The following is a 53026-nucleotide window of genomic DNA, read 5'->3' on the forward strand; positions in this document are numbered from 1 at the left end:
GGCGTTTTTACACGACCAAGATCCACAGCGAACATTCGGGCCGTACGAGCTCTTTCACCATTCCTTGAACGTCGGCTCGACGCACCCGCCGCACACCCAGGGAAATGTCCAGTCGGCGGTAAGTTTTGCGCTCTCGGGAATGTATCTGCTCCAGACCGAAGCCTTGATCGGGTTGATCGAACGCCAAACCACGTCGAATCTGCCATCCGGATTGAGCTTGCCGATCATCGCCGGCTTGGAAAGATGATGATTGGTATTCATCACCACCTCAAAACCGCTCGGCGCCTTGATCCTCTGTCCATACATGGCCTGACGGACCGCATTCGCGTCTGGTGTACCGGCCTGGGTGACAGCCTGCGCCCACATCCGGAAGCCGATGAAGGTCGCCTCCATCGGGTCGTTGGTGATGGTGTCGCGCTGTTCGGTAAAGTCGCCCCACATCTTGACGAACGCATCGTTCTCCGGCGTCGCGACCGACTGGAAGTAACTCCGCGCCGCCATGTGCCCGACAAGCCGGCTAACTTCCACGCCTCGCAACTCGCGCGCGCTGACGGAGAGTCCCATGACAGGAATGTTGCGGGCCTCGACCTGCTGGGTCGCCAATTCGCTGTACAGATGGCCGTTGGCATCTCCGCTGATCGTCGAAATCACGGCGGTCTTCTTTTCCTGGGAGCCGAAGACCTTGATCCTCTCGACGGTCTCGCGCCAGTCGGAATGGCCGAGCGGCGCATAGATCGTGATGATGTCCTCGGCATTCACGCCTGCGGCGGCGAGGTATGCGCCGAGGATCTGGTTGGTTATGCGCGGATAGACGTTCTCGGTTCCGAGCAGGACCCAGCGGCGAATATCGCCTCCCTCCTTGCTCATCAAATAGCGAACAGCCGGAATTGCCTGCTGGCTCGGCGTCGCGCCGGTGTAGAAGACATTGCGCGAGCTTTCCTCGCCTTCGTGCTGAACCGGATAGAAAAGCAGGCCGTTCAATCGCTCGAACACCGGAATGACGGCTTTTCGGGAAGCTGAGGTCCAGCAGCCAAAGACGACCGCGACCTTCTCGTTCGCGAGCAACTCGCGGGCCTTGTCAGTGAATGCGTCCCAGTCTGAAGCAGGGTCGGCGACGACCGGTTCCAGCTTCCTGCCGAGCAAGCCGCCCTTCTTGTTCTGGTCCGCGATCATCATCAGAACCGTGTCCTTCAGCACGGATTCGCTGACGGCCATGGTGCCGGACAGGGAGTGCAGAATGCCGACCTTGATGGTGTCGTCGGCGGCATGAGCGATCGAGGAAAGAAGAATGAGCGGTACGACGAAGAACCCACGCAAGGACCCAGCCCACTTCATGTCGATGCTCCGACGAGTTCGAAAATGCGGGTTTCCTTTGTCATTCCTTTGGCAACGACCGCATCGAAAGCCCTGAACTCGAATTGATCGTGAACGCGCAAGTAGACGTCCTCGCTTGCGAGGACGGACGTTCCGACCTGCTTGTTCAGGCCTTCCAGGCGCGCGGCAAGATTGACCGTGTTCCCGAGAGCGGTGTAGTTCATGCGCTCGGTCGATCCTACATTGCCGACCACGGCTTCCCCGACATGGATGCCGAACCGTGTGATGAAGGGCGTCAGACCTTCGGCCTCGAATTCGACGTTTAGCCGCTCGCCCGCCGCCTTGGCCGCAAGCGCCGCCCGGCACGCACGCGCGACATGGTCGGGTTGTCGATGGGGGGCGTTCCAGAACACCATGACAGCGTCGCCGATGAACTTGTCGACCGTGCCGCCCTCGGCGAGAAACGCCTCCGTCATCACGGAGAAATACCGCGACGTCTGCCGCATCAACATATCCGGATCGGCTGCCTCTGCGATCGTCGTAAAGCCCTGGACGTCGGTGAAGATCAGCGTGATCTCCTGTTTGATGCTACCGAGCGTGGTGGAGATGGAATTGTCGATGAGCCCGCGGACAATCTCCCTGGGAACGAAATGCGCGAACGACCATATCGCTCGCTGCGCCAGATTGACGGTGCTGCCCAGTTCGTGAATCTCGCGAATATACGATGTGACAGGCGCCAGGCTGGGTTCGGCCAGCGTCTGAAGCTGGTGCGCCTGCGCCGTGATGCGTTTCAGCGTGTGAGACATCGTGCTGCCGAACATCCAGACCAGCGGCACGAAGCCCGCACCGACGACGATCGCGAGGATCAACCCGGTGAACTGGAGTCGCCGGACATTCTGGACGAAGTCATCCTCGGCAGCCAGCAGCAGGATGCTGCCGCTGTATCTTTCGCCGAGGGTGAATTTCGTCAACCTGAACAGATAGCCTTGTCCGTTCTCATCGCGAACGAGGCCCTCATTGTGGTCGAGGTTATGCGACCGTCGAACAACAGAGGCCACCATTCCGGAATTGATCTCGTCGATGCTCGGCAATTGCGATTGCGACGGATGCGTCATCGCGCTTTCGACCAGCCCCGCAAACTCGGGATGCGCGATCAGCGAGCCCGCCTGGTCGAAGATCATAACCGTGCCATGCTGGCCCGGCCGTTGCGCCTGCACGAACGTGCTGAAGGTGTCGAGCTTGAGATCGGCGGCGATCACGCCCGGCACCTTGCCTCGCAACGGCGCGCTGACGGTGATCACCGGCGCGTCGATGCTGAACGACAGATAGGGCGCCGAAACATATGGCCGGTCCGACCGCAGCGTCTGCCAGTACCAGGAGCGTTTGCGGGCGTCATATCCGTACTTCCACAGGTCGATCTCGCCGACGTCGTTGCCCTGTCGGTCCTGAAAGATACGGCGCATCGGCAGATCGCCGCCCGGCCTCGGGCGGATCAGGCTGATCGCAACGTCGGCGCTCGCCGGCGCCCGCAGCCTGTCGCGCTGGTCTTCGCTGAGATCGCCGGTCCGCCTCACTTGCAGCCATGCACCGTTGTCGAAGGCGGCATAGATGCTGTCCATCTGCGGCATTTCCAGCAAGGCCGCCTTGAACAATGGGATGGCCGGGCCCGTCTCTGACCTTTCGTTGGAATCGGCCACGCTCGAACTGGTCGCCAACACATTGACCAGCGACGCGATGGCGTTCAGTTCGCCCTGCAGACGACCCAACGACTTGGTGCTGGCGGAGTCCATAAATGCCGACGCGGCCTCATGCGTCGCCGCGCGCAGCGAGCGGGCTTGTATCGCAATCAGCAGCGCTGCGAGTGCGACGACGAACGTCATCACCGCCAGCGTGATCGAGGTTCGGAATGTGAACATGCCAAGCCTCCCTGCCGTTTCGCTCGGGCTATAGTCTTTCCAGGCCGGCGGTTCCCTTTCCAAAACATCTGGATTGCGGGTCTCTATTGATTTGGATCAAGGGTGCCCTTTAGCTCACTCTCTCCGTCAAGCCATGGAATCCCCCAACGAGAAGCCGAGCTCAGATGAAGACGCCATGATCTGCAAAATGCGCAGTCGATTCCGTTGATGGCCGTGAGCCGATGCTGCAGGGCGAGCCGACACATCTGGATAGCTCGTGGAAATTGAAACTGTTAGATGACACCACCGAAAGGATCGACCGGCTCATGATCCGGCCCCGCCGGATCATGCCGTGTTCGCCGATCTCGAGCTCTTCAAGGCGACATCTGCGGCGCATCGCGATATTCTGGGCGAGAGAAAAACAAGGGGAGGTCGGACCCATGCAGTTTGCAAAGCCCTTGCTCGTCGCGTTCGCCCTGGTCGGCCTGCTCGCGCCACCGGCGCGGGCCGAGCTCGACGTTGCAGGCCTGAAGCAATTGATCGAGGCGTCCTTCGAGCGCGACTATCCAAAGCTCGATGCGCTCTACAAGGACATTCACGCTCATCCCGAGCTCGCCTTCCAGGAGGAGAAGACCGCCGCAAAACTCGCCGCCGAGATGCGCGCGGCCGGCTTCGAGGTGACGGAGAAGGTCGGCAGGACCGGGCTGGTTGCGCTCTACAGGAATGGCGACGGTCCGACCATCATGGTCCGCACCGAGCTTGACGCGCTGCCGATGGAGGAGAAGACCGGCCTTCCCTATGCAAGTCACGACAAGACCAATTGGCAGGGACGCGAAACCTTTGTCGCCCACAGCTGCGGCCACGACATCCACATGGCGAGCTGGATCGGGACGGCGAAGACGCTGGTCGAGATGAAGGACCGGTGGAAGGGCACGCTGATGTTCATTGCCCAGCCCGCCGAGGAAGTCGGCGCCGGTGCGATAGCCATGCTGAGCGACGGCCTGTTCATCCGCTTTCCCAAGCCGGATGCCGGCTTCGCCCTGCATGACGGGCCCTTTCCCTACGGCTATGTCAGGTACCGGGTCGGGGCCGGCTCTTCCAGTGCCGATGACCTCTTCATCAGGTTCAAGGGGCGCGGCGGCCATGGCGCGGTGCCACAGGTGACCATCGATCCCGTGATGATGGCGTCGCGTTTTGTGGTCGACGTGCAGAGCGTCATCAGCCGTGAAAAGGATCCGACTGAGGTCGGCATCATCTCCATCGGCTCGTTCCATGCCGGCACCGCCGGCAACATCATTCCCGACGAGGCGGTGTTGCGCGGCACGATCAGAACCTTCAAGCCGGAGGTGCGCGCCAAAATGTTCGATGGGATCGAACGGACCGCTAAGGCTGTCGCCGCCATGGCGAACGCACCGGCACCGGAAATCATCATCACCGAAGGCATCAAGGCGGTCGTCAACGATCCCGCTTTGGTCGCGACCGCCGAGAAGGCGCTGAAGCCGGCGTTTGGCGAGAAGGCGAGCCTGTCGCCGGCGAACACCACGAGCGAGGATTTCTCCGAATTCGGCGGGTCCGGCGTGCCGTTGATGATGTTCAATATCGGCGTGTATGACCGGGATGCGTGGGCGGCAGCCAACAAGAGCGGAACGCCGCTTCCCGGCAACCATTCCCCGCTGTTCGCCCCGGTGCCGAAGCCGACCATCCAGACCGGCGTTACCGCGATGACGCTCGCCGTGCTCAGCGCGTTCGACCAGAGGGCCAAGGGGCCGTAACGACACACCAACGCCTTTCAAGGCCGCTGCTATACCGCCTCAATAACAGATAGAATATCCGCGCCAACAGGACTGGATGATGCTTTCACGGATTGCACTGCTCGGATGTGCTCTGGCTGCGTTGTCGGTCGCTTCAGCTCAGGCACAAGATCGGGACTATGCCAGAACGATCGGCCCCGCCGACGGCATCTTCTGCAACTACGACTTTTCGCTCTCCGCGCAGCCAGGCGCCGCAACCGAACCCGACAAATGGTGGAAAACGCCTCATACGATGCGCGTAAAAAAAGATCGAGTGTAATGGACTCGATCTGGGCGCCGCGGACGAAGACGTCGACGTCAAATACCGGAAGGCCACGGTCAAGACCAATCTGCTCGGGGAATTGACGCTGATCGTTTCCGGAGGCGAACACTCACCCAAGCTCGATACCGGCCTGACGCGAAGCCAGATTCAGAGGATCAAGCGTCTGTCGTGGTTGAAAGTCCTGGTCGCGCGGGCTGCTTCCTGACCTGATATTACCTGTGAGATAGTCTGTCGCTGCGGCGAGAGCGCATCGTCTGACTGGATTGAAGGTGAGTGCAGAGCATTTGGAGCGCGCATTCATAAACCGTCGCCGATGTCCGGTTCGTCCCGATACCGACCGCCTTTGTGCAATCGCCGCAAATGTCGCGATGGGCCAGAACCAGACATCTATCGCAAGCGTGTTGCATCACGGCCTGCCAAGGGTGGTGAGCGCAAGGCCACGGGATCCGGTGCGATCGGCGGTGGGTCAATCCGTACCGATCAGGCTTGCAAGTTTGTTGATTTCGTCTTGGGTGAGCAGCGCTGTCATTTGCAATCTCGCAATTTATTGCGTGCAGTTATTGTATTTACAGATCGTCGCTTTGATCACTGAAAGAACCCGCTCCGCGTAAGGAAGGCCACCCCTCGCGCGGTAATCCGAAAACCATGCGCGGATATATATCTTTGGCGTCAGTCGAGCACGGTAGCCGCAGAACTGTACCGGGTTGGGCTTCCACTCTTTCTCGCACGTGGATATGCTGTACAGGCCATTTGGCGAATCCACCCGCACATATCCATCATCGTCAACGGGTGTGCCCGGCGTCCATGCTCCAGATCGCGGAGGCGGCCTGTCAAATCTGTTCAGCTCTCGATTTGTCGGGCTGACGTTGACGTTGAAGTATGTGTATAACCTTCTATCAATCTTATACACCACATTGCTCGAGTCATGACCTTTGGTTGCCCATACCGGCAAGGCCTCGCCGGTATCGTGAGCTAGGAACAGGACAAGTGTTGTCACGTGCCGCACCTCGTCAGGTACAATCCGCGGCGTCGGCCACTCATTCGGCAAGGCAAGCTGGATATACGCGCGCGGGATCACGAAGTCGGGCGGACGATCGGCGCTGTTCGCGGGATCGGCACGCTCGTACCAGACCTTCACCAGAGACATGTCCGTGCTCCAGTAGCTTCCCTTTCCTTGGTCAAACGGCGCTGGAGGGGTTTCACCACAGGACACGAGCAGTAGTCCCGCCACACCGCACAGACCTGATCTCGCGATCTGCCATGATCGGGGGGCAGCCACCAACAGAGTTGACCGTTTCTTCATTAGAAGAATTCCCATGACCGTGCATCATCAGTCCCGGCACTCGCGGCGGTCATGCGATGACGCAACCGCGTCATGACAAAAAGCCTTGTAACCTCCGGTTGAAACCACATTGCATCTTTAGCCGTTAACGAAGGCTATCGATCTTCGACCATGTGAATAGAGGCGCCGGAACCAGTGGCCGCTTTGGGTCAAAATGCGAAGAATTCAACCTGAGCAAATCTTGTCCGCCATGCCTCAATAAGCGGACCTCGTGGAGCGACGCCGCCACTTCGCCGAAGGGCCAAAACCGGAAGTGACCATTGCGGCGAAGTGAGCGTGGGGCTAGTTTTACACCTCAGGTTCTGAGCCAGGTCCGAGCTCTTCACTCCGACTATTCTGGTTTAGGATCGTCTGAAGGGTACCCCAGTGAAAATCGTCTGGTCATCATGCATAGCGGCGGACGGTGTGTCTGGCGGGTGTGGCGCTTGCCGACGGTTTGCAGACCGTCGGCAATTCGAACAGTCTCGGCTTTTCGGCGCGGCGGTCGGAACACATTACCTCTTGGTTTGAGGCGCAGCACCTCCAGTTCGTCGCCGCTTCGAAATCATCCGCCGAGTCGCATCGGCTACGTCAAGGGCGTCTGAGCGAACCTACGCGGCTTGGCGTCAACAATGGCATTCGGAGTATTTCCGGTCGTGGACACCGCCGGTTTGATGTCGATCGATCTGGGGTTACGGGGCGCCGTCGTCGCATTGTGCCTGCTGATCGCAGCCCTGGCGCTGCGCGATCGCCGTGACAGCACTGCCGCGTTGCTGGGAGCCGCGCTCGCGATCGGCGCCGCGGCTTCGATGATCTGCTCGACGCCGACATTCCCGCGGCCGTTTGCGTGGTGGGGCCTGTTGCTGTTGGCATTGTCCAGCGCGAACTGTGTCGTGTTCTGGCTATGGGCGCGTGCCGCCTTCGATGACGATTTCGTGCCGCGGCCCTGGCATGGCGTCTTGTGGGCGGCCGTCGCCGTCGCGCAATGGCTGGACGCCAGCGGCGTCACACGATCGGCCGCGCTCGAGCTTGCGATCGAACGCACGCTGTCGTTCACCTCTCTCGGCCTAACGTTGTTGGCGGTAGCGCAGGCGCTTGTCACCTGGCCGGCGGACCTGATGCAGGGCCGGCGTGGGCTCCGGCTGGTCGTATTGATAGGGGCGTCGGCCCAAATCGTTCTCAACTCTTACTTGAGCTTCTTGCAGCAGCCCTCGACTCCCACTTTTTCCTTGGCTAGCGTCGCCAACGCCTTCGCTCTGTTCGTGTTGGTCGGCTTGAGCGCATGGAATCTGCTAGAAGCGGGGACGCGAGGAGGTTCAATCCTGCTGCCCGCGACAAATGTCCGCTTCGGCGCGCCAGCCAAGGCGTCTGACGATCAGAGCAAGCCTGCCACGATTGAACCGGCTCTCTTGCGCCGGTTGGAACAGCTGATGACCGTCGAGCGTATCTACCGGCGTGAGCGATTGACGATTGGATTGCTATCAGCCGAGTTGGGCGTGCCGGACTACCGGTTGCGGCAGCTCATCAATGAGGGCCTCGGCTACCGCAATTTCAATGCGTTTCTCAATCATTACCGGATCGGGGAAGCTAAGGCGGCGCTGGTCGACCCCGAACAAGTAGAAGTCCCGGTGCTGACAATTGCCATGGACACAGGTTTCCAGTCGATCGGGCCGTTCAACCGCGCCTTCAAGGCCGCGACAAATTTAACCCCAACTGAATTTCGCCGCCTCGCCATGGCGGGAAATGCGGCCCCGGTAAAGCGATCGATTGAAGATCGGCCAGTCGAGTTGAGGAATCGGCCAGCCGGTTTGCAGGAATCGGCGAGAAGCAATCGAAAACATTCGACAGACTGATGGCGATCCTTCCTCGCAGTAGCTGCGCCAACGGGGTTCCCCATGCGAAATCAGCGGTTTGTCGTTCTATTGGCCGCGCTGGCGGCGCTTACACTCTGTCCGGCAGGGGCGGCGCTTGCCGACGATTTGCAGACCGTCGGTGACCCGGACAGTCTCGGTTTTTCGGCGCGGCGGCTGGCGCGCATGACCTCCTGGTTCGAAGCGCAGAGCGAAAAAGGCGATCCTTCCGGTTTTGTCGTGGGGATCGCTCGGGGCGGCAAGCTCGCCTATTTGCAAGCCACCGGCTTCGAGGACCACGACAAGAAAATGCCGATGCGGCCGGATTCGATCTTTCGCATCGGATCGATGTCCAAGCAAATCACCAGCGTCGCCACCATGATACTGGTCGATGAAGGCAAGCTCGACCTTGATGCTCCCGTGGCCCAGTATCTGCCGGAGCTCAGGGATATGCAGGTCGTCAAAAAGGATCCGGTCACCGGGGATCCGATCCTCTCGGATGTTGCGCGGAATATTTTTGAACCGGCGAAGCGTGCGATGACGATCCGGGACCTGCTGCGCAATACGTCCGGCCTCGTTTATGCTTCGCCGGACTACGCCGATCCCGGATTTGAGAATGCCGCGATTCACGTACTGTACGGCGCCAGGGCGCCGTTCCGGCGCGACAAGCCTATCGCGGACTTCGTCGCGAGCCTCGGCGCCCTGCCGCTTCTGCACCAGCCGGGCGAAGTCTGGGAATATGCCATCGGCTACGACGTGCTCGGCCGCGTCATTGAAGTCGTGTCGGGACAGCCCTTCGATCAGTTTCTGCAAAGCCGCCTCTTCGCGCCGCTGCATATGGTCGATAGCGGCTTCTCGGTACCGCAGGACAAGCTTGCCCGTCTCGTCGCCGTGCCGGGGCCGCAGCCCCAACCCCCTTTCGCGAATAGCGACGTCAGCAAGCCGCAGACGTTCTTCTCGGGCGGCGGAGGCATCGTCTCCACGGTTCCTGATTTTCTGCGCTTCTGCCAGATGCTGCTCAACGGCGGCGAGCTTGACGGCGTGCGTATCTTGAAGCCCGAAACGGTCAGGCTGATGACGACGAATTCGCTGCCACCCAAAATGTACATTGCGGGGCATGAAGTCGGTCCGGCCTTCGGTACGGGCTGGGGGCTCGGTTTCGCAGTCCGCACCAGCCCCGATTTCAGCTACATTCCGGGCGCAGTCGGAAGCTTCAACTGGCAGGGAAGCTGGGGCACGTTCTTCTCGATCGATCCGGCACAGAAGCTGGTCCTGATCATGATGATGCAGCGGAGCGAGCACAGTGAGAACGGCTTCTATTTCGACGCCATCCGTCGCCTACCCTATGCGGCGCTGAATGTGCCTGAAGCGCCGGCGCCGGTTGCCTCCGGGCAAGGAAATGCCGGCGCGCTCGCCGAATATGTCGGACGCTACGTTTTCGGCGGGTCTGCAAGTTCGCTGGACAGGCAGACCTCGGTCGCCGACGGCAATGGTTGGACCGGTCTTGAGTCCGTTATCGCGGGCACCGATGGCCTCAGGGTGATCAAATTGGCCGAGACCGGCCCTGCCGCGAAAGCAGGCGTCATGGCGGGAGATCTCATCACAGCGATCAACGACAAGTCGATCAAGGGCCTGACCTTGGAGGCGGCCTTTCGTCGGATTTCAGGTCCGGTCAACGCCACCATCAAGCTCAAGATCATCCGCGAGCGGCAGAACGATCCGATCGTGATAGCCTTTGCCCGGGAGGCGGTCCCCTCGCACAGTGTCGCGCTTCAAGTCCGTGTCACGGACGGCAAGCTTGTCGTTGAAGCCACGGGCGGCTGGTCGATCCTCGATTTCGACAAGGGTGAGCCGATGCCCGTGGCGTTCCTTTCGAAGGATGAATTCCATGTCGAGAGCGGCGATCATACGCGGATCACCTTCATTCGCGACGCCGCCGGCAAGGTCAACGGCGCGGTTCTCAATCCGGGACCATGGGAGCAACGCGGCGCGCTCGCCCAATAGGACACACTGACAGCTGATGAATTGGAGGAAGCTTGCGCGGCCCAAACATTAAGGTGTCCGACGATCGCCCAATGTGGGGCGGTGCGCCGCACTAGATGACGCCTTCGCGGTTTACCTGGGAATTGCTCAAGACCGTGAGGCCACAAAACATTGGTGTCTTCGTTACCTCTGCCGGTGGCAGCCTGACATTGACCACGCTGCTGCGGGCCAAAATGGAAAACGTGCCGTCAGCGCCGAACCCGGGCCGAGCCAGGAGCGTTGCGGCTGGCCCGGCTCCCGTGAATCGAACTGCTAAATTGAGGGAGCGCGCGCTCACGTCTCCCATGAGCACGCGCCCCAGCTCGGTCTCGTTCAATAGCCGTCAATAGTCCCAGAACACCGGCACCCAGCGGAAGGCATCGCCGGCGACCGCGACATGGCCGACGGACGGGAACGGCATATGCGTGGCCACCAACAGCTCGCCGGTCTTCGCAAGCTCGCGCAACAGACGGATACGAACGCGCGCCGCCTCTTCGGGATCATGCTCGAAGCCGTTGTGCCACTCGGGCTGTTCAAACCCGACCGCAAACACGGCGTCTCCAGCGAATGTCAGCGCATCGCCGCCGGACGCCACGCGAACCACGCTGTGTCCGGGGGTGTGACCGCCGGTGCGACGGACGATGACACCAGGCGCAACCTCGTGCTCGTCGTCGAACGGCCGGATCTGACTACTGTACTCCTTCGCGAACCGCTTGGCGGCGGCGCGAAGCGCATCCGGGAATCCCTGCGGCATGTTGGTGTGGGTGAAATCGGGCGCCTCCCAGAACTTGAGCTCGGCAGCCGCCACGTGGATGCGCAGGTCCTTGCGCAGCCTCTCCTTCACGCCGTCGACGAGCAGCCCGCCGACGTGGTCCATGTGCATGTGGGTCAGCACCAAATCGGTCACGGACGCAAGATCGATCCCGGCGGCCTCCAGTCGCTTGATCAACTGCCCGGCCCGCGGCAAGTGCAATTCCGGGTCGGACCCCAGTCCGGCGTCGATGAGGATGGTCTTGTCGCCGCTTCGCACCACCACCGCATTCAGCGCCCAGTCGAACGCGTCCGGCGGCAGGAACATGTTGTTCAGCCAGGCTGCCCGATCGGCCGGGGCGGCGTTGTGCGCCAGCATGGTGGTCGGGAGCGGCAGCACGCCGTCGCTGACCACCAGCACGTCAATCTCGCCGATACGCACCGCGTAGCGCGACGGGACAAGCTCTTCGGGTTTCGATGTCATGGAAGCGCTTTGCAAGTTCATGTTGGTCTCCTGTTGAAGGTCGCGGGTGGTAAGGTGCTTAGAGAGCAGTGACGCGTTCGGGATCGGCCGAGGCGAGGGCTGCCGCGCGCTCGGCTTTGGGCGGATAGATCCAGACCGTGTTGATTTCCTGCTTGGTCTTCTTGGCGACGTCGCCGACCATCTCGACCGTGCGCTCCCAGCCGCGGGTGAACACCGCGCCGGCTTCGCCGAGGTCGAGGCAGGTGACGTAGGCCTTCTGGTGATAAGGCCTGGTCGAAACGCCCAGCAGCTCGGCGGCGGCATTATTGCCGGCGAAGGCGCCCATCCGCGTCGCATGCTGACACGACATCAGTGCGTAGTTGCCGTTGTCGTCACACGCGGCCCGTGCCGCATCGCCGGTGGCGAAGACGCCATCGACCTTCGGCACGCGAAGATCTCGGTCGACCAGCAGCCGGCCGAATTGGTCGCGCTCGGCGGGGATCTGCGCTGTCAGCGGAGCAGCGCGGATGCCGGCGGCCCAGATCACGGTTTCGCATGCGATATGCTCGCCGCTGGAGAGCGTGACGCCGGACTTGTCGAGCGAGGCGACGCCGACACCGAGCCTGGTCTCGACGCCGAGCTTGCGCAGCGCCTCCTGGATAATGGGGCGGGGGCCTGCGCCCATGTCGGGGGCGATCGCCTCGTTGCGGTCGACAATGATCACGCGCAAGGGGGCGTCTTTGCCGAGAATCGCGCGCAGGCGCGATGGCACCTCGGTTGCGGCCTCGATCCCGGTGAATCCGCCGCCTGCGACGACGACGGTATTGCGGGCCTTCGAGGCCGGGCGGCCCGAGAGTTGGTGCAGGTGGCGATCGAGCGCGATGGCGTCATCGAGCTGGTCGACGCTAAAGCCGTGCTCGGCAAGGCCCGGAACGTTCAGGCGAAACAAGCGGCTGCCAGTGGCGACGACCAGCCGGTCATAGGACAGCTTCTTCCTGGTGCCTTGGGTAGCAGCGATCTCGACGACTTTCGACTTGGCATCGATCGCCTCGGCGCTGCCCTGGACATAATCAACGTCGATCGCTTTCAGCACGTGTTGTAACGGTGCCGTCAGGGTTTCGGGCTTCGGTTCGTAGAGCCGCGGGCGAACCACCAGCGTCGGCTCGGGCGCAACGAGCGCGATCTCGAGCTTTTCGGGCGAGACACCCTGGATGTCGCGCAGGCGGGCCGCGGACAGGGCGGCATACATGCCGGCGAAGCCGGCGCCAATGATGACGATACGCATGTCGATTGTTCCTTGGTTGAACTGATTGCGATGAAAGTGCGGGTTAAGCCGTCACGAACTTGAGCAGGTCGGCGTTGACGATGTCGGGATGGGTCGTGCAGACGCCGTGCGGCAGCAGGTCGTAGATCTTCAGGGTGCCGTGCTTCAGAAGGCGGGCCGACAGCGGTGCCGAGTCGGTAACGGGGACGATCTGGTCGTCGCTGCCGTGCAGGACCAGCGTCGGCACGGTGACGGCTTTCAGATCTTCGGTGAAGTCGGTCTCGGAGAAGGCCTTGATGCCGTCGTAATGGGCCTTGCTGCTGCCCATCATGCCTTGACGCCACCAGTTCCAGATCGCGGCCTGCGACGGCTCGGCGCCCGGACGATTGTAGCCATAGAAAGGTCCGCTCGCGAATTCGAGATAGAACTGCGACCTGTTGGCGGCGAGCTGCCGGCGCAAGCCATCGAAGACTTCAAGCGGCAATCCGCCGGGATTGGACTCGGTCTTCAGCATCAAAGGCGGCACGGCGCCGATCAGCACCAGCTTGGCCACGCGATCCCGGCCGTGACGCGCGACGTAGCGCGTTGCCTCGCCGCCGCCTGTGGAGTGGCCGACGTGAATGGCGTTGCGAAGATCGAGATGCTCGGCGAGGGCTGCGACGTCGGCCGCATAATGATCCATGTCATGCCCGTCGCTGACCTGGCTCGAGCGGCCATGGCCGCGGCGATCATGCGCGATCACGCGAAAGCCCTTGCCGAGGAAGAAGAGCATCTGGGCATCCCAGTCGTCGGCGCTGAGCGGCCAGCCGTGATGGAAGACGATGGGTTGTGCGGACTTCGGCCCCCAGTCCTTGTAGAAGATATTCACGCCGTCGCTGGTGGTGACGGAGGTCGTAACCTCATTCTTCCCGGTCGAGAGAGCCGCGATCTTGATGTCGCCGCCTGCTGCCGAGGTGGAGCGGACAGTCACCGAAGCCGCGTACATGAGCGTTGTTGCGAGAATTTTTCGCCGCGAGGTGGTCGCGAGCCGGCTGACAGAATTGATCAAGGGCATTTGTCGTTTCCGTTTCAGTGGTTGGGGCACCATGATTCCTAGCGAACGGCATGTGCCGATGCCCCAGCGCGATTGACGCGATTGCAGCGCGATTGCTGCTAACGCGCGCGCCGCCGCCAATCGCTCGGCGATTCCCCGGTCAACTTTCGAAACGCGGCGGCAAAGGCGGTCTGCGAGGAGTAGCCGAGCGTGGCCGCGACCGAGACGACGGACGCGTCGGTATCGCGCAGCATGTTCATGGCCTGCTCGAGCCGGTGCTGGCGCAGCCAGGCATGAGGGGAAAGCCCCGTGCTGTCCTTGAATGCGCGGCAGAAGTGAAAGCGCGACAGGCCGGCCTCGGCAGCAAGAGCCGCGAGCGAGACGTCGTCATCGCTGTCCGAACGCAGGCGTTCGATCGCGCGAAGCAGCGTCTTCGGCGCCAAGCCACCCCTGGCCGGCGCGACCATGTTCGACGAGCCGCTGTGCGCGGCGAGAAGGCGCGTCGCCAGCAAATCCATGAGTTGCTGCCTGAACAGCGTGTCCAGCGCCTCGTTGCCTTCCAGGACATCCGCCGCACTCAGAAGCAGGCGGGACGTCACGGGATCTGGATGCGCGGTTCGCTCCAGAAGATCGGCCAGCGATCCGGCTTCGGCCTCGTCCGCAACACGCTTCAGCGTTGTCTGTGGAAGATAGAGCTGAACGACGTCGACGGGTCTTGGAATGTCCCACCGCGAGCTCGATCCTTCCGGAATGATGATCACGACGCCGGGACGAAACGTCCCGATCGCGACAGATCGTCCGGACCGCCGCTCCATGCGCTGGACCGAGCCGTTGTAAGCCATGACGACGTGGTGGCTCATCGGCTCGATGACGTCGTGCAGCGGATCGTGCTTCCAGTGCGCGATCCCGGCGCCGGACGCGTCCAACGCCATGCGAAACGGTACCGTCCCGAGCACGCGGGCCATCTCGACATCGGCAGCGGGCCGGTCGCCGGCCGGCGCGGCGTCGCGCCGCGCCTGAGACACGGCGGGGGTTTCACTCGAAGACTCGCGCAAGCTGGCCTTGCTCATGGACTTTCACTCGTGTGGGGGCGCGTCGCTGGATGCGCGACGTCGTGATCATGGTGTCGGCCGCCGCATTGCGGGGCCGAACGGTATGTCTGGTGATCCTTGATCAACGGATGGACCGGGGGTCGAAGGCGATGCGTCGCGAGCTCCGGCACCGTTGATTTCTCGGGTTCTAGGCGGCGCGAAACTCCGCGTCTTTCCTGATGCTGCCCTGCGTTGCCTGATCCTGCTCCGCGGACGCCTCAGGCGCGCGGCTTGCGTGCGTTTGTGAAAAGTCGTGATCTCCGCGGTTCCGTCGACGACACCCTCAAGGCGGCCGGGCACGAACCGGATCGTCCTGAAATGATTGGCAAATTTTGATGTCGGTCGCGCTTGTGCGAGCGGGCAGGGCGTGTCGGGGTGCGACGTCGTCGGTCGTGGACAGCAATGGGGGGATAGCCGATATAGCGTGCTGGAGATGGCAGGGCGCTGTGGCCTGCGCGCGAACCTTCACAGAAGAGACATCCGATGACCACGACAGGCGCTTACGGCGAACGGTTCGGAGAATTCCTCCGCCTGGAGGGGGCGCCGCCCACGTTGATGACCCGCTCGCTGCGCAGTACCGAGATCGCGGTCACCGAAACACGCAACGACAATCCTGTGCCGGGTCTTTCCGGATCGTTCGCTGCGGAAGATGCCTATCTCGTCAGCCTGAAGCTGCGCGACTATCCGGACTGCGAGCTCTGGGAGCAGGGCCGCCACATCAAGAAGGCGGATGTTCACGCCGGTACGACTTACATCTACGATCTCAAGGCCGACCCGCGCTATGTGATCGACAAGCCGCTTCACTCTCTGCATTTCTACGTGCCGCGTTCGGCCCTCGACGGTCTCGCCGATCAATCGGGGGCGCGACGCATCGATGCGCTGGATTGCGGGCTTGTCGGGCACGATGATGCCATCGTCCGCCATATCGGCGCCTCCTTGCGCGAGGGGCTGCGTCGGCCGGCCGAGGCCAACCAGCTCTTCATCGATCACATGATGCTGGGGCTCACCGCCCACGTCGCGCAGGCCTATGGAGGCTTCCGGCACAAGGCCGAGATCAGCCGCGGTGCGCTTGCGCCATGGCAGCTGGCGCGCGCCCGCGACAAGCTCGAGTCGGACCTCGGCGGCAAGCTGCCATTACAGGCCATCGCGGCCGAACTCGGCCTGTCGGTCAGCCATTTCTCGCGCGCGTTTCGCGCTTCGACCGGCCTGCCGCCCTATCGCTGGCTTCTGCATCATCGCGTGAGAACCGCCAAGCGCTTGATGAGTGCGCGGGGCCTGTCGCTGTCCGAGGTTGCGATTTCGTCCGGCTTTGCCAACCAGAGCCACTTCACGCGGGTCTTCTCCGAGCTCGCCGGCATCAGCCCAGGTGCATGGCGACGCGATGCGCTGGGAACAGCAGGCCGCCAGCGGTGAGATTCGACCTAGTCGATGATGTTGTTGCCACCTTCCGCCTTCAGGCGAGCAATATTGTCCTTCATCTGCTGTAACTGTTCGGACGCGTGGCCTTGCCACTGTGTCACCTCAGCAATCACGCGCAGCGGATCGCGGGAGCGATAGGACAGCGTCGGATTGCCGGGAAACTTCTTATCCGTCACGTTCGGATCGTCCATGATCGGCCCGGTCGGCTCCACGACGTAAATGCGCCCTGGCGCGGTGCCTGCGGCGAGCTCCGCGCCCCAGATCGCCGCATCCAGCGTGGCCGCGAAATAGACCCAGGACAGCGGCTTGACGTCGGTGAAGTTGGATTGGTAGCCGACGACAATCAGATCGCCGGGTTTCAGATCGGCACGCGTGCCGTGGAAGAACGATTGCGCGAACATGGTTGCAGCAGATGACATCAGACGATCCTGCGAATGCGGAGGCAGCCCCTCACCCCAACCCTCTCCCCGTAAGAACGGGGCGAGGGAGCGCACCGGGCGCGTAGCTTGAGCGAAGATCTAGAACTGATACCTTCGCAACCCGCCATCCACCGGGATCACCGTGCCCGTGATGTAGCGCGCCACCGGTGAGGCCAGAAACACCGCGAGCGCTGCGAGGTCTTCCGGCTCACCCCAATAGCCGACCGGAATTTCTTCCTCGGCAAAACGCTCGCGATAATCCGGCGGATAGTTGCGGCGGATCTGTTCGCTCATGATTCGGCCGGGCGGGATGCAGTTGATGGTGATGCCGTGCTCGCCGATCTCGCGTGACAGGCCCTTGGCCCAGGCGTGCACGGCGGCCTTTGCCGCGAAGGCGGCGTTGAGGCCTTCCGGCTCGGACTTGCCGGTGATGTTGACGATGCGACCCCATTTGCGCTCGATCATCTGCGGCAGCAGCGCATGCGCGATGCGGCGATAGCTGGTGAAATTCAGCGCGATCGCTTCATCCCATTTGCTGTCGGGCGCATCGACGGGGAGGGGACGGCTGCCGCCGGCATTGTTGATGAGGATGTCGACATGGCCGAGCTCGTTCAGCGCAAACGCCGCGATCTTCTCGGCTGCGTCCCTGGCCATCACGTCCTGTTCGAATGGCGTGACCAGCCCGCCGCCGACCTCCTTCACAAGTTCTGCAAGCAGGTCGGTGCGCCGTGCTACGCCGACGACGCGCACGCCTTCGGCCGCAAGGCCCTTGGCGATGGCGCGGCCGATGCCGATGCTTGCTCCGGTGACGACAGCGGTTTTCGATTTCAGCCCGAGGTCCATGGTCACACGCTCTCTTGATTGTTTCTTTGGTTTTTCGTGTTCGTTTCCTGCCTGTCCCGGGTGCGGCGATTTGCCCGACGGGGACGAGCAGTGGTAACCAAGGGCGACCGCGAAGGAAATACGAAAAAGAAAAGGCTTCAACGATGGTATGGGATCCGCAGCAATATCTGAAATTCTCCGGCCACCGGCTCCGGCCCGCGGTGGACCTGTTGATGCGGATTCCCGATATCGGCCCGCGCACGGTCGCGGACCTTGGCGCCGGCGCCGGCAATGTCACGAAGCTGATCAAGGAACGCTGGCCGTCTGCTGCGGTGACCGGCGTCGAGGGCTCGGCCGAGATGGTTGCCGCCGGGCGCAAAGCCGCGCCTGACGTGGAATGGTCACATGAAGACCTCGGCCATTGGCGTCCGGCCAAGCAATATGACGTGGTCTATTCCAATGCCGCACTGCACTGGCTGCCCAATCATGCGGCACTCTTCCCCTCGGTGATGGAGAAGGTCGCGCCCGGCGGCATGCTCGCGGTACAGATGCCGCGCAACTTTCTGGCGCCGTCGCACGTGCTGATCGGCGAGACCGCGCTGAACGGGCCCTGGCGGTCCAAGGTCGAGCATCTCGTGACGCCGCCGCCGGTCGAGGGTCCGGCCTTCTATCACGACGTGCTCGCGCCGCTGTCGCAAAACATCGACATCTGGGAGACCGAATATCTCCAGGTGCTCGAAGGCGACAATCCCGTGAAGGAATGGACCAAGGGCACCTGGCTGACGCGCTATCTCGACGTGCTCGAGGGCGACGAGAAGGCCGCGTTTGAGGAGGCCTATGGGATGCGGGTCGCGAAGGCCTATCCGAAGAACGCCGCGGGGCAGACGCTGTTTCCGTTCCGGCGGCTGTTCATGGTCGCCCAGCGCAAGGGTTAATGCTCCTTCGGCGATGCGACATAAGCGCTCGCTCCCCAGGGTGGGCGCGGGCGCCGGGTTGCGCATGCGACCGCCATCAAGATAGCTTGCCTCAAGGTAACTTCCCTGCGGCATAGCTTCGCTGCGGCAAATTGGGCTTAGGTCTAGTTGTTCGGGGTACGGATTGCTGCCACTACTGAGACCGTAAAACAAAAAAGCACCCGGTTTCCGAGGTTGTTGGGGAGGTTCTTCATGCGCAAACTGCTCTTTGCGGTCGCTGCAGCCGCGTTCGCTTTGGCCCCTGCGGTTGCCCAAGCCCAGAGCCCGATCGTCATCAAGTTCAGCCACGTCGTCGCCAACGACACGCCGAAGGGCAAGGGCGCGCTGAAGTTCAAGGAGCTTGCCGAGAAGTACACCGACGGCAAGGTCAAGATCGAAGTCTATCCGAACTCCTCGCTCTACAAGGACAAGGAGGAGATCGAGGCGCTGCAACTCGGCTCGGTGCAGATGCTCGCGCCTTCGACCGCGAAATTCGCGCCGCTCGGCATCAAGGAATTCGAGGCGCTCGACCTGCCCTGGCTGTTCAAGGACGACGCGACCTATTCCAGCGCGATGAAGGGCACGGTCGGCAAATGGCTGTTCCAGAAGCTGGAAGCCAAGGGCATCAGCGGTCTCGCCTATTGGGACAACGGCTTCCACATGGTGTCGTCGAGCCGTCCGCTGACGAAGCCGGAGGATTTCAAGGGCCTGAAATTCCGCATCTCCGGATCGAAGATCGCCGACCAGTATTTCCGCATCCTCGGCGCGATCCCGCAAATCATGGCGTTCTCGGAAGTCTATCAGGCGCTGCAGACCGGCGTCGTCGACGGCTGCGAGAACACGGCATCCAACTATCTGACGCAGAAGTTCTACGAGGTGCAGAAGGACATCACCGTGTCCTATCACGCGCATCTGCAATACGCCGTCATCGTGAATTCAAAGTTCTGGTCCGGCCTGCCGCCTGATATCCGCACCCAGCTCGAGAAGGCGATGGCGGACGCGACCGAATACACCAACCAGATCGCGCACCAGGAAAACGAGGACGCGCTGGCCGAGATCAAGAAGGCGGGCAAGACCCAGCTGCATTATCTGACTGACGCCGATCGCAAGGCATGGCAGGAAGCGATGCGGCCGACTTATGCGTGGGCCAAGGGCCGGGTCGGGCAGGAAGTGCTCGATCTCGTCGCCAAGGAACTCGACGTCAAGATGAACTGACGCGGTTTCCGGGAGAATAATACCAACGGTCGGGAGTGTGCGCACTCCCGACCGTTTCGTATCGACAGGGGGGCTTTGATTTGCTTCGCGTGCTGAACCAGGGGCTCAACCATCTTGAAGAATGGTTGATCGCGACGCTCATTGCGGCTGCAACCGGGCTGATCTTCATCGCCGTCGTGCACCGTTACGGCGCGGGCGAATCGATCGTGTTCTCGCGATGGGCCGCCGCGCACGGCATGACCTGGCTGGCGTCGCTATCGATGTCGGTGTTCACCTTCCTGTCCGAGCTGGATCTGTCCTGGGCGCAGGAACTCTGCATCTACATGTTCATCTGGATGGCGAAGTTCGGCGCGGCCTACGGCGTGCGCACCGGCATCCATGTCGGCGTCGATCTGCTGGTCAATCGCCTGCCCGAACATTCGCGCAAGCATGTCATCCTGTTCTCGCTGCTCTGCGGCGCGTTGTTCACGGGCATGATCGCCGCCTTCGGCGCCTCCTTTGTTTCGGAGATGTTCAAGACCGGCCAGCAGTCCAACGATCTCGAAGCGCCGATGTGGTTCATCTACCTGGCGATCCCGCTCGGCTCGGGCCTGATGTGCTTCCGCTTCCTCCAGGTCTGCTGGTCCTACTACTGGACCGGCGATCTGCCGCATCATGACGAGACCCACGTCGAGGGCGTCGAGGCCGACGTCTCGCCGGCTCTGCACCCGCAGCCCGCCGGCGCGGCAACCAAGGCTGCGTCGCGAAAAGTGTCGCCGCTCGGCGTGATCCTGATCATGGCGCCGATCCTGATCTTCGCGATGTGTCTCGCCGAGAAGTTTGGCGTGATCGTGCTGCCACATTGGCTGCGCGCCTTCACCGTGTTCGCGCTGCTGATCGCGCTGATGCTGACCGGCATCCCGGTTTCGATCGCGCTCGGCCTCACCGTGATGACGTTCCTGTTTACGCTGACCACGGTGCCGATCGAAGCCGTCTCGATGAAGCTCTTCACGGGCATCGAGGGTTTTGAGATCATGGCGATCCCGTTCTTCATCCTCGCCGGCAATTTCCTCACCCATGGTGGCGTGGCGCGGCGCATGATCAATTTCGCGACCTCGCTGATCGGGCACTGGCACGGCGGCCTTGGTCTTGCCGGCATCGTCGCCTGCGCGATGTTCGCGCTGGTCTGCGGCTCCAGCGTGGCGACGGTGGCCGCGATCGGCGCCATCGTGCTGCCCGAGATGGTCCGTCACGGCTATCCCATGCGCTTCGGCGCCGGCATCATTACGGTTGCGGGCTCGCTCGGCATCCTGATGCTGCCGTCGATCCCGAAGATCGTCTATGCGGTCTCCACCAATACCTCGATCGGCGCGCTGTTCGTCGCAGGCCTGCTACCCGGCATGCTGCTGACCACCATGCTCTGCATCGTCACCTGGTGGCTCGCCCGCAAACGCGACTATCCGCGAATGGCGAAGGCGAGCTGGGGCGAGACCCTCCACGCCTTCCGCGAGAGCATCTGGGGCCTGATGCTGGTCGTCATCATCATCGGCGGCATCTATAGCGGCCTGTTCACCGCCACCGAAGCCGCCGCGATGGCCGCGGTCTATTCCTTCATCATTGCGGTGTTCGTCTACAAGGCGATCGGCCTGAAGGACGTGCCGCGCGTGCTGCTGCGCGCCGCCAACACCAGCGCGATGCTGCTCTACATCGTCACCAACGCAGTGCTGTTCTCCTTCGTGCTCGCCAACGAGAACCTGCCGACGGTCCTTGCGGACTGGATCGCGGCGCAGAATCTCGGCTGGGTCGGCTTCCTGCTGGTCGTCAACGTGCTGCTGCTGCTCGCCGGCAACTTCATGGAGCCGAACTCGATCATCCTGATCATGGCGCCAATCCTGGCGCCGGCCGCGAAGAAGCTCGGCATCGACCTCGTCCATTTCGGCATCGTCATGGACGTCAACATGGAGGTCGGCCTCTGCCATCCGCCTGTCGGCTTGAACCTCTACGTCGCATCGATGATAGCGCGAATGCGCATCACGGATCTCGCGGGCGCGGTGATGCCGTGGCTCCTCACCATGCTCGGCTTCCTCGTCATCGTGACCTACTGGCCCGACCTGACGCTGTGGCTGCCGCGGGTGCTGGGGATGCATTGAGAGGCACATCGTAGCCCCGGATGAAGCGAAGCGAAGTCCGGGCTACGCGTGGCTCCCGCACCAGCGATGGCAATCGACCGCGAGATGCGGTTAGATGCCGCGCATCAGGCCGGGAGGATACAAGATGACCGAACTCAGCAACGAGCCGAAGGACGCAACGCCGTCCGTCATTGCGCAGCAAACGGCGATGCTGAATGCGCTGCCGTTTTCCGACACGCGGGATTTCGACGACGCTGCGCGCGGCTTCCTCGGCACCATCGAGCACGCGAAGATTACGAATCCGCAGGGTCGGACGGTCTGGAGCCTCGAGCCTTATGGCTTCCTGTCCGACGAGAAGGCGCCACCGACTGTCAATCCGAGCCTGTGGCGGCAGTCGCGGCTCAACATGCAGCACGGCCTGTTCGAGGCCGTTCCTGGCGTCTACCAGGTGCGCGGGCTCGATATCGCCAACATGACGCTGATCGAGGGTGACAGCGGCGTCATCGTGGTCGATACCCTGACGTCGATCGAAGGTGCGCGCGCCGCGCTTGATCTCTACTTCAGGCACCGCGGCCAAAAGCCGGTCGCGGCCGTGATCTTTACCCACACGCATACCGATCACTGGGGTGGCGCGCGCGGCGTGCTGGAGGAGGATGCGCTCGCGACCGGCCGGGTACCGATCATCGCGCCAAATCTGTTCATGGAGCACGCCGTCTCCGAGAACATCATCGCGGGACCGGCGATGCTGCGGCGGGCGCAATACCAGTTCGGGCCATTCCTCGCCAAGGGCGTGCGCGGCCAGGTCGATTGCGGCCTCGGCAAGACCATGGCGGCGGGCGCGGTGGCGCTATTGCGTCCGACCGACCTGATCATGGCAACCGGCGACAGGCGCGTCATCGACGGCGTCGAGTTCGAATTCCAGATGGCGCCGAACAGCGAAGCGCCGGCAGAGATGCACTTCTTCCTGCCGCGCTACAAGCTTTTGAACCTCGCCGAGAACTGCACGCATAATTTCCACAATCTGCTGCCGTTCCGCGGCTCCGACGTGCGCGACGCGCTGGCGTGGTCGAAATATCTCAACGAGGCGCTGCATCTGTGGGGCGGCAAGGCCGAGGCGATGTGCGGCCAGCATCACTGGCCGGTGTGGGGTCGCGAGCGCATCGACACCATGATCCGCGAGCAGCGCGACCTCTACAAGTTCGCGCACGACCAGACCATCCGCCTGATGAACCACGGGCTGAACGCGGCCGAGATCGCCGAGGCGATCCAGCTGCCGAAGAGCCTGGAGGGCGCCTGGCACGGCCGCGGTTACTACGGCCATATCCGCCACAACGTGAAGGCGATCTACCAAAAATATCTCGGCTGGTACGACGCCAATCCGGTCAATCTCGATCCGCTGCCGCCGGTCGAGTCAGGGAAGAAGTACGTCGACTACATGGGCGGCGCCGACGCGATCCTGACGCGGGCGCGCGCGGACTTTGACAAGGGCGAATTCCGCTTCGTGGCGCAGGCGCTCGGCCATCTCGTCTTCGCCGAGCCGGACAATGCGGCCGCGCGTGCGCTGTTGGCGGATACGCTGGAGCAGCTCGGCTATGCCGCCGAGAGCTCGACCTGGCGCAACGCCTATCTGTTCGGCGCGCAGGAATTGCGCCAGGGCATGCCGAAGACGCCGCCGCGCCCGCCGATGCCGCGCGAGACGCTGGCAGCGTTGCGCACCTCACAGCTCTGGGACGTGCTCGGCATCCGCCTCAACGGCCCGAAGGCGGAGGGCAAGCACATCGTGCTGAACTGGAATTTTTCGGATACCGGCGAGACCTTTGTGCTCAATCTCGAAAATTGCGCGCTGACCTACGCGGAAGGCGTGCAGGCCGATAATGCCGATGCCAGCTTCACGTTGGCGCGCGCGACGCTGGATGAGGTGATTGCGAAACTGACAAGCTTTCCGGAAGCGGTCGCTGCGGGGAAGGTCAAGCTGTCTGGCAACCCGATGCGGCTCGCCGAGCTGATGGGCCTGATGGACGAATTCCCGCGGATGTTCGAGATCGTGGAGCCGAAGCGGGCGGCGGTGAAGTAGGGGCTCGCTCTCTCCGTCATTGCGAGCGTAGCGAAGCAATCCAGAACCCCGCCGCGGAAAGACTCTGGATTGCTTCGCTACGCTCGCAATGACGTGTTGAGAGAGCCGGGCGCCAAATGACCCAACTGTCGTCCCGACGCAGGCCGGGACGACAGCCGAGATTGCATCCGCTACTCCGCGCTGCTCACCAGCTTGATCCGCGGCGCCTGCGCTTCCGTTAGGCTGCGATACGCCGCGAGATAGTCCAGCGCCATTCGCCGCGCCGTAAAGCGCTTCTCGAACTGCTTGCGGATGGCGGTGCGGTCGAGCTGCGCGAGGCGGTTGACGACGCCGGCGGCGCTGAGGATGTCCTCGACGACGAAGCCGGTGAGGCCCTCGTCGATGATCTCCGGCACCGAGCCGCGGTTGAAGGCAACGACCGGCGTGCCGCAGGCCATGGCTTCGATCATGACGAGGCCGAACGGTTCCGGCCAGTCGATCGGCAACAGCAGGCCGAGCGCGCCGCTGAGGAAATCGGACTTCTCGTGATCGCCGATCTCGCCGATGAAATCCACCAACGGGTTGTTCACGATCATCGGCTTGATCAGCTCGTCGTAATAATCCTGGTCGGCACGGTCGACCTTGGCCGCGATCTTCAGCGGGATGCCGCAATGCATCGCGATCTTGATGGCGCGATCGACACCTTTCTCGGGCGCGATGCGGCCGAGCACGGCGAGATACTCCTGCTTCGCCGGCTTCGGCGTCAGCAGGTTCTCCGGCAGGCCATGGTGGATCGTCGTCACCCAGTTCGCCTGCGGCACCGGCCGCCGTTGTGCGTTCGAGATCGAGATGACCGGCATCTTGGAGAAGGTGTTGAAGACCGGCTGATGCTCCGGCAGATCGAGCCGGCCATGCAGCGTGGTGAGGAACGGCGTCGGCTGCCGGTGGAACAGCGACCACGGATAATAGTCGAGATGGAAATGGAGGAAGTCGAACTCCTCGTCGTCACATTTTTGCCGCACGCGCTCCAGGAGCACCATGTGCAGCGCGTTGGGATCGCGCACGGAACCGTCGAGGCGAAGCGCCCGCGGCCATAATGCGTCCAGCTTCGCTGACGTCTGCGAGTCGCCGCTGGCGAATAGCGTCACGTCGTGACCAAGGGCAACCAACTCTTCCGTCAACCAGTGCACCACCCGCTCGGTGCCGCCATACAGCTTGGGTGGAACAGCCTCCGTCAACGGAGCTACCTGCGCGATGCGCATCTCACCTTCTCCTCTGAGTGATCATTGCAATGAAAGCCCCTACCGAGTTCGGCACCGGCACGCCGCGGAGGGAACGTTCTCGCATTTGCGAAGTTCCTTCCCCGAACGTTACTTCTTCGACACACAGCACGCGTGGCCGCGATGATGCCATCACCTCATCTCACATCGTCCGTATCCGCATGTCGTGATGGCTTTGCCCGGGAACCGAGGCGAAGCGGTCGATGTTCAATCGACCAGTAACAAAATTCGAAATAATAACGGGGTCGTAGCGAATGGATCATCTTTCTGGATATGCGCGCAGGCCATTTGCCTTTGTCTTGCGCTATCTGCGGCATCGTTTGGCGTCCCATCTGGTGATCCTGGGCGCTGTGGTTGCAGCGGTTGCCTGCTCGGTAGGCACACAGTACGGCGTTAAATCGCTTGTCGACGCCTTGTCCGCGGGAACCTCTCATGGCGGCAGCGTATGGCTGGCATTCATTCTGCTCATGTCGCTGATTGCCGCCGACAACTTTTTGTGGCGGATCGCGAGCTGGACCGCGAGCTTCACCTTCGTTCGTGTCACTGGCGACTTACGCCGTGACATATTTCGTCATCTGACCGGACATGCGCCGAGTTATTTCTCGGACCGGATGCCGGGCATGCTGACCAGTCGCATTACGGCCACATCCAATGCGGTGTTCACCGTCGAGAACATGTTCGTCTGGAATGTGTTGCCGCCGTGCATCGCCACAATTGCGGCGATCGCGCTGATTGGAACCGTGAGCCCCTATATGGCGCTCGGCCTGACCGTGATCGCGGGGGGTATGGTGGCCGCAATGTTCCGTCTCGCCGCGGCCGGCAAACCGCTGCATGACGACTTTGCCGACAAGGCCGCCGCCGTCGACGGCGAGATGATCGACGTCATCAGCAACATGCCGCTGGTCCGCGCCTTCTGCGGCATCGGCCATGAGCATGAGCGGTTCGATGCCACGGTGAACCGGGAAGTCAGTGCGCGCGGGCGCAGCCTGCGCTATCTGGAGAAGCTCCGGCTGTTGCATGCCGCCGTGACCGTGATTTTGACCGTCGCGCTGATGGCGTGGGCGGTCACACTCTGGCAACAGGGCGAGGCGACCACCGGCGACGTCGTGCTGGTCTGTACCCTCGGCATCTCCATCCTGAGCGCGACCCGCGACCTTGCGGTGGCGCTTGTCGACGTCACCCAGCATGTCGCGCGCCTGACCGAGGCGATCGCCACGCTGCTGGTGCCGCATGAATTGCGCGATCACCCCGAGGCCGAGCCACTGGTCAAGAGCGGTGCCGCGATCGCATACAACAACGTCACCTTCGGCTATCCGGGCGGTGAGAAGATCTTTGAGCGCTTCAGCCTGCGGCTGCAGCCCGGCCAGCGCGTTGGCCTGGTCGGCCAGTCCGGCGGCGGCAAATCGACCCTGTTCACGCTGCTGCAACGCTTCTACGATGTCGACGAGGGCAGTGTGACCGTCGATGGGCAGGATATTGCCATGGTGACGCAGCAGAGCCTGCGCGAGGCGATCTCGGTGGTGCCGCAGGACATCTCCCTGTTCCATCGCTCGATCCGCGAGAACATCCGCTACGGCCGGCCGAACGCGACCGACGACGAGGTGCTGCGCGCGGCGATTGCGGCGCGCTGCGATTTCATCGACAGCCTGCCGGACGGTCTCGACACCATGGTCGGCGACCGCGGCGTGAAAATGTCCGGGGGCCAGCGCCAGCGCATCGCGATCGCGCGCGCCTTCGTCAAGGACGCGCCGATCCTGCTGCTGGACGAGGCGACCGCGGCGCTCGACAGCGAGTCCGAGGAAGCGATCCGCGAGGCGCTGGCGCGGTTGATGCGCGGCCGCACCGTGATCGCGATCGCGCATCGTCTCGCGACGCTGCGCAATTTCGACCGCGTGATCGTGCTCAAGCATGGCAAGATCATCGAGGATGGCGCACCCGATCGCCTGATGCAGGGCCACGGTCCATACCGTGAGCTGGTGACGCAGGAAATGAGCCGGCTCGCGAAGTTCGCCGCGTAAAACCCAACAGTTGCGTTGCGTTGGCCGCGTTCGAAAAACAAGCCGCAGGGGAGCAGCTCATGGCAGCCGAAGCCGCAACCAAGATCATCCCGGCATCGCAGGCGATAGAGACCGTCGCGGAGCAGGCGTTCTACATTCCGATGACGGGGCCTGCCGCGAGGCCCCGTCGCTCGCTCAAGCACGACGACACTTTCATCGTGCTGGACAGTCATGGCGACATCGGCGCGTCGGCCGGCGGGCCGGATGGCCTGTTCAACCATGACACGCGCTATCTGGCGCGGCTGGAGCTTGTGCTCGACGATCTCCAGCCGTTGCTGCTCGGCTCGAACCTGCGCGACGACAATTCGGGACTGACGGTCGACCTGACCAATCCCGACATCTATCGCCAGGGCCGCATTGTCCTGCAAAAGGACCTGCTGCACATCGTGCGCACGATCTTCCTGTGGCGCGGTACGGCGTATCAGCGCATCGGGCTGCAGAACCACGGCGAGCAATGCGCCAGTTTCGAGCTGACGCTGCTGTTCGATAACGATTTTGCCGATCTATTCGAAGTGCGCGGCGAGCGGCGTCCGCGCCGCGGCACCGGCACCAGCAGGCTGCTCGGGCCGAGCGACGTCCTGTTCGAGTATCGTGGCCTCGACGATGCCGAGCGGACCACCGGATTGCATTTCGATCCGCGTCCGACGCGGCTCTCGGTCAATGCCGCGACCTGGCAGCTCGAACTGGACCCGCACGAGGCCAAATCGCTGTTCGTGGCCGTGTCCTGCAACCGGCCGATCGCGGAGAAGCCGGCGCGCTTCTTCAGGGGCCTGCTCGCCCACCGCCGCGAGATGCGGCAGTCGACGAACGGCGCGGCCAGCATCGAGACCTCCAACAACATTTTCAACGAGGTGCTGTGCCAGGCCATGGCCGACCTCAACATGCTGATGACGGAGACGCCGCAGGGGCGCTATCCCTATGCCGGCATTCCCTGGTACTCGACGACGTTCGGCCGCGACGGCCTGATCACGGCGCTGCAGATGCTGTGGGTCGATCCGCGGGTCGCCAAAGGCGTGCTGCGTCGGCTTGCGCATTTCCAGGCCAAAGCGGTCGATCCGCTCGCCGATGCTGCGCCGGGAAAGATCCTGCACGAGATGCGCGGTGGCGAGATGGCGGCGCTGCGCGAGGTGCCGTTCTCGCAATATTACGGCAGCGTGGATTCCACCGCCTTGTTCGTCCTGCTCGCCGGCCGTTATGTCGAGCGCACCGGCGACGAGAAGACCCTGGTCGAGCTGTGGCCGGCGATCGAGGCCGGGCTCGCCTGGATCGACGGTCCCGGCGACCCCGATCAGGACGGCTTTGTCGAATACCAGCGCGCCACCGAAAAGGGGCTCGCCAACCAGGGCTGGAAGGACTCTTTCGACGCGATCTTCCATGCCGACGGCAAGCTCGCGGAGGGCAACATCGCACTCGCCGAGGTCCAGGGCTATGTCTACGCAGCAAAACAGCTCGCCGCGCGATGCGCGCTGCGGCTCGGCAAGCCCGACGTCGCCAAGAGGCTCGAGGCGGAGGCCAAGACGCTCGCCGAGCGTTTTGAGGAGGCATTCTGGTGCGAGGAGCTCGGCACCTATGCGCTCGCGCTCGACGGCAAGAAGCGGCGATGTGAGGTGCGGACCTCGAATGCCGGGCAGGTTCTGTTCAGTGGCATGATCCGGGAGGACCGCGCCCGTCTCGTCGCGGCCGATCTGATGCGGCCGCATTTCTTCTCGGGCTGGGGCATCCGCACCGTCGCGCGCGGCGAGGTGCGCTACAATCCGATGTCGTATCACGACGGCTCGATCTGGCCGCACGACAACGCGCTGATCGCGCTTGGTCTGGCGCATTACGGGCTCAAGCATTCGGTCGCGCATGTATTCAAGGGTCTGTTCGATGCCGCGACCTATATGGACCTGCGCCGGCTGCCGGAATTGTTTTGCGGCTTCCGGCGTGAGCAACGGCGCGGTCCGACGCTCTATCCCGTTGCCTGCGCACCGCAGGCCTGGGCCAGCGCGACGCCGTTCACGCTGCTGGAAGCTGCGCTCGGCATCGAGTTCGACGTCGCGCGCTGCGAGATCCGCCTGCGCAATCCGCAACTTCCGACGTTTTTGAACGAGGTTATCCTGCGCGATCTGCGGCTGGGCGAGTCCAGCGTCGATTTGCGCGTCAGCCGCCACGGCCACGACGTGGCGCTGGAGGTGCTGCGCACGCGCGGGCAAATTCAGGTATCGATCGTGCTGGCGCGCTAGGGAGCTGCGGCAAGGAGGGTTCATGCGTAGCGCCGGATGGTTGGTCCTGAGCGTGGCGATCGTCGCGGGATTGACGGTTGCCGTATCGCGTGCTGCGGAAGAGCAGCCCGCGGCCGCCACGGAAGCGAACGCACCGCCGACGGTGCAGCCGCCGGCCTCTGTGGTGCCTGTCACGCCGAAGGATGCCGCGCCGCCGCCGTCGGTGACCATCATCGGCGCCAGCGACGCCCATGGCGTGCTCGGCCGTGACGTGCGCAGCGCGGCGGACGAGGACATGGGCCATATCGTCGACGTCATCGTAGATCTCACCGGTCGCGTGCGCGCCGCCGTGATCGATTTCGGCGGCTTCCTCGGCGTCGGCAGCCGCAGGATCGTGGTGGATTGGAACGCGCTTCGTTTCGGCAAGATCACCAACAAGAAGGACAGCATCACGCTGGAATTGACCAAGGCGCAGGTCGCGGCCGCGCCGGAATACAAGGAAGACACGCCGATGGTCGTGCTTGGCGCGTCCGGCAGTCTTCAACCGCTGCAAGCTATTCAATGAGGAGGGGGGAGGGCTGACTGCCTGTGCTGTTGTCGAGGAAGCCGAAGCTTGCAGATCGCGAGGGACGCGTTGAACACGACAACGTCGCCGCACCTCCGCCTGCGGGCATTCCGGCGCCGTCGCGCCGGAGCCTGCGCGGCCTCGACTGGTTCATCTTCTTCCTTGCTGACGTGCAGACCGGTTTTGGTCCCTTCATCGCGGTTTACCTCACGACGCAGAAATGGACCCAAGTCGAGATCGGCCTCGTGCTGTCGATCGGCGGCATCGTCGCGCTGATCGGCCAGATGCCGGGCGGCGCCATCATCGATGCCGCGAAATCCGAGCGGCTGGTCGCAGCGCTTGCGATCGTGACCATCGGCTGCTGCGCGCTCGCCTATGCGGCGATGCCGATCTTCCCGGTGGTGGTCATGGCTGCCACGCTGCACGCGGCGGCGAGCTGCGTGCTGGGTCCGGCGATCGCGGCGATCAGCCTTGGCCTGGTCGGACCGTTTAAGATCGGCGAGCGGCTCGGCCGTAACGCCCGCTTTGCCTCGCTCGGCAACGGTGTTGCCGCGGCGGTGATGGGGACCGCCGGATATCTGCTCTCCAGCCGCTCGGTATTCCTGGTGACCTTCCTGCTCGCGATCCCGACCCTGATCGCGCTGTCGCGGATCCGCGAAGAGGAGGTCGATATCGCGCGCTGCCACGGCGAGATGCCGCGTGAGGCGGAGGATCGGGGCGACTCCAATATCTGGCATCTGATCCGGCAGAAACCGCTGATCGTCTTTGCGCTGAGCGTGCTGCTGTTGCAGCTCGCGAACGCCGCGATGATGCCGCTGATGGCAAGCGCCGTGACGGCGCGGTCGAGCCAATGGGCTACGGTGCTCGTTGCCTTCTGCATTGTCGTGCCGCAGGCGATTGTGGCGGTGCTGTCGCCGACGGTCGGACGCAAGGCGCAGCTTTGGGGCCGGCGGCCATTGCTGCTGGTCGGTTTCGGCGCGCTGATGATCCGCGGCCTGCTGTTCGCGACCGTGCGCGATCCCTATCTGCTGGTGCTGGTGCAGGTGTTCGACGGCTTTACGGCGGCGGTGTTCGCGGTGATGATCCCGCTGATCGTGGCCGACGTCGCCTTCGGCAGCGGGCATTTCAACCTGGCGCAGGGCATTGTCGGCACCGCGAGCGGCATCGGTGCGTCCCTCAGCACCGCGCTCGGCGGCTATGTCAGCGACAAGTTCGGCAATGCCACCGCGTTCTTCGGGCTGGCGAGCATTGCAGCGATAGGACTGTTGCTGATCCTGGTCGTGATGCCGGAGACCCGGCGCACGGGCATCGCGGCAAAAGAAATGGCCGGCTGAACGAGATCAGCCGGCCATAAATGGGGGAATAACGATCAGGCGTCGAGATTGTTCAGGCGCGCGCGGTTGCGCAGCACGATCTGGCGGGCGCCGGAAAATCCCAAAATGCCCTGGGCGTGAAGCTGCGACAGCGCGCGCGACACGGTCTCGAGCGTCAGGCCGAGATAGTCACCGATGTCACGGCGGCACATCGGCAGCGCCATCATGCCGGCTACCGCAAGGCGGCGATCCATTTCGAGCAGGAAGGCCGCAACGCGCTCCATCGCGGTCTTGCGGCCGAGCAGCAGCATATGGTCTTCGGCGTGGCGCAACTCGCCGGCGGTCATGGCCCAGAGCTTGCGGGCGACGTGGACGTCGGTGCCGGCGGCCTTCTCGAGGCTCGCCCGCTTCACCAGGCGCACATTGGTGTCGATGATGGCTTCGGCGGCGAGACGGTGGGTGGGGCCGGATTCGAGGCCGAACACGTCGCCGGCAAGGTGGAAGGAGCCGATCTGCCGGCGGCCGTCGGAGAGCAGCTTGTAGCTGCGGACTGCGCCGGTAACGACCTGGTAAACGTATTCCGCCGGCTCGTCCTCGCCGTAGATCTCTTCTTCCTTGCGATAAGAGAATTCAGTGGCGACCAGGCCGACATGACCGGTGACCGCGCCGAACTGGTCGGAGACGGGATGGGGCGGGGCAAACTTGCCACGAACCTGCGTATCGATCGCCTGGGTGTTGAGCGTCTGGGTCAGCATCTGCGCCATCTCCGTTGTCATGGCGCTTTGGTACGCGATATCGGGTGCTTCGGAAATTTCGCGAGATATCTTAAGGGGGATCCCTTACGTAGAATCCCGTAGGTCAATTGCCGCGGCGGGCCTGGATGGCGTGGCGGATGCGCTTGACCAGGTTTTCGTCCAGAAGCGGCTTCAAAATCACGTCTTTCACGCCTGCCGCCGTCGCGCGGGCCGAAATATTGCCGTCGGGATAGCCGGTGATCAGGATCACCGGGGTGTCGCCGTCGGACTGGCGCAAGCGGCCGGCGAGCTCGATGCCGTTGATGTCGGGCATCTTGTAGTCGATCACGTAGCAGTCCGCGCCGGGCGGGCGCATCGCGTTGAGCAGCGCGGTGGCGTTCCGGAAGGTCCGCACGGTAAAGCCGTCGGTTTCCAGCAGGAAGCGCAGCGATCCCAGCACGGCGTCATCGTCGTCGACGACGTAGACGACGGGCTGTGCGGGTGACGCCATTGGCAGCCGCTGATGTTGAGAGACGATCTCGATCATTCTGGTCGCGTAGCACAGGCGGAAGCGAAGGTTTTGACTTGCCTCAAGTGTGCTTGCCTCAATCCTTCAGCATGCCGGCGCGCATCGCCAGCCGCACCAGTTCCGACAGGCTGCCAGCCTGCATCTTGGTCATGACATTGGCCCGGTAGACCTCGATGGTGCGCGGGCTGATGTCGTAGTCGCGGGCGATCAGCTTGTTGGAGAGACCTGCGACCAGTCCTTCCATGACTTGCCGCTCCCTCGGGCTCAAGGAAGCGACGCGGGCGGCGATGTCGTGGGCGATGGCTTCGCTCTTGGCCGCCGGCTCGGCCTGACGGATCGCGGTCTCGATCATGGCGGTGAGGCGGTCGTCCTCGAACGGCTTTTCCAGGAAGTCGACGGCGCCGAGCTTCATCGCCTCCACCGCGAGCGGCACGTCGCCGTGGCCGGTCATGATCAGGATCGGAAACGGCGAGTGCTGTGCCTTCATGACCTTCAACAGCTCGATCCCATCGAGGCCCGGCATCCTGATGTCGGAGACGACACAGCCGAAGGCGAGGCCGGACAGGGCGTCGAGAAAGCCTTGCGCGTTGTCGAACAGCGTGACGCCGAAGCCCGCGGCATCCAGCAGGAAGTTGAGCGAGTCCCGCATCGCTTCGTCGTCGTCGATGACGTAGACATGTCCCTTGGTCGTCATTGATCAGGTCTCATCGGCTGCGGGCAGGGTGAAGCGGAATGTCGCGCCGCTGGATGCGTTGTTCTCGGCGACCATGCGGCCGCCGTGAGCCTCGATGATCGAGCGGCTGATCGACAGTCCCACGCCCATGCCGGTCTCTTTGGTGGTGTAGAAGGTCTGGAACAGGTTTGGAATGACGTCGTCCTGGAAGCCGGAGCCGGTGTCACACACGTCCACCTCGATCATGTCGTCCGTGACGCGCCTGTTGGTGACGATGAGCTCGCGCCGCGGCGACTGCGCCATCGCTTCCAGCGCATTGCGGAACAGATTGACCAGAACCTGCTGGATCTGCACGCGGTCGGCGAGCACGAGGTCGGCGCCGGGATCGAGATTGAAGCGGAGCTGCACCTTCTGCTCGCGCGCGCCGGCAAGGCCGAGCGCGCCGGCTTCCTCGATCAGCTTCGACAGGCTCTCGATCCGCTTCTCGGATTCGCCGCGGGAGACGAAGTCGCGCAGGCGCCGGATGATCTGGCCTGCGCGCACCGCCTGTTCCGACGCACGATCCAGCGCGCTTTCGATCTTCGCAATGTTGGGGTCGGTGCTGCCGGCGAGCAGCCGCCGCGATCCCTTCATGTAGTTGCTGATCGCCGCCAGCGGCTGGTTGATCTCGTGGGCGAGCGCGGAGGCCATCTCGCCCATCGCGGTCAGCCGCGAGACGTGGACCAGCTCGGACTGCAATTCCTGAAGCCTCGCCTGCGTCTTCTGATGCTCGGTGAGGTCGCGGACGAAGCCGGTGAAATAGGGCTCGCCGCCGGATTGCATCTCGCCGATCGACAGATGCATCGGGAACGTCGTGCCGTCGCGGCGCTTGCCGGTCACGATGCGGCCGATGCCGATGATGTGCGGATCGTCGGTCGAGCGATAGCGCGCGATATAGGTGTCGTGGCGGGTGCGGTCCGGTTCCGGCATCAGGATGCTGACGTTCTGGCCGATCGCCTCCTGCTCGGACCAGCCGAACAGGCGTTCGGCGGCCGTGCTGAACAGCTGCATGATGCCGCGGCCGTCGATGACGATCATGGCGTCGGGAATGGTGTGCAGGATGGAGCGGAGGTGGCTCTCGCGCGTGCGCAGCGCTTCCTCGACCTGCTTCTCCTGGTCGATGTCGAGGAGGATTCCGCTGAGATGGCGCGCGACGCCGGCGTCGTCCCTGATCAGACCGGCACGGGCCCTGATCCATTTGCCCCGGTCGGACGTTTCGGCAATCCTGAAAGAGACGTCGAAGCCGCCGCCGCGCTCGGAGACTTGTTTGATCGCAGTCTCGACGCGCGCGTGGTCTTCGGCCTTGAGGCGCGACAGGAAGAGGTCGTAGCTCGCAGGCTCGCCGCGCTCGACGCCGAGCAGCATCCGCGCGGTTTCCGACCATTCCAGCTCGCGCGTCGTGAGGTCGAGATCCCAGGTGCCGACGCCGAACCCCTCGATGCGGACCCGGAAATGCTCGCCGCGATGATCGTCCGGCGGGTGCGTTACGCGGGTCGGCGACACTCGGTGGCTCCTGTCTTCGCGCGGCGGGCATGGCGCCGTGAACATGATCAACTTCGCCCATGGGCGGGTCCGAAGCAAGTTCCGATGTCTGATTCCATTAGCGGATTTGCCGCGGAATCGCGCCGGGCAGTTTGATCTATCTCATCCTGCTTCGCGCCGGCGCGGCTAGACTTCGCGCCAGTCTATTGGCCTGGAGAATTCTCATGACATACGCGACCGTGATGGTCAGCCTGGCGCTCGATCAGCCCAACGAGGCGCGCCTTCAGGTCGCGGGCGAGCTCGCCGAACGATTCGAGGCGGCACTCGTCGGGGTCGCCGCAGCAAAATTCGCCCCGCCGCTCTATTTCACCGATGGTGCGGAGGCCCAGCGCCTGATCGATCAGGAGGATGCCTCGGTCAAGAGGTGTCTGGCCGATCTGGAGGCGGAATTCCGCGCCGCGACCAAAACCCGCGGCGGGCGCGCGGAATGGCGCTGCGCTATGGATTTTCCCACGCGATTCGTGCTGGCGCAGGCGCGCTGCGCCGACATCGTCGTCAGCGGCGGGCGGAGCCCGGCCTTTTCCGATGCGTTTTCGCTCGCGAGTCCCAAAGACCTGGTGATGCAGGCCGGCCGGCCGCTTCTGGCCGTGCCTGATCAAATCAACTGGCTCGATCTGCGTAGCGTGCTGGTGGCCTGGAAGGACACGCCCGAAGCGCGCCGCGCGGTGGCCGACGCGCTACCGATGCTGCGCAAGGCGAGGGATGTCGCCATCGTCGAGATTCCGGAAGAAGACGATGACCGCGCGGCCGTGATGGCACGTGTCAGCGACGTGGCTTCCTGGCTCGCCCGCCACGGTGTCACCGCGACCGCACGCGTTCCGGAGGCCACGGGGGACGAAACCGCTGCCGCTCAGCTGGAGCGGATTGCCGGCGATGTCGGCGCCGGCCTGATCGTCGCCGGCGCCTACGGTCATTCCCGTTTCCGCGAGCTGATCCTCGGCGGCGTCACGCAATATCTGGTCACGCAAACCGCCCGCTGCGTGCTGCTGTCGCACTGACGCCTCGAACACAAGACCAATCGAAGAGGACGCGCCGTGTACAAATTCCTTGAGCAGACCGTCGACGGCTACGTGACGCGTAACGTCAAAACGGTGAAGCGCGACCATGATCTGCTCGCGCTCAGCGAGATGTTCGAGCAGGACGATTTCAACTCCTACCCCGTCGAGGATGACGGGCAAATCGTCGGCATCGTCACCAAATTCGACATCCTCAAGTGTTTCGCTTTCACGCCGAGCCAGATGCTGCCGCGCTACCACGACCTGATGAGCCGCAAGGTCGGCGACGTCATGACGCCCGAGTTCATCTATGTCAGCCCCGACACGCGGCTGACGCGCGTTCTCCAGATCATGGTCGAGCACCGCATCCGGAGCATCATCGTGCTCGACAGCGCGCAAAAGCTGGTCGGAATCGTCGCGCGCGAGGACGTCATCGCGGCCCTGAAGGAGACCGCGAGCGAGTGAGTGTCTCAAGCTAAGCCGTAGGGTTGCAGCCTCCGTCATTGCGAGCGAAGCGAAGCAATCCAGACTGTCGCCGCGGAGAGATCCTGGATTGCTTCGTCGCAAGAGCTCCTCGCAATGACGGCGCGGGGGCAGCAGGAGCACTTCAACTGGCTGCGCCGTAAACGGACGGGGCCCTTCCCAAAAAATACCCGCTCACACGAAGAATCCAAAGACCAATCTTGATTTCAATCAATTCCCCGCGAGGGTGAATGTGGTTTCTGGCGGCGTGTTCTTTCAGAGAGAATCCGCGATGCCCCGCAGCGGCCAGTACGACGATCTCGACGGCGCCGCCTGGCGGGCGATCGCCGACGACGACCCGCCGCCGCAGGACGCGCCAGCAAAGCGTTAACGCTCCGCCGGTTCCGCTGATATCTGCGCCCTATCCGGACGATGGTCGCTGGACGGCCGACGGTCGCCGGGCGTAACAATGCCGGAGGATTTTGCGTAAGGCTCTCTGGAGCAGGAGTGCGACGAGCATGCAGGATAGCGCCGGGGCGAGAAGGTCCAGGGATCTGCCGGGACAGGTCGTTCTGGTGCTGCAAGGCGGCGGTGCGCTCGGCTCCTATCAGGCTGGCGTCTACCAGGCCCTGCACGAGGCGGGCATCGAGCCCGACTGGGTTATCGGCACCTCGATCGGGGCCATCAATGCGAGCCTGATCGCCGGCAACGCGCCGGAGAACAGGCTCTCGCGCCTGAAGCAATTCTGGAAGCGGATGGAGCAGACGCCGGTCTGGCCTCTGCGGACCGGCGTCCCCGGCTTCGACGACAGACTGGCCTATTGGTCGACTGTCACAGGCGGCATTCCCGGCTTCTTCAAGCCCAATCTGGCGGCGCATGCCGGCGAGTCCTATCCGCTCGGCGCCGATCGCGCCGGCTATTATTCGACCGCGCCGCTGGAGGGCACGCTGCGCGAACTCGTCGATTTCGGCCTCGCCAATTGCGGCTCGCCGCGCCTCACGGTCGGTGCGGCCCATGTCGGCACCAGTCAGATGCGCTATTTCGACAGCCGCGACGGTGAGCTGACGGTGAAGCACGTCATGGCCTCGGGCGCACTGCCGCCGGCCTTCCCGGCGGTGCGTATCGACGGCGACCTCTATTGGCACGGCGGCATTCTGTCGAACTCGCCGACGGAAGCCGTGTTCGACGACAACCCGCGCCGGAATTCGCTGATCTTCTCCGTGCATCTGTGGAATCCCGCCGGGGCCGAGCCGACCACGATGGGCGAGGTCCTGACACGGCACAAGGACGTGCAATATTCCAGCAGGATCGCGAGCCAGATCGAGCGCCAGCAGCAGGCTCATCGGCTGCGCCATGTCATCAACCAGCTTGCGGCACGATTGCCCGAGAGCGAGCGCGATGATCTCGCGGTGAGAGATCTGATCGGCTACGGCTGTTCGACGCGCATGCATGTGGTGCGGTTGCTGGCACCACAGCTCGATCGCGAGACCCATACCAAGGACATCGACTTCAGCCCGTCCGGCATCATGCAGCGCTGGGACGCCGGTTATGCGCATACGAGGTCGGTGCTGGCGCGCGCGCCGTGGATCGGCGAATTCGATCCGCTGTCGGGCGTCGTGTTGCACGAGCATATCGACGAGATGCCGCTGGCCGCGGAATAGCGCCACAAGCCGCCGTTCGCTTCATCGAATTGCCACAGGCCTTGTGGATCGTCGGCGCCGGTCCGTAATCGATGAGGCTCTGCAAGTGGTCTCCGGGAACGATCTGGAATTGGCTCTCGATCAGGTCCGCGCCAATGCGGCGGGACCGGTGCCCGGCGTGTTCGGTCCGTCCTCTGTGACCTGGCGGATCGATCGCGAGGCGGTCATCTTTCTCGGTGCCGGCCGGGCGATGCTGCTGCAACTCGCGCATCCCTGGGTCGCGGCCGCCATCGCCGAGCACTCCAAAACCTTTGCCGATCCGATCGGGCGCTTCCATCGCACCTTCGACATTGTCTTTGCCATGGTGTTCGGCTCGCTCGACCGCGCCATGCTGTCGTCGCGGCAACTGCACCGGCGCCACAGCATGATTGTCGGCGAGATGCCGGAGACCGTCGGTCCCTTCGCAGCCGGCTCGCGCTACTGCGCCAATGACATTCCGTCGCTGCGCTGGGTTCATGCGACGCTGGCCGAGACCGCGCTGATGGCGCATGATCTGGTTCTGCCGCCACTCTCGGTGGAAGAGCGCGAGCGCTACTGGACCGAGAGCCGGACCTTTGGCGCACTGTTCGGACTGACGGGCGATGATCTGCCGGCCGACTGGTCCGGCTTTGCGGCCTATACCGCAGCGATGGCGAAGTCAGATACGCTGACCGTCAGCCCGGCCGCACGCGAGATCGCCGCGCAGATCTTTGGCGGTGCGCGTCCGTGGCTGCGGCCGCCGCGCTGGTATCGCGCGCTCACGGCAAGCCTGCTGCCGGAGCCGTTGCGTGTGGGCTTTGGGTTTGAGCTCGATGAGCGCGACAAGAGAGGCGCCGACAACGCGCTGCGATGGATACGGCGGGTCTATCCGAAATTGCCGGATCGGCTGCGCTATGTCGGCCCCTATCAGGAAGCACAGGCGCGGCTGCGCGGTGAACCGCAGCCCGACTGGATGATACGCTGCCTCAACCGCGCCTGGATCGGCCGGCCGCAGATGGATGTGCGCGGGAAGTAGCCGGCCTCACACCGCCGCCAGCTTCCGATACAGCGCGCTGTAGCTTCCCGCCGAGATGCTCCAGGAAAACGACCGCCCCATGGCGCTGCGGCGCATGGTGTCGAGCTGGTCCTGGGCCATGAACGCTTCGAAGGCGCGGCGGACGCCGCCGAGGAAGGACTCGTGCGAGGGCCTCGAGAACAGGAAACCGGTCTCGCCGTCGGTAATGGTCTCGGCCAGGCCGCCGGTCTGGTGGCCGATCGGCAGTGAGCCGAAACGCTGCGCATACATCTGGCTCAGTCCGCAGGGCTCGAACCGCGACGGCATCAATGTGAAATCGCTGCCGGCAAAAATGCGGCGCGCCTGGGCGTCGTTGAAGCCGATGGTGACGCCGATGGCGTCGGGGCGGCGGCGATGGGCGTCGACCAGAGCCTGTTCGAGCGCCGGCTCGCCGGAGCCGGTGACCACGATCTGGCCGCCGGCATCGATGATCTCGTCGGCAGCCGACAGCACGAGGTCGATGCCCTTCTGGTGGACGAGGCGTGCGACAATCGCGAACATCGGCCCGCGTGAGACCGCGAGGCCAAACTGCTTGCGTACGTAGTCCGCATTGGCCTTCTTGCCGACCCAGTCGCCGGCGCCGAATTGCTGCGCGAGCTGGGCGCAGGAGCGCGGGTCCCAGCTTTCGTCGATGCCGTTGAGGATGCCGGTGAGCTCGGATGCGTCGGAGCGGAGCTGCAACAGGCCTTCGAGGCCACAGCCGAATTCGGACGTGGTGATCTCGCGCGCGTAAGTGCCGCTGACGGTGGTGAGGTGCGAGGCATAGACGAGGCCAGCCTTGAGGAAGGAGAGCTGGTCGTAGAACTCGACGCCGTCGATGTGGAAGGAGCTTTCGGGGACGCCGATCCGCCGCAGCGACTCCTTCGGGAAGAGACCTTGATAGGCGAGGTTGTGGATGGTCAGGATCGACGGCAGCTTGCTGCCGCGCCAGGCGAGATAGGCCGGCACGAGCGAGGCTTGCCAATCGTTGGCATGGACCAGGTCGGCTGCCCAATTCTTGTCCAGCTTGCCCATGGCAAGCTCAGCGGCAGCCGAGGCAAAGCGCGCGAAGCGGATGTCGTTGTCCGGCCAGTCGCGTCCGGACTCGTCGCCATAGGGATTGCCGGGACGATCGTAGAGCTGTGAGCACAACAGCACATAGACCGGCAGGCCGTCCTTGGTGGCGGCCCGGCCGAGCGAGCAGGCCGGCATCTCCGCGAAGGCCGGGCAGCGCCCAACGATCTGAATATGGGTCAGTTGCTCGATGATGTCGCGATAGCCGGGCAGCATGATCCGGATATCGGCGAAGGGGCGGAGCGCTCGGGGAAGGGCAGCGGAAACGGCACCAAGTCCGCCAACGCGGACAAAGTCGTCCATCTCTGTGGTAACGAATAAGACCCTCAAGAACGATTGCCCTCTTCCGATCCCGATTGCTGCTATGCAAGATCGGGTCCAGTTGCCCCTGGATATCTCAGCCTGCCCGCGAGACCCGTTCGTTCGGTAAAGACTTTCCTACTCAGTCGCTGCCCTCTAGGGTCGAGCGCACCAACGAGAGAGAACAACGATAGTTCCTAAGGGACGGGCCAAGGACCAAGCAGGGATGCAGCTACCAGATAAGCACGAAGCCACGACGACAAAGGCCTTCGCGGGCCTGCGCGTCCTGGATTTTTCGACCACCATCGCCGGCCCCCATTGCGCGCGGATGCTGGCTGACATGGGCGCCGAGGTCATCAAGATCGAGACCGACGGCGGCGAGACGATGCGGACACGGCCGCCGCTGCGCAAGGGCTGCAGCACCGTGTTCGGCCAGCTCAATGTCGGCAAGAAGAGCGTCGTGCTCGATCTCAAGTCGGAAGACGGCAGGGAGGCGGTCCGCCGGCTGGTCGCGACATCAGACATCCTGGTCGAGAACTTTCGTCCCGGCGTGATGCGCCGGCTGCGGCTCGACTATGACAGTCTCCGCCCGGTCAATCCCAGGCTGATCTACTGCTCGATCTCGGGCTATGGCCAGAGCGGTCCCTCGGCCGAGCTGCCGGCCTACGCACCGGTGATCCACGCCGCCTCCGGCTACGACATGGCGCATCTCGCCTACCAGCCCGGTCGCAACCGTCCGGACTATTGCGGCATCTACCATGCCGATGTCGTCACCGGCACCTATGGCTTCGGCGCGATCGCCTCCGCGCTCTATCAGCGCACGGTGACCGGGCTCGGCCAGCACATCGACGTCTCCATGCTGGAGTCGATGCTGACCTTGACGGTGATCGAGCTGCAGAGCTCGCAATTCGCGGTGAAGCCGCCGCCGCGCCCGATGTTCGGGCCGACCGAGACCGCCAACGGCTATGTCATGATCACGGTCGCCAGCGAGAAGACGTTCCAGGCCCTGATGGGCGTGATCGGCCGCCCCGAATGGATCTCCGATCCGCGCTTTGCCTCCTACGCTCCGCGGCGCGAGCACTGGGCCGACATGATGGACGGCGTCGAGGCCTGGTCGAAGCCGCTCACGACCGACGCATGTCTTGTGGATTTGAGCGCCGCCGGCGTGCCGGCCTCGGCCTATCGCACCATCAAGGAAGCCCTGGCCGATCCGCAGCTCGCGCACCGGCAGGCGCTCTCGTCAGTGGAGGACGGCGGCGGCGCGTTCCAGGTGCTCAATCTGCCGTTCCGGATGACGGGCGCCGACACGACGCCGGGCAAGACGATGGCCGCGCTTGGCGAGCACACGGATGCGCTGCGCGACGAAATCGGTCTCGCCAATGATGCTCCAATTCCGTCAGGCAATACAGAAGCGGCCAGCTGAGCGCGTCTCGCCGCGCGCATGCGGCATCGAACCCCCTGTGTTCCTCTTGCCGTGGCGAGCATTTGCCGCCAAGCTCGCCCGAGTCATCAGCGATCCGAAACATCGGACGAGGATCCCGGGAGGAACCATGACGAACATTGCTGCCGCGGCGTGCAAGCGCGCGCCGATTTTCCTTGTTGCGGCATTTGCGCTCCTTCCACTGGCTGAGCCGTCGCTGGCGCAGAATGCCGGCGGCAGCATCACCGTCGGCCAGGAGCTGGACATTCCCGGCTTCGATCCGCTCAAGGTCGGCGTCTACGACACCTCGACCTTCACCGCCGCCGCCGCGATCTTCGACACGCTGACCACACTCGACGACAAGGGCGAGGCCGCGCCCAAGCTCGCGGTGTCCTGGACCCATTCCGACGACTACAAGAGCTGGACCTTCAAGCTGCGCCAGGGCGTGAAATTCCACGATGGCACGCCGTTCAATGCGCAGGCCTTCAAGGAGAATTTCGACCGCCAGAAGGACCCCGCCAACAAGTGCCGCTGCGCCTTCTACATCACCAACGTCAAGGAGGTGCTGGCGCCGGACGAATACACCGTCGTCTATAATCTGACCGACCCTTCCGTGAACCTGCCGGCGACGAACACCATCCAGAGCCAGAACAACGTCGTGCATTCGCCGACGGCGTGGAAGACCAAGGGCGACGACTACAATCGCAATCCCGTCGGCACCGGCCCCTACATCCTGAAATCATGGACCGCCGGCGACCGCATGGTGCTGGAGAAGAACCCGGATTACTGGGACAAGGGCCGTCCCTATCTCGACCGCATCATCCTGAAGCCGCTGCCCGACGCGCAGTCGCGCTTTGCCTCGCTGCAATCGGGTGAAGCCGACATCATCTGGGACGACGAGAACGACGCCGACAACATCATGAAGGCGCAGAAGGACTCCAAGCTCACCGTGCACACCTACAAGGGCTCGGGCGCCGCGGTCTACGCCTTCAACACCAAGGTCGCGCCGTTCGACGACGTGCGCGTACGCCAGGCGCTGGTGATGGCGATCGACCGTCCAAAGATGTCGCAGGCGATCAGCAACGGCCTGAGCCGGCCCGCGAGCAACCCTTACGGCGACGGCTCCTGGGTCAAGTGCAAGGACGACGGCGCGCTGCCGTTCGACGTCGAGAAGGCCAAGGCGCTGCTCAAGGATTACGGCAAGCCGGTCGAGTTCAAGACGCTGGTGACCGCGACGCCGCGCGGCCGCATGATCGGCCAGGTGCTCCAGCAATTCTGGAAGCGCGTCGGTGCCAATATGGAAATCGAGCAAGTCGATCAGGCCACCATCCCGCCGCGCGCCTTCATGCGCCAATTCCAGATGGTGCCGTGGCGCATCGTCGATCTCGCCGATCCCGATCCGCAGATGTATGCGAACTTCCGCAGCGGCAGCCCGCTCGCGCTCTCCAACTTCGCCGATCCGGAGTTGGACCGGTTGCTCGATCATTCCCGCGTCACGGCAGATCCCGCGGCGCGCACCGAGGACTATTGCGCCATCAGCCGCCTGATCAACAAGGAGGCGATCTGGTTCTGGACCTTCCAGAACACTTATTATGCGCTGTCCAGCGCCAGGCTGAAGGGCTTCCCGAAAATCTACAACGGCGTGATCGACGTCTCGACCACCTGGCTGGAATGACCGCGCGATGCTGAACTTCGTCGTGCGGCGGCTGCTGGCCATCCTGCCGGTGTTGCTGGCCGTCTCGCTGCTGACCTTCCTGATCGCCTCGCTGCTGCCGGGGGATCTGGCCTATGTCATCCTGGGCGATCAGGCGACACCGGAGAATGTTGCCGCACTGCGCCGTGACATGGGGCTCGACCAGCCGTTGTGGTGGCGATACCTGAGCTGGCTCGGCCACGTCCTGCAGGGCGATCTGGGCCGTTCGTTCCGCACCGGGCAGACCGTGCTGCAGGCGGTCAGCGAGCGCATACCGGTCTCGCTCGAACTGATGCTGATGGCCGAGTCCATCGGCCTTTTGATCGGCGTTCCCCTCGCGATCGCCTGCGCCGCGCGCGCCGGCAGTGCATTCGACCGCTTCATGACCGGCAGCGCGTTTGCCATGCTGTCGATGCCGTCCTTTCTGCTGGCGATCCTGCTGATCTATCTGTTCGCGGTCGAGCTGCACTGGCTGCCTGCGACCGGCTATGTGCCGTTCACCGAGGAGCCGCTCGCAAACTTGCGCTTTTTCGTGCTGCCGGCGCTGACGTTGGCGCTGGCGGAATGGCCGGGCATCATGCGCGTGCTGCGCTCCGATATGATCGCGACCTTGCAGGAGGACTACATTGCGCTCGCGAAAGCAAAAGGCCTCAAGCCCTCGCGCATCCTGTTCGTGCATGCGCTGAAACCGTCGTCGCTGACCCTGGTGACGGTGACAGGCATCAATATCGGCCGCCTGCTTGGCGGCACGCTGATCGTGGAATCGATCTTCGCACTGCCGGGCATCGGCCGGCTGCTGGTCGGCGCGATCTACACCCGCGACCTCGTCATCCTCCAGGGCGTGGTGCTGCTGGTGGCCTGCGGCTTCGTCATCGTCAACTTCATCGTCGACATGCTCTATGCCGTGCTCGATCCGAGGATTCGCCATGGGCACGCTTGAGCTCACGATGCAGGAAGAGGTATCGGCGCCGGTCCGGCGCCAGCGCAAGCTCGGGCTGCTGTTCTGGCTCGCGAGCCTCTGGCTCGCCGTCATTCTCACGCTCGCGATTCTCGCACCGGTGTTGCCGCTACAAAATCCTGTAGACATGGACATGCTGGAGCGCCGCGCCGCTTTTTCGAGCGAGCACTGGCTCGGCACCGACGGCCTCGGCCGTGACGAGTTCGCCCGGCTGATTTTTGGCGCCCGCGTCTCGCTGACGGTCGGATTGATCGCGCCGATGATCGGCTTGACGCTTGGCGGCGCGCTGGGCCTGCTCGCCGGCTATTTCCGCGGCCGGTTCGAGACGCTGGTGGTCGGCAGCATGGACGTGCTGCTGGCCTTTCCGCCACTGGTCTTCGCGCTCGCGGTGACCGCCTATCTCGGCCAGTCCATTCCCAATCTCACCATCATCCTCGGCGTGCTCGGCATTCCCGCCTTCATGCGGGTAGCGCGCGCGGCGACGCTGACACTGGCGCGGCGCGAATTCGTGATCGCGGCTGAGGCGCTCGGCGCCAGTCATGCGCGCATCCTGCTGCGCGAGCTGCTGCCGAACGTGATCCTGCCGCTGCTGGCGTTCTTCCTGCTCGGCGTCGCCGTCACCATCGTGATCGAAGGCGCGCTGTCCTTCCTCGGGCTCGGCGTGCCGCCGCCGATGGCGAGCTGGGGCAGCATGATCGGCGAAGGCCGTGACAGCCTCGACGTCGCGCCGCGGCTGGCGTTCCTGCCGGCGGTGGGATTGTTCCTGACCGTGCTGGCGTTCAACCTCGTCGGCGACACCATGCGGGCACTGACCGACCCGCGTCAGGGGGCCCTGTGAGCACGCCGCTTTTGACCATCGAGGATGTCGCGGTCGAGCTGCCGACCCCGCGTGGCAATTTGCGCGCCGTGGATCATGTCAATCTGTCGCTGGAGGCGGGGCGTACGCTCGGTATCGTCGGCGAATCCGGCTGCGGCAAGACCATGCTGTCGCGCGCGATCCTTCAGCTGCTGCCGAAGAAGGCGAAGCTTACCGGACGCGTGATGTTCGACGGCCAGGACCTGGTCCGGCTCGCGCCTGAAGGCCTGCGACGGCTGCGTGCGCGCGATCTCGCGGTGGTGTTCCAGGATCCCATGACCTCGCTCAATCCGGTGCTCACCATCGGCACCCAGTTGATGGAGACGATCCAGGAGCATCTCGAGCTCGACGCGCCGGCTGCGCGAAAGCGCAGCATCGAGTTGCTCGCGGCCGTCGGCATTCCGGCGCCGGAGCAGCGGCTCGCGCAATACCCGCATCAATGTTCCGGTGGCATGCGCCAGCGCATCGCGATTGCGATCGCGCTGTCCTGCGAGCCGAAGCTGCTGATCGCGGATGAGCCGACCACGGCGCTCGACGTTACCATCCAGGCGCAGATCCTCGATCTGCTGGCGCGCGAGCAACGCCGCCGCCACATGGCGATGATCATCATCACCCACGATCTCGGCGTGGTCGCCGGCCGCGCGGACGAGGTCGCGGTGATGTATGCGGGCAGGGTGGTGGAACGCGCGCCGACGCAGGCGCTCTTCAAACGCATGCACATGCCCTACACCGAGGCGCTGCTCGCGGCGATCCCGAAGCTGGAGACCGCGCCGCACACGCCGCTGCCTGCCATCTCAGGTCGACCGCCCGATCCGACGCGGCCACTCAGGGGCTGCTCTTTCGAGCCGCGTTGCCGCTATGCCGCCGGACGCTGTTATGAAGCCAAACCCGAGTTGAAGGCTGCCGAGACGCCGGAGCATCTCTATGCCTGCTTCCACCCGATCCAGATGGCGGAAGGGATTGGCGCATGATGCAGCTCGCCGTGCGCGACCAACCGCTGCTGGACGTCGACAATCTCGTCGTCGAATATGGTCTCGGCAACAAGACGGTGCACGCTGTCTCCGGTGTCAGCCTCCACGTCGCGCGCGGCGAGACGCTGGGGCTGGTCGGCGAGTCCGGCTGCGGCAAGTCGACGCTGGGGCGCGCAGTGCTGCAATTGCGCCGCGCCAAGAGTGGCCGCGTGCTGTTCGACGGCGAAGATCTTACCGCGATGGAGGGCGAGGCGCTGCGAAAAATGCGCCGCCGCGTGCAGCTGATCTTTCAGGACCCGATCGCCTCGCTCAATCCGCGCCGGCGCATCGGTGACATCGTCGCTGAGCCGCTGATCATCGCCGGTGTCAAGGACGCTAGCGAGCGCAAGCGGCGCGTTCACGAGGTGCTCTCCGCGGTCGGGCTCGATCCCGATCTCGTGGCGGGGCGCTTGCCGCACGAGTTCTCCGGCGGCCAGTGCCAGCGCATCTGCATTGCGCGATCGCTGGTGCTCAACCCCGAGTTCATCGTCTGCGACGAGCCGGTCTCCGCGCTCGACGTCTCCATCCGTGCGCAGATCCTCAATCTGCTCGAGGAGATGAAGACGCGGTTCGGCCTGACGCTGCTGTTCATCGCGCACGACCTTGCCGTGGTCAAAGCCGTCAGCGACCGCGTCGCGGTGATGTATCTCGGCCGGCTCTGCGAGGTCGGGCCATCGGAGCAATTGTTCGCAAAGCCCGCGCATCCCTATACCGGGCTGCTGCTGGAGGCGATCCCGGTTCCAGATCCGGATGTGCGTCCCGTCGAGAGCGTGGCGATCGGCGAGCCGCCATCGCCGATTGCGCCGCCGTCCGGTTGCCGCTTCCGCACCCGCTGCCCGCGCGCCGATCAGCGCTGCAGCACGGAGATGCCGGAGTTGCGCGAGGTCGTGCCGGGGCAGTTCGTGGCTTGCCACCATCCGCTCGCCTGAACTAAGACCGCTGTGCGGGTTTGTCTCGCCTTGCCGGCCGTGGCATGGTGACGCGACGAAGAGTATGCCGGGAGGACGCCATGAAGAGTTTCAAGGTCGCTGATTTCAAGGCGCCGCTGCAGGAGTTCGACGAGGCGACGCCGCAACCTTCAGGCACGCAGGTGCTCATCAAGGTCAAAGCCGCCGGCGTCTGTCACAGCGATCTCCACATCTGGGAAGGCGGCTACGATCTCGGCCATGGCCGCAAGCCGCTGTCGCTGAAAGACCGCGGCATCAACCTGCCGCTGACCATGGGCCACGAAACCGTCGGTGAAGTGCTGGCGTTCGGACCCGACGTGAAGCCGACCGACCAGGGCGGCCTCAAGCTTGGTGATGTCGGCCTGGTCTATCCCTGGATCGGCTGCGGCAAATGCGCCACATGCCTCGCCGGTGACGAGAACATGTGCCTGACGCCGCGCTCGCTCGGCGTCTATTGCGACGGCGGCTATTCCGATCACATGCTGGTGCCGCATCCGCGCTATCTGCTCAACCTCAGAGGGCTCGACCCGGCGTCGGCCGCGCCCTACGCCTGCTCGGGCGTCACCACCTACAGCGCGCTGAAGAAGGTCGAGCAGCATTTTGATACGCCGATCGTGATGTTCGGTGCCGGTGGCCTTGGCCTGATGGCGCTGTCGCTGCTGAAGGCGATGGGCGGCAAGGGCGCGATCATGGTCGATATCGACGCCAGGAAGCGCGAGGCGGCGGAAAAGGCCGGCGCGCTCGCCACCATCGATCCCAAGGCGCCGGATGCGCTGGAGCAGCTGGCGAAGAAAGCCGGCGGGCCGATCCGCGCCGTGATCGACCTCGTCGGTAATGCTGCGACGACGCAGCTTGGCTTCGACTGCCTGACCAAAGGCGGCAAGCTCGTCATCGTCGGCCTGTTCGGCGGCGGCGCGACCTGGGCTTTGCCGCTGATCCCGATCAAGGCGGTGACGATCCAGGGCAGCTATGTCGGAAACCTGCGCGAGACGCAGGAGCTGCTCGATCTCGTCCGCGCCAAGAATGTCGCACCGATCCCGGTGACGAAGGCGCCGCTCAACAAGGCCAACGACGCACTGGTGCAGTTGCAACAGGGCGCGGTGGTCGGGCGCACGGTGCTGATGCCGTAGTTCGACGCGCACTCTCCTCGTCATTGCGAGCGAAGCGAAGCAATCCAGAAATCCATCCGCGAAGACAGTCTGGATTGCTTCGTCGCTTCGCTCGCAATGACGACTTGGCTGGCTCCTTTCCTTGAGGCCTCTTAAATGTCCGCAAACAACGCCTTCCACATCGCCGTGCTCGCCGGTGACGGCATCGGTCCCGAAGTCATGGCGCCGGCCATCGAGGTGCTGCGCAAGATCGAGTCCAAATCCGGCTTGAGCTTCCGCTTCACCGAGGCTCCCGCCGGCGCCAACAACTATCTCGCCACCGGCAAGTCGATGCCGGAGTCCACAATCAAATTATGCGAGGAAGCCGACGCAATTCTGCTCGGCGCCTGCGGCCTGCCGTCGGTGCGTTACCCCGACAATACCGAGATCGCGCCGCAGATCGAGCTGCGCTTCATCTTCGATCTCTATGCGGGCGTGCGCCCGGCGCGGCTGATTCCGGGCGTGCCGAGCCCGATCGTTGGCGCTGACAAGCGAGGCATCGATCTCGTCGTGATCCGCGAGTCCACCGAAGGCCTGTTCGCCTCGATGGGCAAGGGCGTGGTCACCCATGACGATGCGCGCGAGACCATGGTGATCACGCGCAGGACATCCGAGCGGCTGTTCGAGTTCTCGTTTCGCCTCGCCGAGCGGCGCAAGGTGCGTGGAAAGCCGGGTGCGCTCGCCTGTGTCGACAAGGCGAACGTGTTCAAGGCGTTTGCGTTCTTCCGCGGCATTTTCGACGAGATCGCGAAAAAGCATCCCGAGGTGAAGACCGACCGCATCTATGTCGACGCCTGCTCGGCCATGCTGGTCAAACGTCCCTGGGATTTCGACGTGATGGTGATGGAGAACATGTTCGGCGACATCGTCTCCGATATCACCGCGAGCCTGATCGGCGGCCTCGGCATGGCGCCGTCGGCCGACGTCGGCGACAAATATGCCGTGTTCCAGCCGTGCCACGGCACCGCTCCTGATATCATGGGGCAGGGCAAGGCCAATCCCACCGGCATGATCCTGTCGGCGGCGATGATGCTGGACTGGCTCGCCGACAAGCACGGCGTCGAGGGCGCGGCGGAAGCCGGCGAGCAGATCGAACGGGCGGTGGATCAAGTCTATGCCGGCGGCCTCAAGCCGATGGAGTTTGGCGGCAGCAACGGCACGGCGGATATTACCAAGGCGGTGCTTGCGGCGCTGTAGGGGTGGATCGCGCCGCAAGGCGTCGTCTCTGAAGGGCTCGGACGACCATGAACAAGCCAGTGCCCGAACGATATCAAGATCTCCGGACGTTTGCTTTCGGCGACAGTCCGGCGCTTGCCGATGAACTGCTCGAACTCGTCGTCAAGGGCGTCAAGACCGCGACCTGCAGCACGGAAGACGAACCCAACACGTCGACACCAGGAGAGCGCTGGGTCGTGCTCGATGGACGGGGAGAGCCTCGCTGCGTCATCGAAACCACCGAGATCACCTATCGGCGCTACAACGATGTCGATGCCGCCTTTGCCTACGATGAGGGTGAGGGTGATCGAAGCCTCACCTATTGGCGCAACGCCCATCGCACCTATTTCGGCCGGCTCGGACGGTTCAGCGAAGATATGATGCTCATGTGCGAGCGATTCCGCCTGATCGAGGATTTTGGGGATCTCTCCCTCAAGAAACCATAGCTGACGTTCGCTTAGCTCCCGCAAGATGGCGCAAAAGTCTCGACGCGGTGAATCAAAAGAGGTCAATCGGATTGCGCGAGTGGGGAGACGACAGTATTTAGTTGTCGAAATAGCCGAGCCAAGCATATGGACGCAATCATTGTGGTTGACATGCAGATCGGCCTCTTGAATGGCCCGCCGAAGCACAATCTTCAGGGCGTGGTCAAACACATAAATTTGCTAACCACTATGGTGCGTGGGCGATCTGGCAAGGTCATATGGATAAGACACTGCGGCAAACCGGGAGATGGTTTTGAACGGGACACCGAAGGGTGGTCATTTCTACCCGAACTGGATCGTCACCCAGACGACGTCGTGGTCGAGAAGACATTGAATGATTCGTTTGTTCGAACTGAGCTCCAAAATACCTTGGTCCAAATGGCGCTGGATCGGGTCATCGTCACCGGCTGGGCAACTGACTCCTGTGTCGATTCAACTATCCGTTCGGCGATATCAAACGACCACCACGTCGTTGTTGTTAGCGACGCTCATACAGTAAGCGATCGACCGCACATGGATGCTGCTGCCGTGATTCGGCATCACCATTGGGTCTGGAGTGACCTCTTGACGAACCACTCTGTTCGCATTGCAACAACAGGCGAGCTTCTCGACGAAGCCGCTGTCTAGAGGCGTGCGTCAGGTCCGCTCCCGGTCACGAGCGGCGAAGTTCTGTGCGGCCAGAAGCTGACGTATGCGCTTCTGTGAACACAAAGACGCTTCACAAGAAAAAGGGGCCTCGCGGCCCCTTCGTCATTTACCAGCGGTGCCAGTGGCGATAGCCCCCGCCCCACGGACGTGGGCCGTAACCGTAGCGCCGCGGGCCGCCATAATAGCCGTAGGCGCCGTAATAGTTCGGGCGCCACCAGCAGCGGCCCCAGGCGTTGCAGACCATCCGCACCTGATCGACATGCGCCGCCGGACCGCTTGCGACCTGATCGGCTTGCGGAATGCCGTTCGGCATCGCCGCGAGCGCTTGTCCCGACGCGAGCGCAGCACTGCCGAGGGCAGCCAGACCAAGAACAGCAAGTTTGAGTTTCATCGTGATCTCCCTCATTGGTGGCGGGAGAACCTGCGTCAGATCAATTCGTTGCTATCGCAGCGCAGAGCCGCGAGGAATTTAATCTTCGTGAACAGGTGTTCAGGGGGGCGACGTCGTCGCGATCCTGGTCAGCGGAGCGTCGTTCAAGCACGCATCCCCATCGCGGGCCGAAATGGCGGGTCATGCTCGGGCGGGGGTGCCGGGGCATAATGATCGAATTGCATCGTGAAGGTTGCGCGACCTTGGCTCATCGCGCGCAGGTCATTTACGCAACCGAACATGTTCATGAGCGGCACCATCGCGTTGATGACGGCGAAGTTGCCTCGCGTGTCTTGGCCCTGGAGCCGCCCGCGTCGCAAATTCAGGTCTCCGAGGATGGAGCCGATACAGTCCTCCGGGGTCACGACCTCTACCCTCATGATCGGTTCGAGCAGCACCGACTCCGCCTTCTGGAGTGCGTCGCGGAGCGCCGCACGTGCGGCGATCTCGAAGGCGAGCGCCGAAGAGTCGGTGTCATGATATTTGCCATCAATCAGTTCGACCTTGATGTCTATCACCGGGAAGCCGGCGACCACGCCCGAGGAAAGCACGCTCTCGATCCCCTTTTCGATGCCGGGGATGAATTCTTTCGGCACCGTGCTGTCGGCGATCCTGGACTCGAACCGGTAGCCCTTGCCGGGCTCGTTCGGTTCGACACGTAGCTTGACGGCCGCGAACCGGCCTGTACCGCCGGACTGCTTCTTGTAGATATATTCCGCCTCGGCCGGCCGAGTGATGCGCTCACGGAACGCCACCTGCAGTGCCCCAACTGTGGGATCGATGTCGTAGGTGCGTCCGAGGGTTTCGAGCTTGGCGTCGAGATGGAGTTCGCTCACGCCCTTCAAGATGATCTGTCGGGACTCGGGATCGATCGACATTCCGAAAGCAGCGTCTTCGGCCCCAAGCTTTGCCAGCGCAATGCCGAGCTTCTCCGCGTCTGCCTTCGACTTCGGCTCGATTGCGATCTCGACCAGCCGTGGCTGCGAGAATATTTCGTTCGCCGTGACATACGGATTGGTTCTGGGAGTGCCGGACTTCCAGTTCACCCACTCCTCAGCGTCGCGGTACGAAACAAAGTCGGCAATCGGCAGATCGGTGAGGTCAGCCCGGCGGTGGATGACGCGCCAGCCGCCTTCTTGAAGGCGCTGGATAATGAAGCATTCTACGGGCAAGTCGGTCATTTGACGTATCAGCCCTCAAGCAGGCCTATTCCCGAGCCTTATGCCATCGGCTTCGCGTGCTCGGCAAAAAACGTGGTCTCCCGCGTGATCGTGATTTTGTGTCCCGTGATGCCGCGCAGGATCGCTGTCAGCGCAAACCATCTGTCGGACGGCGCGCATGTCTTGTTCTCGTTGGTCAGTTTCGCAAAGCTGCAGCCTGCCGGCGTTCGGATGTTTCAATTCGATCAGATCGTAGAGCTGGCCGACGGTCCGCGTCTGCTCGGCTTCCGCGTCGGTCAGCTTGATCCCAAAGGTTCGCTCGACGTTGTAGATGACGTCCACATCATCGCCGTCGCCAACGAAGTTCAGCGTATCTTTCATGTCTTGGCCAACTGACGGGTTGCCGTGATCGGAGCATTTTGCACGTGGCCCAATCGTAGCGCCGCGGCGTCATGCCCATCTTTATCGGCTGCGGTGCGCCATGATGTTATTGTGCCGGTGTTTTGCCCGAC

Annotated in this window: 44 protein-coding genes and 3 pseudogenes; 29 read left to right on the forward strand and 18 right to left on the reverse strand. The window is 63.4% G+C overall.

Translation table 11 applies throughout. From position 1 onward, the window contains the following. Positions 1-54 precede the first annotated feature (54 nt). Together FXB40_RS28520 and FXB40_RS28525 are read right to left on the reverse strand one after the other, a co-directional pair. Positions 55-1335, reverse strand: coding sequence for an ABC transporter substrate-binding protein (locus tag FXB40_RS28520; RefSeq protein ID WP_148775446.1), 1281 nt, complete (start codon positions 1333-1335; stop codon positions 55-57). Next, positions 1332-3230 carry an adenylate/guanylate cyclase domain-containing protein gene (locus tag FXB40_RS28525; RefSeq protein WP_148775447.1) on the reverse strand — a complete coding sequence of 633 codons (1899 nt, stop codon included), beginning with the start codon at positions 3228-3230 and terminating at the stop codon, positions 1332-1334. The genes FXB40_RS28520 and FXB40_RS28525 overlap by 4 nt, the downstream gene beginning before the upstream one ends. A gap of 419 nt (positions 3231-3649) precedes the next feature. Here FXB40_RS28525 and FXB40_RS28530 point away from each other — a divergent pair, with 419 nt between their 5' ends. Together FXB40_RS28530 and FXB40_RS28535 are read left to right on the forward strand one after the other, a co-directional pair. Next, positions 3650-4981 carry an amidohydrolase gene (locus tag FXB40_RS28530; RefSeq protein WP_148775448.1) on the forward strand — a complete coding sequence of 444 codons (1332 nt, stop codon included), beginning with the start codon at positions 3650-3652 and terminating at the stop codon, positions 4979-4981. A 79-nt stretch (positions 4982-5060) separates the two neighbouring features. After that, entirely contained in the window at positions 5061-5279 is a 219-nt protein-coding gene (locus tag FXB40_RS28535; protein WP_148775449.1) for a hypothetical protein, read from the forward strand. Positions 5280-5826: 547 nt separating this feature from the next. Here the strand turns inward: FXB40_RS28535 and FXB40_RS28540 are convergent. Then, positions 5827-6429 (reverse strand): hypothetical protein, encoded by a 603-nt coding sequence (locus tag FXB40_RS28540; RefSeq protein WP_148775450.1) that lies wholly within the window; start codon positions 6427-6429, stop codon positions 5827-5829. Positions 6430-7259: 830 nt separating this feature from the next. On the opposite strand from FXB40_RS28540, the gene FXB40_RS28545 reads away from it, so the two are divergent. Further along, positions 7260-8456, forward strand: coding sequence for an AraC family transcriptional regulator (locus FXB40_RS28545; RefSeq protein WP_148775451.1), 1197 nt, complete (start codon positions 7260-7262; stop codon positions 8454-8456). 42 nt (positions 8457-8498) lie between these two features. Continuing rightward, the gene (locus tag FXB40_RS28550) at positions 8499-10457 is read left to right on the forward strand and encodes a serine hydrolase domain-containing protein (protein WP_148775452.1); all 1959 of its coding nucleotides are present in this window, start codon (positions 8499-8501) and stop codon (positions 10455-10457) included. 361 nt (positions 10458-10818) lie between these two features. Here the strand turns inward: FXB40_RS28550 and FXB40_RS28555 are convergent, their stop codons facing one another. The 4 genes from FXB40_RS28555 to FXB40_RS28570 all read right to left on the reverse strand — a co-directional run bounded on the left by FXB40_RS28555 (position 10819) and on the right by FXB40_RS28570 (position 15055). Continuing rightward, positions 10819-11730: an MBL fold metallo-hydrolase gene (locus tag FXB40_RS28555; protein ID WP_148775453.1), complete on the reverse strand. Its 912-nt coding sequence runs from the start codon at positions 11728-11730 to the stop codon at positions 10819-10821. A 37-nt stretch (positions 11731-11767) separates the two neighbouring features. Then, a complete protein-coding gene (locus FXB40_RS28560) occupies positions 11768-12973 on the reverse strand; it encodes an NAD(P)/FAD-dependent oxidoreductase (RefSeq protein WP_148775454.1) in 1206 nt (401 codons plus the stop codon). 43 nt (positions 12974-13016) lie between these two features. After that, a complete protein-coding gene (locus FXB40_RS28565) occupies positions 13017-14006 on the reverse strand; it encodes an alpha/beta fold hydrolase (RefSeq protein ID WP_187437206.1) in 990 nt (329 codons plus the stop codon). Between the two features lie 98 nt (positions 14007-14104). Further along, positions 14105-15055 carry a helix-turn-helix domain-containing protein gene (locus tag FXB40_RS28570; protein WP_148775455.1) on the reverse strand — a complete coding sequence of 317 codons (951 nt, stop codon included), beginning with the start codon at positions 15053-15055 and terminating at the stop codon, positions 14105-14107. A 504-nt stretch (positions 15056-15559) separates the two neighbouring features. On the opposite strand from FXB40_RS28570, the gene FXB40_RS28575 reads away from it, so the two are divergent. After that, positions 15560-16489 (forward strand): helix-turn-helix domain-containing protein, encoded by a 930-nt coding sequence (locus tag FXB40_RS28575; protein WP_148775456.1) that lies wholly within the window; start codon positions 15560-15562, stop codon positions 16487-16489. Between the two features lie 8 nt (positions 16490-16497). Here the strand turns inward: FXB40_RS28575 and arr are convergent, their stop codons facing one another. Both arr and FXB40_RS28585 read right to left on the reverse strand, forming a co-directional pair. Further along, entirely contained in the window at positions 16498-16914 is a 417-nt protein-coding gene (gene arr, locus FXB40_RS28580) for an NAD(+)--rifampin ADP-ribosyltransferase (RefSeq protein WP_148775457.1), read from the reverse strand. Positions 16915-17013: 99 nt separating this feature from the next. Next, positions 17014-17757, reverse strand: a complete 744-nt coding sequence (locus tag FXB40_RS28585) for an SDR family NAD(P)-dependent oxidoreductase (protein WP_148775486.1) — start codon at positions 17755-17757, stop codon at positions 17014-17016. A gap of 143 nt (positions 17758-17900) precedes the next feature. Here FXB40_RS28585 and FXB40_RS28590 point away from each other — a divergent pair, with 143 nt between their 5' ends. The 5 genes and pseudogenes from FXB40_RS28590 to FXB40_RS28605 all read left to right on the forward strand — a co-directional run bounded on the left by FXB40_RS28590 (position 17901) and on the right by FXB40_RS28605 (position 24086). Next, a complete protein-coding gene (locus FXB40_RS28590) occupies positions 17901-18671 on the forward strand; it encodes a methyltransferase domain-containing protein (protein ID WP_148775458.1) in 771 nt (256 codons plus the stop codon). Positions 18672-18902: 231 nt separating this feature from the next. After that, on the forward strand, positions 18903-19904 hold the full coding sequence (locus tag FXB40_RS28595) for a DctP family TRAP transporter solute-binding subunit (RefSeq protein ID WP_148775459.1): 1002 nt from the start codon (positions 18903-18905) through the stop codon (positions 19902-19904). A 260-nt stretch (positions 19905-20164) separates the two neighbouring features. Continuing rightward, positions 20165-20512 (forward strand): annotated as a pseudogene (locus FXB40_RS50170) (TRAP transporter small permease); the annotation flags it as partial. A gap of 237 nt (positions 20513-20749) precedes the next feature. Beyond that, positions 20750-22033, forward strand: a complete 1284-nt coding sequence (locus tag FXB40_RS50175) for a TRAP transporter large permease (protein ID WP_347339785.1) — start codon at positions 20750-20752, stop codon at positions 22031-22033. A 124-nt stretch (positions 22034-22157) separates the two neighbouring features. Further along, positions 22158-24086 carry an alkyl/aryl-sulfatase gene (locus FXB40_RS28605; RefSeq protein ID WP_148775460.1) on the forward strand — a complete coding sequence of 643 codons (1929 nt, stop codon included), beginning with the start codon at positions 22158-22160 and terminating at the stop codon, positions 24084-24086. A gap of 170 nt (positions 24087-24256) precedes the next feature. On the opposite strand, the gene FXB40_RS28610 is transcribed toward FXB40_RS28605, so the two are convergent. Next, entirely contained in the window at positions 24257-25327 is a 1071-nt protein-coding gene (locus tag FXB40_RS28610; protein WP_148775461.1) for a glycosyltransferase family 4 protein, read from the reverse strand. A 272-nt stretch (positions 25328-25599) separates the two neighbouring features. On the opposite strand from FXB40_RS28610, the gene FXB40_RS28615 reads away from it, so the two are divergent. The 4 genes from FXB40_RS28615 to FXB40_RS28630 are packed head-to-tail and all read left to right on the forward strand — an operon-like array spanning position 25600 to position 31505. Further along, positions 25600-27363, forward strand: coding sequence for an ABC transporter ATP-binding protein (locus FXB40_RS28615; RefSeq protein ID WP_148775462.1), 1764 nt, complete (start codon positions 25600-25602; stop codon positions 27361-27363). Between the two features lie 59 nt (positions 27364-27422). Next, complete coding sequence (locus FXB40_RS28620; RefSeq protein WP_148775463.1) at positions 27423-29627, forward strand: amylo-alpha-1,6-glucosidase; 2205 nt, start codon at positions 27423-27425, stop codon at positions 29625-29627. Between the two features lie 22 nt (positions 29628-29649). Next, a complete protein-coding gene (locus FXB40_RS28625; RefSeq protein WP_187437208.1) occupies positions 29650-30171 on the forward strand; it encodes a PRC-barrel domain-containing protein in 522 nt (173 codons plus the stop codon). A 23-nt stretch (positions 30172-30194) separates the two neighbouring features. Continuing rightward, on the forward strand, positions 30195-31505 hold the full coding sequence (locus FXB40_RS28630; protein ID WP_148775464.1) for an MFS transporter: 1311 nt from the start codon (positions 30195-30197) through the stop codon (positions 31503-31505). Positions 31506-31540: 35 nt separating this feature from the next. Here FXB40_RS28630 and FXB40_RS28635 read toward each other — a convergent pair whose 3' ends face one another. The 4 genes from FXB40_RS28635 to fixL all read right to left on the reverse strand — a co-directional run bounded on the left by FXB40_RS28635 (position 31541) and on the right by fixL (position 34962). Continuing rightward, positions 31541-32239: a helix-turn-helix domain-containing protein gene (locus tag FXB40_RS28635; RefSeq protein ID WP_187437209.1), complete on the reverse strand. Its 699-nt coding sequence runs from the start codon at positions 32237-32239 to the stop codon at positions 31541-31543. Between the two features lie 103 nt (positions 32240-32342). Continuing rightward, a complete protein-coding gene (locus FXB40_RS28640; RefSeq protein WP_148775465.1) occupies positions 32343-32765 on the reverse strand; it encodes a response regulator in 423 nt (140 codons plus the stop codon). Between the two features lie 58 nt (positions 32766-32823). Further along, the gene (gene fixJ / locus FXB40_RS28645; RefSeq protein WP_148775466.1) at positions 32824-33441 is read right to left on the reverse strand and encodes a response regulator FixJ; all 618 of its coding nucleotides are present in this window, start codon (positions 33439-33441) and stop codon (positions 32824-32826) included. Between the two features lie 3 nt (positions 33442-33444). Beyond that, positions 33445-34962: a sensor protein FixL gene (gene fixL, locus FXB40_RS28650; protein ID WP_148775467.1), complete on the reverse strand. Its 1518-nt coding sequence runs from the start codon at positions 34960-34962 to the stop codon at positions 33445-33447. Between the two features lie 203 nt (positions 34963-35165). Between fixL and FXB40_RS28655 the strand changes: the two genes are divergently transcribed. The 5 genes and pseudogenes from FXB40_RS28655 to FXB40_RS28675 all read left to right on the forward strand — a co-directional run bounded on the left by FXB40_RS28655 (position 35166) and on the right by FXB40_RS28675 (position 39152). Then, positions 35166-35999 carry a universal stress protein gene (locus FXB40_RS28655; protein ID WP_148775468.1) on the forward strand — a complete coding sequence of 278 codons (834 nt, stop codon included), beginning with the start codon at positions 35166-35168 and terminating at the stop codon, positions 35997-35999. A 36-nt stretch (positions 36000-36035) separates the two neighbouring features. Next, complete coding sequence (locus FXB40_RS28660) at positions 36036-36461, forward strand: CBS domain-containing protein (protein ID WP_148775469.1); 426 nt, start codon at positions 36036-36038, stop codon at positions 36459-36461. Positions 36462-36756: 295 nt separating this feature from the next. Then, a pseudogene (gene ccoS / locus FXB40_RS28665) lies at positions 36757-36849 on the forward strand (cbb3-type cytochrome oxidase assembly protein CcoS); the annotation flags it as partial. A 127-nt stretch (positions 36850-36976) separates the two neighbouring features. After that, positions 36977-38119, forward strand: coding sequence for a patatin-like phospholipase family protein (locus tag FXB40_RS28670; protein ID WP_148775470.1), 1143 nt, complete (start codon positions 36977-36979; stop codon positions 38117-38119). A gap of 85 nt (positions 38120-38204) precedes the next feature. Next, positions 38205-39152: an oxygenase MpaB family protein gene (locus FXB40_RS28675; RefSeq protein WP_187437210.1), complete on the forward strand. Its 948-nt coding sequence runs from the start codon at positions 38205-38207 to the stop codon at positions 39150-39152. A gap of 6 nt (positions 39153-39158) precedes the next feature. Here FXB40_RS28675 and glgA read toward each other — a convergent pair whose 3' ends face one another. Beyond that, complete coding sequence (gene glgA / locus FXB40_RS28680; protein WP_148775471.1) at positions 39159-40574, reverse strand: glycogen synthase GlgA; 1416 nt, start codon at positions 40572-40574, stop codon at positions 39159-39161. Between the two features lie 196 nt (positions 40575-40770). On the opposite strand from glgA, the gene FXB40_RS28685 reads away from it, so the two are divergent. The 10 genes from FXB40_RS28685 to FXB40_RS28730 all read left to right on the forward strand — a co-directional run bounded on the left by FXB40_RS28685 (position 40771) and on the right by FXB40_RS28730 (position 50903). Further along, complete coding sequence (locus FXB40_RS28685; protein ID WP_148775472.1) at positions 40771-41967, forward strand: CaiB/BaiF CoA transferase family protein; 1197 nt, start codon at positions 40771-40773, stop codon at positions 41965-41967. Between the two features lie 127 nt (positions 41968-42094). Next, positions 42095-43639, forward strand: coding sequence for an ABC transporter substrate-binding protein (locus FXB40_RS28690; RefSeq protein WP_148775473.1), 1545 nt, complete (start codon positions 42095-42097; stop codon positions 43637-43639). Positions 43640-43646: 7 nt separating this feature from the next. After that, positions 43647-44597: an ABC transporter permease gene (locus FXB40_RS28695; protein WP_148775474.1), complete on the forward strand. Its 951-nt coding sequence runs from the start codon at positions 43647-43649 to the stop codon at positions 44595-44597. Further along, positions 44584-45453 carry an ABC transporter permease gene (locus FXB40_RS28700; protein ID WP_148775475.1) on the forward strand — a complete coding sequence of 290 codons (870 nt, stop codon included), beginning with the start codon at positions 44584-44586 and terminating at the stop codon, positions 45451-45453. The genes FXB40_RS28695 and FXB40_RS28700 overlap by 14 nt, the downstream gene beginning before the upstream one ends. Beyond that, on the forward strand, positions 45450-46442 hold the full coding sequence (locus tag FXB40_RS28705; RefSeq protein ID WP_148775476.1) for an ABC transporter ATP-binding protein: 993 nt from the start codon (positions 45450-45452) through the stop codon (positions 46440-46442). The genes FXB40_RS28700 and FXB40_RS28705 overlap by 4 nt, the downstream gene beginning before the upstream one ends. Next, the gene (locus FXB40_RS28710) at positions 46439-47410 is read left to right on the forward strand and encodes an ABC transporter ATP-binding protein (protein WP_148775477.1); all 972 of its coding nucleotides are present in this window, start codon (positions 46439-46441) and stop codon (positions 47408-47410) included. The genes FXB40_RS28705 and FXB40_RS28710 overlap by 4 nt, the downstream gene beginning before the upstream one ends. 80 nt (positions 47411-47490) lie before the next feature. After that, positions 47491-48558 carry an alcohol dehydrogenase gene (locus FXB40_RS28715; protein WP_148775478.1) on the forward strand — a complete coding sequence of 356 codons (1068 nt, stop codon included), beginning with the start codon at positions 47491-47493 and terminating at the stop codon, positions 48556-48558. A gap of 135 nt (positions 48559-48693) precedes the next feature. Further along, positions 48694-49773: an isocitrate/isopropylmalate dehydrogenase family protein gene (locus tag FXB40_RS28720; protein ID WP_148775479.1), complete on the forward strand. Its 1080-nt coding sequence runs from the start codon at positions 48694-48696 to the stop codon at positions 49771-49773. 47 nt (positions 49774-49820) lie between these two features. Next, positions 49821-50237 carry an ASCH domain-containing protein gene (locus FXB40_RS28725; RefSeq protein WP_148775480.1) on the forward strand — a complete coding sequence of 139 codons (417 nt, stop codon included), beginning with the start codon at positions 49821-49823 and terminating at the stop codon, positions 50235-50237. 126 nt (positions 50238-50363) lie between these two features. Continuing rightward, a complete protein-coding gene (locus tag FXB40_RS28730; protein ID WP_148775481.1) occupies positions 50364-50903 on the forward strand; it encodes an isochorismatase family protein in 540 nt (179 codons plus the stop codon). Between the two features lie 127 nt (positions 50904-51030). On the opposite strand, the gene FXB40_RS28735 is transcribed toward FXB40_RS28730, so the two are convergent. From FXB40_RS28735 to FXB40_RS28745, 3 genes and pseudogenes are all read right to left on the reverse strand, one after another. Beyond that, the gene (locus FXB40_RS28735; protein ID WP_148775482.1) at positions 51031-51315 is read right to left on the reverse strand and encodes a hypothetical protein; all 285 of its coding nucleotides are present in this window, start codon (positions 51313-51315) and stop codon (positions 51031-51033) included. A 143-nt stretch (positions 51316-51458) separates the two neighbouring features. Continuing rightward, positions 51459-52343 (reverse strand): annotated as a pseudogene (locus FXB40_RS28740) (translation factor GTPase family protein); the annotation flags it as partial. 207 nt (positions 52344-52550) lie between these two features. Continuing rightward, on the reverse strand, positions 52551-52895 hold the full coding sequence (locus FXB40_RS28745) for an acyl carrier protein (RefSeq protein ID WP_148775484.1): 345 nt from the start codon (positions 52893-52895) through the stop codon (positions 52551-52553). Between the last annotated feature and the right edge of the window lie 131 nt (positions 52896-53026).

This window comes from Bradyrhizobium rifense, from assembly GCF_008123425.1.
GTDB classification, from domain to species: Bacteria; Pseudomonadota; Alphaproteobacteria; order Rhizobiales; family Xanthobacteraceae; genus Bradyrhizobium; species Bradyrhizobium rifense.

What these genes read in the sequence shown, in the direction of transcription:
- FXB40_RS28685 (WP_148775472.1), top strand. Translation starts at nt 40,771, where the DNA reads ATGCAGCTACCAGATAAGCACGAAGCCACGACGACAAAGGCCTTCGCG.
- arr (WP_148775457.1), bottom strand. Translation starts at nt 16,914, where the DNA reads ATGTCATCTGCTGCAACCATGTTCGCGCAATCGTTCTTCCACGGCACG.
- FXB40_RS28670 (WP_148775470.1), top strand. Translation starts at nt 36,977, where the DNA reads ATGCAGGATAGCGCCGGGGCGAGAAGGTCCAGGGATCTGCCGGGACAG.
- FXB40_RS28730 (WP_148775481.1), top strand. Translation starts at nt 50,364, where the DNA reads ATGGACGCAATCATTGTGGTTGACATGCAGATCGGCCTCTTGAATGGC.
- FXB40_RS28590 (WP_148775458.1), top strand. Translation starts at nt 17,901, where the DNA reads ATGGTATGGGATCCGCAGCAATATCTGAAATTCTCCGGCCACCGGCTC.
- FXB40_RS28530 (WP_148775448.1), top strand. Translation starts at nt 3,650, where the DNA reads ATGCAGTTTGCAAAGCCCTTGCTCGTCGCGTTCGCCCTGGTCGGCCTG.
- FXB40_RS28655 (WP_148775468.1), top strand. Translation starts at nt 35,166, where the DNA reads ATGACATACGCGACCGTGATGGTCAGCCTGGCGCTCGATCAGCCCAAC.
- FXB40_RS28535 (WP_148775449.1), top strand. Translation starts at nt 5,061, where the DNA reads ATGCTTTCACGGATTGCACTGCTCGGATGTGCTCTGGCTGCGTTGTCG.
- FXB40_RS28575 (WP_148775456.1), top strand. Translation starts at nt 15,560, where the DNA reads ATGACCACGACAGGCGCTTACGGCGAACGGTTCGGAGAATTCCTCCGC.
- FXB40_RS28525 (WP_148775447.1), bottom strand. Translation starts at nt 3,230, where the DNA reads ATGTTCACATTCCGAACCTCGATCACGCTGGCGGTGATGACGTTCGTC.
- FXB40_RS28560 (WP_148775454.1), bottom strand. Translation starts at nt 12,973, where the DNA reads ATGCGTATCGTCATCATTGGCGCCGGCTTCGCCGGCATGTATGCCGCC.
- FXB40_RS28540 (WP_148775450.1), bottom strand. Translation starts at nt 6,429, where the DNA reads ATGTCTCTGGTGAAGGTCTGGTACGAGCGTGCCGATCCCGCGAACAGC.
- FXB40_RS28610 (WP_148775461.1), bottom strand. Translation starts at nt 25,327, where the DNA reads ATGCGCATCGCGCAGGTAGCTCCGTTGACGGAGGCTGTTCCACCCAAG.
- FXB40_RS28725 (WP_148775480.1), top strand. Translation starts at nt 49,821, where the DNA reads ATGAACAAGCCAGTGCCCGAACGATATCAAGATCTCCGGACGTTTGCT.
- FXB40_RS28620 (WP_148775463.1), top strand. Translation starts at nt 27,423, where the DNA reads ATGGCAGCCGAAGCCGCAACCAAGATCATCCCGGCATCGCAGGCGATA.
- fixJ (WP_148775466.1), bottom strand. Translation starts at nt 33,441, where the DNA reads ATGACGACCAAGGGACATGTCTACGTCATCGACGACGACGAAGCGATG.
- FXB40_RS28745 (WP_148775484.1), bottom strand. Translation starts at nt 52,895, where the DNA reads ATGAAAGATACGCTGAACTTCGTTGGCGACGGCGATGATGTGGACGTC.
- FXB40_RS28735 (WP_148775482.1), bottom strand. Translation starts at nt 51,315, where the DNA reads ATGAAACTCAAACTTGCTGTTCTTGGTCTGGCTGCCCTCGGCAGTGCT.
- FXB40_RS28690 (WP_148775473.1), top strand. Translation starts at nt 42,095, where the DNA reads ATGACGAACATTGCTGCCGCGGCGTGCAAGCGCGCGCCGATTTTCCTT.
- FXB40_RS28605 (WP_148775460.1), top strand. Translation starts at nt 22,158, where the DNA reads ATGACCGAACTCAGCAACGAGCCGAAGGACGCAACGCCGTCCGTCATT.
- FXB40_RS28550 (WP_148775452.1), top strand. Translation starts at nt 8,499, where the DNA reads ATGCGAAATCAGCGGTTTGTCGTTCTATTGGCCGCGCTGGCGGCGCTT.
- FXB40_RS28700 (WP_148775475.1), top strand. Translation starts at nt 44,584, where the DNA reads ATGGGCACGCTTGAGCTCACGATGCAGGAAGAGGTATCGGCGCCGGTC.
- FXB40_RS28695 (WP_148775474.1), top strand. Translation starts at nt 43,647, where the DNA reads ATGCTGAACTTCGTCGTGCGGCGGCTGCTGGCCATCCTGCCGGTGTTG.
- FXB40_RS28570 (WP_148775455.1), bottom strand. Translation starts at nt 15,055, where the DNA reads ATGAGCAAGGCCAGCTTGCGCGAGTCTTCGAGTGAAACCCCCGCCGTG.
- FXB40_RS28585 (WP_148775486.1), bottom strand. Translation starts at nt 17,757, where the DNA reads ATGGACCTCGGGCTGAAATCGAAAACCGCTGTCGTCACCGGAGCAAGC.
- FXB40_RS28710 (WP_148775477.1), top strand. Translation starts at nt 46,439, where the DNA reads ATGATGCAGCTCGCCGTGCGCGACCAACCGCTGCTGGACGTCGACAAT.
- FXB40_RS28520 (WP_148775446.1), bottom strand. Translation starts at nt 1,335, where the DNA reads ATGAAGTGGGCTGGGTCCTTGCGTGGGTTCTTCGTCGTACCGCTCATT.
- FXB40_RS28595 (WP_148775459.1), top strand. Translation starts at nt 18,903, where the DNA reads ATGCGCAAACTGCTCTTTGCGGTCGCTGCAGCCGCGTTCGCTTTGGCC.
- FXB40_RS28640 (WP_148775465.1), bottom strand. Translation starts at nt 32,765, where the DNA reads ATGATCGAGATCGTCTCTCAACATCAGCGGCTGCCAATGGCGTCACCC.
- FXB40_RS28635 (WP_187437209.1), bottom strand. Translation starts at nt 32,239, where the DNA reads ATGCTGACCCAGACGCTCAACACCCAGGCGATCGATACGCAGGTTCGT.
- FXB40_RS28615 (WP_148775462.1), top strand. Translation starts at nt 25,600, where the DNA reads ATGGATCATCTTTCTGGATATGCGCGCAGGCCATTTGCCTTTGTCTTG.
- FXB40_RS28715 (WP_148775478.1), top strand. Translation starts at nt 47,491, where the DNA reads ATGAAGAGTTTCAAGGTCGCTGATTTCAAGGCGCCGCTGCAGGAGTTC.
- FXB40_RS28720 (WP_148775479.1), top strand. Translation starts at nt 48,694, where the DNA reads ATGTCCGCAAACAACGCCTTCCACATCGCCGTGCTCGCCGGTGACGGC.
- FXB40_RS28555 (WP_148775453.1), bottom strand. Translation starts at nt 11,730, where the DNA reads ATGAACTTGCAAAGCGCTTCCATGACATCGAAACCCGAAGAGCTTGTC.
- FXB40_RS28565 (WP_187437206.1), bottom strand. Translation starts at nt 14,006, where the DNA reads ATGCCCTTGATCAATTCTGTCAGCCGGCTCGCGACCACCTCGCGGCGA.
- FXB40_RS28625 (WP_187437208.1), top strand. Translation starts at nt 29,650, where the DNA reads ATGCGTAGCGCCGGATGGTTGGTCCTGAGCGTGGCGATCGTCGCGGGA.